Source organism: Nitrosococcus halophilus Nc 4, assembly GCF_000024725.1.
GTDB classification, from domain to species: Bacteria; Pseudomonadota; Gammaproteobacteria; order Nitrosococcales; family Nitrosococcaceae; genus Nitrosococcus; species Nitrosococcus halophilus.
In genome coordinates this window covers 1,540,948-1,598,618 of sequence record NC_013960.1, presented here as the reverse complement: position 1 = coordinate 1,598,618, position 57,671 = coordinate 1,540,948, and the positions used below count along the sequence as shown (strand labels likewise).

At 49.9% G+C, this 57,671-nt stretch carries 52 protein-coding genes and 1 pseudogene (2 of these 53 only partly in view); 36 read left to right on the top strand and 17 right to left on the bottom strand.

What is annotated here, in order from left to right:
• Together NHAL_RS07640 and NHAL_RS20265 are read left to right on the top strand one after the other, a co-directional pair.
• Positions 1 to 234: the 3' portion of a phage holin family protein gene (locus NHAL_RS07640; RefSeq protein ID WP_041354739.1), read on the top strand. Its footprint begins 45 nt before the window's first position; 234 of the gene's 279 nt are visible here — the last part of the coding sequence; its start codon lies beyond the left edge, outside the window; its stop codon occupies positions 232 to 234.
• Positions 231 to 467, top strand: coding sequence for a hypothetical protein (locus NHAL_RS20265; RefSeq protein ID WP_083761374.1), 237 nt, complete (start codon positions 231 to 233; stop codon positions 465 to 467). Before NHAL_RS07640 ends, NHAL_RS20265 begins: the two co-directional genes overlap by 4 nt.
• Before the next feature lie 56 nt (positions 468 to 523).
• Here the strand turns inward: NHAL_RS20265 and NHAL_RS07635 are convergent, their stop codons facing one another.
• Complete coding sequence (locus NHAL_RS07635) at positions 524 to 1,780, bottom strand: App1 family protein (RefSeq protein WP_041354737.1); 1,257 nt, start codon at positions 1,778 to 1,780, stop codon at positions 524 to 526.
• 190 nt (positions 1,781 to 1,970) lie between these two features.
• Here NHAL_RS07635 and NHAL_RS07630 point away from each other — a divergent pair, with 190 nt between their 5' ends.
• From NHAL_RS07630 to NHAL_RS07615, 4 genes are all read left to right on the top strand, one after another.
• Positions 1,971 to 3,065 carry a hypothetical protein gene (locus tag NHAL_RS07630; RefSeq protein ID WP_013032592.1) on the top strand — a complete coding sequence of 365 codons (1,095 nt, stop codon included), beginning with the start codon at positions 1,971 to 1,973 and terminating at the stop codon, positions 3,063 to 3,065.
• A gap of 301 nt (positions 3,066 to 3,366) precedes the next feature.
• Positions 3,367 to 4,095: a LysM peptidoglycan-binding domain-containing protein gene (locus NHAL_RS21005; RefSeq protein WP_049780609.1), complete on the top strand. Its 729-nt coding sequence runs from the start codon at positions 3,367 to 3,369 to the stop codon at positions 4,093 to 4,095.
• Between the two features lie 19 nt (positions 4,096 to 4,114).
• Positions 4,115 to 4,633: an AI-2E family transporter gene (locus NHAL_RS07620; RefSeq protein ID WP_041354732.1), complete on the top strand. Its 519-nt coding sequence runs from the start codon at positions 4,115 to 4,117 to the stop codon at positions 4,631 to 4,633.
• Positions 4,634 to 4,646: 13 nt separating this feature from the next.
• Complete coding sequence (locus NHAL_RS07615; protein ID WP_049780608.1) at positions 4,647 to 5,168, top strand: AI-2E family transporter; 522 nt, start codon at positions 4,647 to 4,649, stop codon at positions 5,166 to 5,168.
• A gap of 407 nt (positions 5,169 to 5,575) precedes the next feature.
• Here NHAL_RS07615 and NHAL_RS22430 read toward each other — a convergent pair whose 3' ends face one another.
• Positions 5,576 to 5,911 carry a formate/nitrite transporter family protein gene (locus NHAL_RS22430; protein WP_157862514.1) on the bottom strand — a complete coding sequence of 112 codons (336 nt, stop codon included), beginning with the start codon at positions 5,909 to 5,911 and terminating at the stop codon, positions 5,576 to 5,578.
• Positions 5,912 to 6,193: 282 nt separating this feature from the next.
• Here NHAL_RS22430 and NHAL_RS07605 point away from each other — a divergent pair, with 282 nt between their 5' ends.
• From NHAL_RS07605 to NHAL_RS07580, 6 genes are all read left to right on the top strand, one after another.
• Positions 6,194 to 6,700, top strand: coding sequence for a hypothetical protein (locus NHAL_RS07605; RefSeq protein ID WP_013032590.1), 507 nt, complete (start codon positions 6,194 to 6,196; stop codon positions 6,698 to 6,700).
• 331 nt (positions 6,701 to 7,031) lie between these two features.
• Positions 7,032 to 9,416 (top strand): phosphoenolpyruvate synthase, encoded by a 2,385-nt coding sequence (gene ppsA, locus NHAL_RS07600; RefSeq protein WP_013032589.1) that lies wholly within the window; start codon positions 7,032 to 7,034, stop codon positions 9,414 to 9,416.
• Between the two features lie 401 nt (positions 9,417 to 9,817).
• Positions 9,818 to 10,858: a chymotrypsin family serine protease gene (locus tag NHAL_RS07595; protein WP_013032588.1), complete on the top strand. Its 1,041-nt coding sequence runs from the start codon at positions 9,818 to 9,820 to the stop codon at positions 10,856 to 10,858.
• 185 nt (positions 10,859 to 11,043) lie between these two features.
• On the top strand, positions 11,044 to 11,349 hold the full coding sequence (locus NHAL_RS07590; protein ID WP_013032587.1) for a hypothetical protein: 306 nt from the start codon (positions 11,044 to 11,046) through the stop codon (positions 11,347 to 11,349).
• A gap of 54 nt (positions 11,350 to 11,403) precedes the next feature.
• Positions 11,404 to 11,640, top strand: coding sequence for a hypothetical protein (locus NHAL_RS07585; RefSeq protein WP_013032586.1), 237 nt, complete (start codon positions 11,404 to 11,406; stop codon positions 11,638 to 11,640).
• Positions 11,641 to 11,656: 16 nt separating this feature from the next.
• On the top strand, positions 11,657 to 14,980 hold the full coding sequence (locus tag NHAL_RS07580; RefSeq protein WP_013032585.1) for a hypothetical protein: 3,324 nt from the start codon (positions 11,657 to 11,659) through the stop codon (positions 14,978 to 14,980).
• 77 nt (positions 14,981 to 15,057) lie between these two features.
• Here NHAL_RS07580 and NHAL_RS07575 read toward each other — a convergent pair whose 3' ends face one another.
• The 7 genes from NHAL_RS07575 to NHAL_RS07545 all read right to left on the bottom strand — a co-directional run bounded on the left by NHAL_RS07575 (position 15,058) and on the right by NHAL_RS07545 (position 24,114).
• A complete protein-coding gene (locus NHAL_RS07575) occupies positions 15,058 to 16,992 on the bottom strand; it encodes a nitric oxide reductase activation protein NorD (RefSeq protein ID WP_013032584.1) in 1,935 nt (644 codons plus the stop codon).
• A 5-nt stretch (positions 16,993 to 16,997) separates the two neighbouring features.
• Entirely contained in the window at positions 16,998 to 17,822 is an 825-nt protein-coding gene (locus tag NHAL_RS07570; RefSeq protein WP_013032583.1) for a CbbQ/NirQ/NorQ/GpvN family protein, read from the bottom strand.
• Between the two features lie 11 nt (positions 17,823 to 17,833).
• Positions 17,834 to 19,180 carry a cbb3-type cytochrome c oxidase subunit I gene (locus NHAL_RS07565; protein ID WP_013032582.1) on the bottom strand — a complete coding sequence of 449 codons (1,347 nt, stop codon included), beginning with the start codon at positions 19,178 to 19,180 and terminating at the stop codon, positions 17,834 to 17,836.
• A gap of 19 nt (positions 19,181 to 19,199) precedes the next feature.
• Positions 19,200 to 19,652: a c-type cytochrome gene (locus NHAL_RS07560; protein ID WP_013032581.1), complete on the bottom strand. Its 453-nt coding sequence runs from the start codon at positions 19,650 to 19,652 to the stop codon at positions 19,200 to 19,202.
• Between the two features lie 104 nt (positions 19,653 to 19,756).
• Positions 19,757 to 21,481 (bottom strand): tetratricopeptide repeat protein, encoded by a 1,725-nt coding sequence (locus tag NHAL_RS07555; RefSeq protein ID WP_013032580.1) that lies wholly within the window; start codon positions 21,479 to 21,481, stop codon positions 19,757 to 19,759.
• A 12-nt stretch (positions 21,482 to 21,493) separates the two neighbouring features.
• Positions 21,494 to 22,819, bottom strand: coding sequence for a carbohydrate porin (locus tag NHAL_RS07550; RefSeq protein WP_238985469.1), 1,326 nt, complete (start codon positions 22,817 to 22,819; stop codon positions 21,494 to 21,496).
• A 125-nt stretch (positions 22,820 to 22,944) separates the two neighbouring features.
• Entirely contained in the window at positions 22,945 to 24,114 is a 1,170-nt protein-coding gene (locus NHAL_RS07545; RefSeq protein WP_013032578.1) for a Gmad2 immunoglobulin-like domain-containing protein, read from the bottom strand.
• Between the two features lie 186 nt (positions 24,115 to 24,300).
• On the opposite strand from NHAL_RS07545, the gene NHAL_RS07540 reads away from it, so the two are divergent.
• The 5 genes from NHAL_RS07540 (at position 24,301) to NHAL_RS07515 (ending at position 30,276) form a co-directional block, all read left to right on the top strand.
• Positions 24,301 to 24,921 (top strand): response regulator transcription factor, encoded by a 621-nt coding sequence (locus tag NHAL_RS07540; protein WP_013032577.1) that lies wholly within the window; start codon positions 24,301 to 24,303, stop codon positions 24,919 to 24,921.
• A gap of 194 nt (positions 24,922 to 25,115) precedes the next feature.
• Positions 25,116 to 25,523 carry a response regulator transcription factor gene (locus NHAL_RS07530; protein ID WP_013032576.1) on the top strand — a complete coding sequence of 136 codons (408 nt, stop codon included), beginning with the start codon at positions 25,116 to 25,118 and terminating at the stop codon, positions 25,521 to 25,523.
• An 833-nt stretch (positions 25,524 to 26,356) separates the two neighbouring features.
• On the top strand, positions 26,357 to 26,857 hold the full coding sequence (locus NHAL_RS07525; RefSeq protein ID WP_041354726.1) for a hypothetical protein: 501 nt from the start codon (positions 26,357 to 26,359) through the stop codon (positions 26,855 to 26,857).
• 316 nt (positions 26,858 to 27,173) lie between these two features.
• Complete coding sequence (locus tag NHAL_RS07520) at positions 27,174 to 27,674, top strand: hypothetical protein (protein ID WP_041354726.1); 501 nt, start codon at positions 27,174 to 27,176, stop codon at positions 27,672 to 27,674.
• A 289-nt stretch (positions 27,675 to 27,963) separates the two neighbouring features.
• Positions 27,964 to 30,276, top strand: coding sequence for an HzsA-related protein (locus NHAL_RS07515; RefSeq protein WP_013032573.1), 2,313 nt, complete (start codon positions 27,964 to 27,966; stop codon positions 30,274 to 30,276).
• 161 nt (positions 30,277 to 30,437) lie between these two features.
• Here NHAL_RS07515 and NHAL_RS22425 read toward each other — a convergent pair.
• Both NHAL_RS22425 and NHAL_RS07510 read right to left on the bottom strand, forming a co-directional pair.
• Positions 30,438 to 30,545: pseudogene (locus NHAL_RS22425) on the bottom strand (DUF3604 domain-containing protein); the annotation flags it as partial.
• Positions 30,546 to 30,636: 91 nt separating this feature from the next.
• Positions 30,637 to 31,860, bottom strand: coding sequence for an IS256 family transposase (locus NHAL_RS07510; protein WP_013031487.1), 1,224 nt, complete (start codon positions 31,858 to 31,860; stop codon positions 30,637 to 30,639).
• A gap of 177 nt (positions 31,861 to 32,037) precedes the next feature.
• On the opposite strand from NHAL_RS07510, the gene NHAL_RS20990 reads away from it, so the two are divergent.
• The 9 genes from NHAL_RS20990 to NHAL_RS07465 all read left to right on the top strand — a co-directional run bounded on the left by NHAL_RS20990 (position 32,038) and on the right by NHAL_RS07465 (position 39,698).
• Positions 32,038 to 32,193, top strand: a complete 156-nt coding sequence (locus tag NHAL_RS20990; RefSeq protein ID WP_157862511.1) for a hypothetical protein — start codon at positions 32,038 to 32,040, stop codon at positions 32,191 to 32,193.
• Between the two features lie 259 nt (positions 32,194 to 32,452).
• Entirely contained in the window at positions 32,453 to 32,881 is a 429-nt protein-coding gene (locus NHAL_RS07500; protein WP_013032572.1) for a cysteine rich repeat-containing protein, read from the top strand.
• A 127-nt stretch (positions 32,882 to 33,008) separates the two neighbouring features.
• Positions 33,009 to 33,512, top strand: coding sequence for a helix-turn-helix domain-containing protein (locus tag NHAL_RS21850; RefSeq protein ID WP_041354723.1), 504 nt, complete (start codon positions 33,009 to 33,011; stop codon positions 33,510 to 33,512).
• Positions 33,513 to 33,517: 5 nt separating this feature from the next.
• Positions 33,518 to 34,078: an IS630 family transposase gene (locus tag NHAL_RS21845; RefSeq protein WP_157862509.1), complete on the top strand. Its 561-nt coding sequence runs from the start codon at positions 33,518 to 33,520 to the stop codon at positions 34,076 to 34,078.
• Positions 34,079 to 34,224: 146 nt separating this feature from the next.
• On the top strand, positions 34,225 to 35,343 hold the full coding sequence (locus NHAL_RS07485) for a 4Fe-4S dicluster domain-containing protein (protein ID WP_041354721.1): 1,119 nt from the start codon (positions 34,225 to 34,227) through the stop codon (positions 35,341 to 35,343).
• Positions 35,336 to 36,190, top strand: a complete 855-nt coding sequence (locus NHAL_RS07480) for an FAD/NAD(P)-binding protein (RefSeq protein ID WP_013032569.1) — start codon at positions 35,336 to 35,338, stop codon at positions 36,188 to 36,190. The genes NHAL_RS07485 and NHAL_RS07480 overlap by 8 nt, the downstream gene beginning before the upstream one ends.
• A 4-nt stretch (positions 36,191 to 36,194) precedes the next feature.
• Complete coding sequence (locus NHAL_RS07475) at positions 36,195 to 37,016, top strand: NADH-quinone oxidoreductase subunit B family protein (protein WP_013032568.1); 822 nt, start codon at positions 36,195 to 36,197, stop codon at positions 37,014 to 37,016.
• On the top strand, positions 37,013 to 38,299 hold the full coding sequence (locus NHAL_RS07470) for a Ni/Fe hydrogenase subunit alpha (RefSeq protein ID WP_013032567.1): 1,287 nt from the start codon (positions 37,013 to 37,015) through the stop codon (positions 38,297 to 38,299). Before NHAL_RS07475 ends, NHAL_RS07470 begins: the two co-directional genes overlap by 4 nt.
• A gap of 130 nt (positions 38,300 to 38,429) precedes the next feature.
• Positions 38,430 to 39,698 carry a cation:proton antiporter gene (locus NHAL_RS07465; RefSeq protein WP_013032566.1) on the top strand — a complete coding sequence of 423 codons (1,269 nt, stop codon included), beginning with the start codon at positions 38,430 to 38,432 and terminating at the stop codon, positions 39,696 to 39,698.
• A 20-nt stretch (positions 39,699 to 39,718) separates the two neighbouring features.
• Here NHAL_RS07465 and NHAL_RS07460 read toward each other — a convergent pair whose 3' ends face one another.
• From NHAL_RS07460 to NHAL_RS07440, 5 genes are all read right to left on the bottom strand, one after another.
• On the bottom strand, positions 39,719 to 42,328 hold the full coding sequence (locus NHAL_RS07460) for a UPF0182 family protein (protein WP_013032565.1): 2,610 nt from the start codon (positions 42,326 to 42,328) through the stop codon (positions 39,719 to 39,721).
• Positions 42,329 to 42,407: 79 nt separating this feature from the next.
• Complete coding sequence (locus NHAL_RS19740; RefSeq protein ID WP_013032564.1) at positions 42,408 to 43,520, bottom strand: YcjF family protein; 1,113 nt, start codon at positions 43,518 to 43,520, stop codon at positions 42,408 to 42,410.
• A complete protein-coding gene (locus NHAL_RS07450; protein WP_013032563.1) occupies positions 43,517 to 44,935 on the bottom strand; it encodes a YcjX family GTP-binding protein in 1,419 nt (472 codons plus the stop codon). Before NHAL_RS07450 ends, NHAL_RS19740 begins: the two co-directional genes overlap by 4 nt.
• A gap of 50 nt (positions 44,936 to 44,985) precedes the next feature.
• Positions 44,986 to 45,954, bottom strand: coding sequence for an acetoin utilization protein AcuC (locus NHAL_RS07445; protein WP_013032562.1), 969 nt, complete (start codon positions 45,952 to 45,954; stop codon positions 44,986 to 44,988).
• Between the two features lie 49 nt (positions 45,955 to 46,003).
• Positions 46,004 to 46,294, bottom strand: coding sequence for a hypothetical protein (locus NHAL_RS07440; protein WP_013032561.1), 291 nt, complete (start codon positions 46,292 to 46,294; stop codon positions 46,004 to 46,006).
• Between the two features lie 656 nt (positions 46,295 to 46,950).
• Here NHAL_RS07440 and NHAL_RS07435 point away from each other — a divergent pair.
• The 8 genes from NHAL_RS07435 (at position 46,951) to NHAL_RS07400 (ending at position 54,509) form a co-directional block, all read left to right on the top strand.
• A complete protein-coding gene (locus tag NHAL_RS07435) occupies positions 46,951 to 47,628 on the top strand; it encodes a hypothetical protein (protein WP_203434370.1) in 678 nt (225 codons plus the stop codon).
• A gap of 117 nt (positions 47,629 to 47,745) precedes the next feature.
• On the top strand, positions 47,746 to 48,255 hold the full coding sequence (locus NHAL_RS07430) for a hypothetical protein (RefSeq protein WP_157862505.1): 510 nt from the start codon (positions 47,746 to 47,748) through the stop codon (positions 48,253 to 48,255).
• A gap of 10 nt (positions 48,256 to 48,265) precedes the next feature.
• Positions 48,266 to 48,931: a hypothetical protein gene (locus NHAL_RS07425; protein ID WP_013032558.1), complete on the top strand. Its 666-nt coding sequence runs from the start codon at positions 48,266 to 48,268 to the stop codon at positions 48,929 to 48,931.
• On the top strand, positions 48,931 to 49,827 hold the full coding sequence (locus NHAL_RS07420) for a coiled-coil domain-containing protein (protein WP_013032557.1): 897 nt from the start codon (positions 48,931 to 48,933) through the stop codon (positions 49,825 to 49,827). The genes NHAL_RS07425 and NHAL_RS07420 overlap by 1 nt, the downstream gene beginning before the upstream one ends.
• A gap of 38 nt (positions 49,828 to 49,865) precedes the next feature.
• Positions 49,866 to 51,458 (top strand): hypothetical protein, encoded by a 1,593-nt coding sequence (locus NHAL_RS07415; protein ID WP_041354719.1) that lies wholly within the window; start codon positions 49,866 to 49,868, stop codon positions 51,456 to 51,458.
• Entirely contained in the window at positions 51,455 to 52,036 is a 582-nt protein-coding gene (locus NHAL_RS19735) for a hypothetical protein (RefSeq protein ID WP_013032555.1), read from the top strand. The genes NHAL_RS07415 and NHAL_RS19735 overlap by 4 nt, the downstream gene beginning before the upstream one ends.
• 2 nt (positions 52,037 to 52,038) lie before the next feature.
• The gene (locus tag NHAL_RS19730; RefSeq protein ID WP_013032554.1) at positions 52,039 to 52,842 is read left to right on the top strand and encodes a lytic transglycosylase domain-containing protein; all 804 of its coding nucleotides are present in this window, start codon (positions 52,039 to 52,041) and stop codon (positions 52,840 to 52,842) included.
• The gene (locus NHAL_RS07400) at positions 52,839 to 54,509 is read left to right on the top strand and encodes a hypothetical protein (RefSeq protein ID WP_013032553.1); all 1,671 of its coding nucleotides are present in this window, start codon (positions 52,839 to 52,841) and stop codon (positions 54,507 to 54,509) included. Before NHAL_RS19730 ends, NHAL_RS07400 begins: the two co-directional genes overlap by 4 nt.
• Positions 54,510 to 54,539: 30 nt before the next feature.
• Here NHAL_RS07400 and NHAL_RS07395 read toward each other — a convergent pair whose 3' ends face one another.
• Positions 54,540 to 55,640 carry an alkene reductase gene (locus NHAL_RS07395; RefSeq protein WP_013032552.1) on the bottom strand — a complete coding sequence of 367 codons (1,101 nt, stop codon included), beginning with the start codon at positions 55,638 to 55,640 and terminating at the stop codon, positions 54,540 to 54,542.
• 519 nt (positions 55,641 to 56,159) lie between these two features.
• On the opposite strand from NHAL_RS07395, the gene NHAL_RS07390 reads away from it, so the two are divergent.
• Positions 56,160 to 56,762 carry a sigma-54 dependent transcriptional regulator gene (locus NHAL_RS07390; RefSeq protein WP_013032551.1) on the top strand — a complete coding sequence of 201 codons (603 nt, stop codon included), beginning with the start codon at positions 56,160 to 56,162 and terminating at the stop codon, positions 56,760 to 56,762.
• A gap of 212 nt (positions 56,763 to 56,974) precedes the next feature.
• Positions 56,975 to 57,671 carry the start of a multicopper oxidase family protein gene (locus NHAL_RS07385; protein ID WP_203434369.1) on the top strand. 1,280 nt of this gene lie beyond the right edge of the window, so only the first 697 of its 1,977 coding nucleotides appear in the window; its start codon is at positions 56,975 to 56,977; its stop codon lies off the right edge, out of view.

The following is a 57,671-nucleotide window of genomic DNA, read 5'->3' as shown; positions in this document are numbered from 1 at the left end:
AAAGCTGAATTGCAACAATCAAAAATAAATCTTTTTTATTTTTTTGTTGCTTTAGCTTTTTTTCTAGTTGGAATGTTCTTCTTGGCGGGGGCGTTTGTTTTAATCCTAATATCCATTGGCTTGGCATTAAGTGATCTAATTTCAGTACCTGCAGCTATATTAATTACTGGAATTATAGCAATATTTTTTGGCATCATATTAATTTTCATTGGAAATTCAAAAATAAAACAATGAGAAAATATTTAACTCCAGAGAAAAGAGTAAAACAGGCACGTTTACACCTGTTATCATTAGCAAAAATAGAAAACGAAAATCAATATTTAAAAAAAACTATTGGAATACCGGCAATTACTTGTGCTTTTATAGCTGGATTTATCACTAGTTTTTCTCCATCATTATCTAAGGCAATCTCCCGTGAAATAATTTCACATTCACGATTCTGGGCTACTAACCACAGGGGCCATTGAATTTTTCTTTATTTTCTTACACTTACAAACCCTGAATTTGCTATAAAACCCTGGTGCTAGTGTCTTTTTCTATCCTCAGACTCTACCACCACATTGGGCGGTGATTCTTTTCTGTTTTTTTTCCCCAGAGTTTCTTTTAATTTGCCACGTGCTAAAGCCTTTTGGGTATCCTGTGAAGTTAACCGTTTTACCTTGCGGGTTGGCTTTAAATCCAGGTCTCCCTGCTGGTGCTCACGCTCCTTGAGCACCTCTGATACCGCCTCCGGTGCGATGAGGCCATGCTTGACGGCATGCTCTGCCATGGCAAAGCTGTCCGCAGCAAGTAGTAAAGTGCTACCGGCATTGACTACTTTCTTGGCTAATATCTCAATCTCACGATGCCGTTTCTGGTTATGGCTAACATTGCGGATATAAACTGCGAGAACCCGCCCTGGGTGTTCCTGGACCACCTGAGCATAAATTTCTGGATCCCGCTGTCCGTTATCCCCAATGAGAATAAAAGGTTGGTCGTGGTAGAGAGCCAACATGTCACGGATTAGTGCAAGCTTGTGGCCCTTCCGCTGCCGGGGGAACGGGTGCTTGGGAGTAAGGCCCCAATCGCGCAGGAATAAAATAGGGCCTACGGGGATACCATGGAGGTGGAAAAACTCATCAAGGATTTCATAAAGGCTCCACGGGCCCCGAGAGACGTACAACATCGGATTGCACTCAGCACCAGCAGCGCCCGAATGCAATGCCCTGTAAAATGCTGCTACGCCGGGAAAAACTACTCGACTTTGAGGTCCTTGAATAAATAAGCGCCACAACATCTTTACCTTGTTAGCGACCCCTGTATACATAATGGTGTCGTCAATATCGCTGATCACGACGTAACGGGCGGTATTTGGCGGTATGAATAGATCACCCTTGGTCACAGCACCGGCTGGTTCAACCGATTTAAGGTCCATGTGGTGCCAGAGACGGTCTGCTGGTGGTGGCTGCATGGGTTGCAGATGGATGCGAAAGTAGCCGTCCCGATCTGTCATCACTTGCTGTTCCTTCCCACCGAAATGGACTGATAGGACCGCACCAGCAATCCCTCGTCTCAGGAGCCGTCGAGCAATGTCGATTAGATCGCGCCTCAGCGTCGCCTCTCCTGCTTTTGAGACCCTCCTTCGTTGTCTAAAAACTCGCCCCATCAGGAAGACCTCCTTAGGAGAGCCATAACCGCGATAGGGGTGGATAACAATGCCCCCCCGGCCGCGATCGCTTCTAACTGGGCGGGCCAACAAATGAAGAGCCCTGCGCAACGCTTGGGCGATGTTTCTTAACATGCAATGAATACTCATAGAGGCCTCGTAGAAGAAGTTCCAGCAAACTAGATAATCGCGATGTTGATTAACCACGGTGCCCGGATCTAGCCTATAACTATAGACAAAATTGAACTATAGTTTAATTTTTAAAGCCATATAATCTATTAGCCATTTTTGGATATATTCACAAAGCAATGCCACTTTCCAAAACATGAACCGTTACTGTTTTTTATTAATATTAGCTCTCATTCCAACCCTACTCCTCGCCTCTCCTAATAAAGATCTTCCCCCTGATTTTTATAGACAAATCGATTGTTTCCTTGAAAGCCACCAAAACAGGAGCGAATTACTTGCTCAAGAGGCTCACCAAATTGTGGAGAAACTTACTGAGATTACCGAAAACCGGGAGGATTTCGTTCAAAAAGTAAAGGAACTAAAGTCTTATCTTCGGCTCTCATACGATTTTTCCAAATCCCAAACACTTCAACGAACCCTTCTCCTAGAAGAAGAAATTAATGCCCATGTGGTGTCTTGGAATCAAGAAGCAAAACAAAAGCGCAGCACAATCACATGGATAGCACTTGCAGTCGGAGCTCTTGCCGGACTCTTCGTTGCTATCGTTAGATCCGCTCAAAAAGAGAGGTTTGATATGAATAAAATTCAAAAAATTAGTATCAATATCCTAATCTGGGCACCTATCACCATTGGCGGAGGACTGAGCTTGGGAAATCTGATTGCTGCAAAAGAGGTAGAACAGCGTCAAGTACTATTAGTACATCCCACTGAACTTATTAGGGCCCATTCTGGAGGTGTAACAATGTATGAAATTGAATCTTATTTGAAAGCATTTCTAACGGCAGAGAAGGAATCCTCCCGCTCGCAAACCAGAGAAGAACTCCATAAGCTTTATTCTAAAGCACCTGAACAGGTGGAAGCCCGGATCCGATACATGAAAGCTGTGTTAGAACATGCGCCACAAAAATTAAGCCCTTCCAAAAAAGAACAGCAAGAACAGCTAGCGGCCCTTCAAGAAGGCCTTTCCTTACCGTTCCCGTCAACTTCTTCTTGGGGCGAAGTGCGCTATTTTCTCAGCGACCACCTGTATGAGGTTGCTGTGGCGGGTGCTATCCTAGGAGTCATTATTTTTATTCTTTCCTTACATCTCAGCGGAGGGTGGTCATGGCCATATGCAGCCCTAAGTTTTTTGATTGGTCTTAACGTAGGTTTTGCACTGGGCCAAATGGCAGGAGAACTCATAAAAAAGGAAACGCCCCATGAGATCCTTCATTATGAAGTATTCTTTTAATATTATGTCTGCAGCTTTACCCATAGCATTACTATTCTAGTTTATAAGTTAGGGTAAACCCTCATTTATTCTCAGCTCTACTTTATCTATTTTGGAGGATGATTGGGGGAAAACCCAAGCCCAAGGGCGCTTAAGCTGTCACCTCTTTATCAAGAGAAGATAACTGGGCATTAGCCAAGCTGTAAGAATATTAGGAGCAACTATGATGGCCCGTTCTAGACACAACATTCACAGCTATCCCCGATCCACTCATAGCTACTCTGTCCATAGGCGTTCAAAAAGCGATGGACAGGTTCTGTCTGTGGTCATTGTACTTTTATTGATCGTAGTATTAGCAGGAGCTGCGGTGTGGGTATATCTCGGCCGTCAGGATGAAGAAGTAGAGATAGCTAGCAAGGAAAGTGAAGCACTCGTTCCACAAGCGACTGCACCCAAATCTGCAGAGCCGAAGCCCACTGAACCCCCTGTTGAAGAGGAAACGGCTCCAAGAGAGGAAAAAGACGAGTTTGCCGCAATTTTGGAAGAACTAGGCATAAAAGAAGAGAAGGCCGAACCCGAGGAACCAAAAGAGCCTTCCGAGAAGTTAGCACAGGAGGAGGTTACTGCCCCACCTCCCCCTGAACCGACTGAACCACTTCCAATCGAAGAGGAGAAATTTGAACCGACAATTAAAGAGCCCAAGGAGGGTGGTAAAGTCCCAACAGCGGAGGAATTAGGTGCGCCGCCAGAGGAAAAACCTGTATCTACAGAAAAACCAACGAGGGATAAACCAACGGAACGCCCTCGTGAAGAAGCTGAAGCCCTAGTTCCTTCAGGGCCAGAGCAGAGAGCAGAAGAAAAACCGATGGAAGGCGCTATTCCAAAGACAGTTACTGTTCAGCGTGGCGATTCCCTCTCTATTATTGCTGAACGTGTCTACGGTGATCCTGAGAAGTGGCACCTGCTCTATGAAGCTAATCAGGACAAAATCAAAGATCCTAATCAATTACTAGTTGGAACAAAGTTGACTATTCCCAGCCCGAAGGAGTAAGTACTTTTTCTCAGCACCCATGACTGGGCTTCTTTCCTCAAAGGCTTTAACAGGGCTTTTTATACTGGCCCTGTTTTTTTCTTTATATGTCGCCCGAAGCTTTTTTTTGCCCATTATTATAGCTTTTCTGTTAAATCTTCTTTTGGCACCTTTCGTCCGCTCTCTTAAAAAAATAGGCGTTAACGAAAAACTTACAGCAGCTTTCATAGTTATCGCCTTACTAGAAGGTGTAACTTTTAGTGTTTTGACATTAGCTGAACCCGCCTCTCAATGGATGCAAAAGAGTCCAATATTACTGCAACAAGCTGAACGAAAATTATTTCCCCTAAAAAAAGCAATCGAAGAAGTAGAAAAAAAAGCTGAAGAGGTGGAAGACCTCACAAAGGCAGATTCAAAAAATAATTCAATAGAAGTCGAACAAGGTTCCCGACTAAGAAATATACTCTTCACTAGCACTTGGGGGTTACTCACAAATCTGGTATTTATCTTCCTTTTGTTATATTTTTTTCTATGCTTATGGAGACTTATTTTTACATAAATTAGTAAAAATAATGCCTACTTGGACACAGAAGCGGCAAACTCTAGAAATAGTAAATGAAGTGCAAACCAAGGTGTCGAGGTATTTGCTCACCATCACTTTAATCAATGCGGGGCTAGGCGTTGTGGTAGGTACAACCATGTATTTTGTTGATCTTCCTAATGCGTTACTCTGGGGGGTCTTAGCAGGATCATTTAATTTTATCCCTTATTTAGGGCCTTTAGGGGTTCTTATAATCCTCACAGGTGTAGCCATTTTATCTTTTGAGGAACTTAACCAAATTCTTCTAGTACCAGGAGTGTTTTTATTCCTAACTACACTCGAAGGGCAATTGATTACACCCCTAATTCTCGGTCGCAGTCTTTCTTTAAACCCCCTAATGATCTTCTTAGGGATTGCGTTTGGAATATGGTTTTGGGGGATTCTTGGTGCCTTTATTGCCGTACCTTTATTAGTAATTACAAAAATCATTTGCGACCATATCCCTTCCCTTACGCCAGTAAATGAGTTTTTTGCTAGATCTTGGTTAAGTTGAACATATCCATTGACATACCCCATACCCGGCTGATTTCGCGCCAAGCGGAACTAGCCTTGCTAACTACTCTCGCCTATCCAAGTGAGCAGAGAAGGGCAAATGCGGTACGATACACTTTAATCGGATTCTCCATCACTCAAGCGATGCTCATAGGGTTTACTCGGAGATATTTCTTCAATACCTGTATCCTCCGGTGTATCCTTTTCTAAACCCAATTCTTTAGCTGTAGCTTCTACCTCGGTTTCCTCCGCCTCCTTCCCTGGTTGTATGGAGTGACTAAACTTGATAAGAGCTACGAAAAGTATCCCTCCAACCGCGTTTCCCAATGTGGCCCACAACAGAAAGTGCCCAAAATCACTAAAACTGATCCCCTGACCGGCAAAAATGCCCGCTAATACTTCTACTGTTCATAAGATACAGTGGGGTAAGTGCCCTAGACCAATAGCGGACGTGACTAACCATACGATAAAAATTTGGCTTATGGTATCAGTAGTAGCTTTCACCAGCCATGAGAGAAGCCCCATTAACCAACCTGCCAGGATTCCACTAAGCAGGAGCACCGCCCCGTTATGCTGCACTAGCTCTCGAGCAATGTGTCCGTACGCCTCCGGTGAAACTACCCCTAGCCCAGGACCAACTAGAGTGGTAAGGGAAGCGAACATTGCCGCACCCACGAGGTTTGAAAAGTAAATCAGGACCCACAGCCGTAGCAGAGCAATTACTGTCACCTGCTTAGCTAACACGGGAAAAACAGTCTGCAATTATTTGCTCAGTAGCGCCACGACCAATCCCCACACCCAAAGCTTCCCGATTTGAAAGACCACATCCATATGCTGGCAGCCCCTAAGGACCTGATCGCAAATCAATCCCTTGTCCCTAGCCACGCTACGTGGCTACCTAAACATAAAACGCTATTGTTGTAATAATGCTACATATGGTGGTCTATTTTTTTAATAAAACTGGCATTATGGTTGTAATTCTGCTACACAATGTGTGTTCCTTCAACAAAATAGAGAGGAAACTTTATGAAGATTAAACAAATTGCATTAGTATTAAGCATGATTTTTTCTTTCTTTTATTTCCCCGGTGCCAGCTATGCTGAGCAAGAAACCGGGGACCGAGAGTTGATCCTATCAGGCTCGGGTATTAGTAGTAGTGGTTTTGATACCACAAGTGTGGCAGTAGACGCTCAGTTTGGCCAATTTTGGAGCAAGGCACTGGAGTTTGGGTTTCGGCAAAATGTAGGTTTTGCAGACACGGAAGAGACTTCACGTCTTAACGGTGCAACCCGAATATTTAGCGATTACCACTTTGACTTTAACGCCTGGCAACCCTTCATCGGCGCAAGCTTGGGCGTTCAATACGGCGCCGGGGTTAGCGATGCATTCATCATTGGTCCAGAAATCGGGGTAAAGTACTATGTGAAGGAAAAGACTTTCATTACTGGACGGGTCTCCTATCTATTTGATGTAGATGAAGACGTAGATGACGGCTCTACTTTCTATACATTAGGAATTGGTTTCAATTTTTAGTTTCTCTATTAATATTAGTCTGGGTCACAAGCAAGTGGCCCAGGCAGCTTACATTCAGATTCAAAAAAGACGATATTCAGCACGAACACATAAGCGCCAGCCCCATACCCTTGAGCTCCACAGCTACAAACTCCTTCCTGCTTCATTTTCCTTACTGTCAGACAGACTATAGCGATTGACTGAGAAATAGCTAGAAACACCGCAAAAAAATAGTCTAGGGTTTGCGAGGCCCTGGTATTACCGACTACACTATGTTTTTCAACTGGAAAGACCTTTTCTCAACCTAATTGCCATTCTTAAAATAGTTGCATAAACCTGTCAGGAGAAAGCGATGGCCGAACGGTACGTCAGATGGTTAGAAAACCTGGGCTCTAACGATGTCCCCTTGGTGGGGGGCAAAAATGCCTCTTTGGGAGAAATGATCCAGCATCTCCGGGAAACAGGCATTCGGGTCCCTGAGGGTTTTGCAACCACGGCCCAGGCTTATTGGGATTTCCTAGAAGCTAACCAGCTTAAGGAGAGAATCGCTCAGCAGCTTGAAGAACTTAGGAAGGATCAACAGAAATTAGCAAAGGTCGGAAAAACCATACGAGAGTGGTTCTATGAATCCGACTTCCCTCCTTCCCTTGCCCAGGCCATTACCCACGCCTATAGTCAATTAGCGAGTCAAATCGGTCATCAAAATCCTGATGTGGCAGTGCGTAGCAGCGCCACGGCCGAAGATCTCCCGGAAGCCAGCTTCGCCGGCCAACAGGAAACCTTCCTCAATATCAGTGGAGAAAATAGCCTGATCGATGCCTGCCGGCGCTGTTTTGCCTCCCTATTTACCGACCGAGCCATCATTTACCGGGAAAATCACGGCTTTGACCACCTAAAAGTCGCCCTTTCAGTCGGTGTCCAGAGAATGGTCCGCTCCGATCAGGCCGGTGCTGGAGTGATGTTTTCCATTGACACGGAGAGCGGATTTCCCGATGCGGTACTGATCAATGCTGCCTGGGGGCTTGGTGAGAGCGTGGTGCAGGGGATGGTGGATCCCGACGAGTATATGGTCTTTAAGCCCTTACTAAAAAAACCATCTTGTTGCCCCATTATCAAGAAAAAAATAGGCAAAAAAGCCCAAAAGATCGTCTATTCTACAAAGGACGGGGAACCAACGAAAATCCTCGATACCCCTGCGGAAGAGCGCCCTTATCCCGTATTACAGGATACAGAAATTCTCACCCTGGCTCGATGGGCCGCCGCTATCGAAGACCATTACGGCCTTCCCATGGATATTGAGTGGGCCAAAGATGGTCTCACCGAAGAGCTTTTTATTGTCCAGGCCCGCCCAGAAACCGTTCAATCCCGCAAAAAAGCCTCTTTGCTCAAGACCTATACCTTAAAACAAAAGGGAAAACATTTACTCAGCGGGCTCAGTATTGGCAATGCCATCGCAGCAGGCAAGGTCTGCAAATTGCTTAGTGCCTCTGAGATTGATCGTTTCGAAGAAAATGCGGTGCTAGTCACCGAAATGACCGATCCGGATTGGGTCCCCATCATGAAACGGGCCGCCGCCATTGTGACCAATCATGGAGGGCGTACTTCCCATGCTGCTATTGTCAGCCGGGAATTGGGCCTTCCCGCCATTGTCGGGACTGGGAACGGCACAGAGATGTTGCAAGACGGCCAAGAAATTACCGTCTCCTGTGCCGAAGGAGATGAAGGCTTTATCTACGAAGGCATTGCCGATTACGAAACCCAAGATCTTTCCTTAGAAGAAATTCCCAAAACCCGAACCCAAGTGATGCTTAACCTGGCTCATCCAGCGGGAGCACTTCGCTGGTGGCCACTGCCAAGCGATGGGGTAGGACTGGCCCGGATGGAGTTCATTATTAATAACATCATCAAGATCCATCCTATGGCCCTGATAAGGTGGAATGAACTGGAAGATCAGGAAGCTCGCCAAAAAATTGATGAGTTAACGGCGACCTGGGAAGATAAAACCCAGTATTTTGTGGATACCTTGGCCCATGGAATCGCCCGGATTGCCGCTTCCCAATATCCCAAGCCTGTCATCGTACGCATGAGCGATTTTAAAACTAACGAATATGCGGAATTAATTGGCGGCCGTGCCTTTGAGCCCAAAGAACCCAACCCCATGCTCGGGTGGCGGGGAGCGAGCCGCTACTATAACGAAGGGTACCGGGAGGGATTTGCGTTGGAGTGCCGGGCCATTCGAAAGGCCCGGGAAGAAATTGGGCTGGACAACATCATTATCATGATTCCCTTCTGCCGGACTCCAGCAGAGGCAGACAAGGTCTTGGAAGTCCTGGCGGAAAACGGGTTAACCCGAGGGGAACAAGGGCTTCAAGTTTATGTCATGTGCGAGATTCCCTCTAATGTGATCCTAGCCCGTCAATTTGCGGACCGCTTCGATGGATTTTCCATTGGTAGCAATGATCTGACCCAACTGGTTTTGGGAGTGGATCGGGATTCGAATCGGCTCGCCCCCCTCTTTAACGAGCAAGATGAGGCTGTCAAGGAAATGATTGCCACCGTGATTCGCTATGCCCATGAGAAGCAGCGCAAGGTAGGACTTTGCGGCCAGGCCCCAAGTGACTATCCGGAATTTGCCCGTTTTCTAGTAGAGGCAAATATTGATTCCATTTCTGTCAATCCGGATAGCTTCGTTAATGTCAAACAACAAATCGCCGCCGCTGAAGGCAAAAAGGGTTAGTCGCGATAGCAGGAAGCGCCCTTTGCAGTAAAGGGCGCTCCTATCGAATCCCCTCCTGAGAAACCGCAAAACCCTCTTAGACATCTCCAACCCTAAGTCTCTCGGCAAAAAATTTAAGAAGAATGCGGTCGGTTTAGCGTGGGTCAATCGCCCCTACAAGCCGACAAGTAGCGTGCGCTATGCGCACGAGGGGAAATCTGGTCTATTATTTTTATTATACCAATTTAACAAAAGAATGCAATTTATTAAGGTTGTAAGTGTTTGTTTAAATTAGACCTATACAGTGCAAAATTATATGAAATTGGTACTAAAATGTTTCTTTCAGATTATGAGCCCCTTAAAAAACTCTGCAAACTCTTTATTTATAACGCCGGAAAAACTTGGACAAGGGGGAAAAGACAATGAAACCCGATGAAAAAAAGATGGTATTGAGCACCACGGATACTGCCAATGCACAAAAAGCATACAACGCCGTGGTGGGAGATTTTCTAGATCCCCAGAAGCAACTAGCCAATGTGGTCGGCATGGGAATAGGTGTTAAATGGACCAAGGGAGAGCCAACGGGAAAACCCGCCTTGGTGGTGCTGGTCACCCAGAAGTTAGCAAAGAGTGAGCTGAGCCCCTCTAACCTGGTTCCCAATAAACTCCAGGAGTTTCAAACCGACGTCCTTGACATAGGATACCCTTTAGCAGGCCAGACAGAGACGGGTACTCAGACCTTGGCGAGCCGAGTTCGTCCAGCAAAGGGGGGCTATAGTGTGGGACATAAAGGTATTACGGCGGGCACTATCGCCACCTGTGTCTATGAGATCCTGCCGGAGGGCAGCGTCAGCCCGCCACGCCATGGGATTGGTATTCCCTCCAATTACTACCTCCTCAGCAATAACCATGTGTTAGCCAATAGCAATGCCGCCTCTCTAGGTGATTCCATTCTTCAGCCTGGTCCTTACGATGGAGGAGCGGATCCTGCAGATCGCATTGGGGCTTTAAGCCGCTTTATCCCTATCACCTTTGAGCCTACCATGCCTCGGCGAGACCACAACAACCTTGTGGATGCAGCCATTGCGCAAGTAGCGTTTCATGAGGGAGATCGGGAGATTTACTGGATTGGCAACGTCCGAGGCTGGCGCCAGAAGCGTGATGTGACAGTGGGCATGCCGGTAAAAAAGACGGGCCGTACCACTCATTTCACCGTGGGCAGAATAACAGCGATAAACGCCACTGTTGACGTCGGTTATGGCGGTGGCAAAGTCGCCCGATTCAAAGACCAGATCATCACCACTCCCATGTCTGCAGGCGGCGATTCCGGTTCTTTGGTGACAACCCTGGATAACATTGCAGTCGGTTTACTCTTTGCAGGTTCCTCAACAGCCACGATTGCTAACCAGATTGAGAATGTGCGTTCACTGCTGAGAGTAGAGGTGGCAGAACAAATACTGTGAAATACTAAAGAGTACTTTAAATATGACTTAGAATCTGTTGCAACCCCCCTTTTTAAGTAGGGTGGGTGAAGGCGTGTTAGCGCCGTACCCACCAAAATTTAAACGCTTAATAGTAAGACTATCTTTCGGCCTTGATTTGCCCTTCGCTGAAAACAAAGTTTTCCAATAGCTTCTTAGGCATGAGTATGCGTAAACTACTCAGGAAAATAAATACTACCTTGGTGGTGCTCTTGATCATTCTTAGCTTCGATTATGGCAATCTCCTATTTTCTTCGGAGGATATTGCAGCGGTCAAAAACCGGCATGAGACTTGGATTATGAATCTTCCCGGTGTAGTGGGAACCGCAATCGGAGACTGTCAAGGAAGCCCTTGCATCAAAGTCTATATCAAAGAGAAAAATCCGGAACTAGAACGGCAGATACCTAAACAACTTGAAGGGTTTAAACTGGATATAGAAGTGATCGGTCCCATCAAAATTCTACCGAATTAAAATTTTTCAACCACCTTTCTCGATATCAATTTTTTGAATATGGAGGTAAAGAAAATGGGCCTTGAAGCCCTCATAAAAAAGCATGAAGATCAACTCATGGGATTACCCAATGTCACGGCTATCGGTATCGGAAAAAAATCAGGAAAAGACGTTATCAAAGTCTTCGTAACACATAAGGTTCCAGAAGCTACTTTACAGCCCCAGGAGATCATTCCCAAGACATTGGAAGGATATGAGACTGACGTGGAAGAAAGTGGCATCATTATAGCCCAATCTGATCCTAGTGCCTGACCAAAAGGATCATGCGATGGATGTACCAGAGCGGCAAGGTCCTGCCTTACCTCTTTCGGGGGTGGTGCTCTTATTGGCGATTATTAGCGCAATCATCTACCAAGAGAGACCCTTAAAAGGCTCACGCCCAACTTCAGAATTTCAGGAAGAAACAGCTGTCTACGGGATTGAAGATGTACCGGCTCGTCTCTGGCAAGATCCCTTTGCTGCGGTAAAACGTAATCCTATCCGCCAGGATGACACTTATCAATCAGAGGAGATCTCACCCTGTCAGTTTGATAAACCCATTCATCGACATACCCTTTCCGAACTTCAGTGCCAGATTCAAAAAGAAAGGCAAGCTGCTGCTACCTCGGTTCCTCCCATCGTGATGGCAGTGATGGTATTCGGCGGTCCCTATGCCGAAAGCAGTGAATGGCGGTTGCGTAGCCGCTATGCAGTCGTCTCCGCCCTAGGCAGAGCGGATTATGTTCCCAAGGATTCGGAACACATTGGTTTCGTAGATTTACTGAAAGATCACCATTGCTCAAAAACCTCTATGGAAGATTGCCCTGCAGCCAAGCTTCCACGGATTATCCCCTATGAGTGGTTTCATTCTGTTGACAAGGGGAAGAGTTCCCCTCTACTAGTACTTTGGCTTGATGATAATGCTTTCAGCGAAACCCCCTTAAAAAAATTAATTACCCTAAGATACCTTCTCCAAGCGGAAGGTAATCAAAAGCTCCATTTCAAAATCCTAGGGCCAGCAGGTTCCACCAATCTGCTCGCCATGGTCAAAGAGCTTGAGAATTTTTTGTGGCCAAAAACTTCTGTTGACACCAACCACAGTCCTTCTCAAGAAAATACACCGAAAGATACGATAAAATCACCAGCGCAACCCGAGAACTCAGAACAGTTCACTGATAACCCCCTTAAGGACGCCTTCGAGATCTATTCCTCTTCTGCAACCGTTTCAGCAGGCATTGCAAATAAGCCTTTTTCAATGCTTGAAGTCAAGGAACCCCTTACCCATCAATTTCAACGCATTGGAATAGAGTTTTATCGGACAATCAATAACGACTGGGACCTTGCCCTAGAGCTGATCTGCGAATTAGATCGTCGAGGAATCAATGCTGTTTGTGGTCCCGAGGAAAATGACTGCCAAGCAATGCTCAATGAGCAATGCAAGATAGGAAATAAGCTTGATTTTACAACTTCAGACAATAACAAAGGCACCCCTAGCATACACCCAGACCACATTATATTAATTGCTGAATGGGACACGTTCTATGGACGATCCCTCCCCAAGTCCTTTGAATGTGCGGTTAAGGATTGGCATTCTCATCTAGTCACAAAGACATCATTAGAAAAATTACCCGCCAATAAGAATTGCGAAACACAGTGGATCCATCGGTTTAGTTATCTCCGTGGCATCGATGGACAACTCTCCGGCAAGGGTGACTCAAAAGACGCAAAAACTTCTCAATCATCTGAAAAAAATAACCAAACTAGAAAGGTTGCTATTGATAGGGAAAAGCAAATTGAACAAATTGAGCGGCCAGTGGGAAGAGGTCAATTCGACTATTTACATAGACTTTCTCGGCAAATTCACAGACTCCAAGAGAAATTACAACAGGACAATGAAGAGATCAAAGCCATCGGCGTCTTGGGCAGTGACGTTTACGATAAACTCTTAATATTGCAGGCCCTTAAAAATCGCTTTCCAAATGCAATCTTTTTCACTACCGATCTCGATGCCCGCCTCTTTCATCCTGCCGAGTATGAATGGACCAGAAATTTGGTTGTGGCCTCCGGTTTTGGCTTGCAATTAAACCCGGAATTGCAGCGAGATATTCCTCCTTTTAGGAGTGCTTACCAGACTTCACTGTTTTATGCCTCCTTGCTGGCTATCACCCATGATCATCCTGACCGCCAGGATCTTTTCAAAAAACTCCTCGGGCCTGGCCATGAGCAGCTTAACCAAGCAAGACTACAACAATTATTCAAACCTCGAATTTTTGAGATCGGCTATAGTGGCCCTGTAGATCTTAGCGTGCAAGATTCTCACTTACATATGCCACGGGAAAACCCCTTTAATCAAACCCGCTCCGGATTTGGCATGGCCGTCTTAGTGCTGTTGCTACTTCTGTTATATTTATCTAGCGATCCGGTCGCAGATGGGGTTAATGCTGTTTTTAAGGGCTTCAAAGCCCATCCTGTCAGTTCCTTCCTCGGCTTTATTCTAGTGGCCGCATTCATCGCCGCCCTTATATTCTGGCTGGTACCCACTATCCTTAAGGAGGATTGGTGGCGGGCAGAAGATCCAATACAGTGGTTTGAGGGAATCAGTATTTGGCCCAGCGAACTACTTAGAACCACTGCGGCTCTACTCGCCCTCCTTTTTATCCGCAAAGCCTCGCATGATATCCAAAATAATCATAAGAACCTAGCCCAATCATTTTTTTTACCAGAACAATCCAACGATCTACTTACCAAAAATATCTTTAAGAAGACCTGGGCGGGGATTTTAGTTCATCGATGGAGGCAAGATGACACTTCAAACCAACGAGATGTGGGTACCCTCTGGCAAGAATACCTTGCCCTTAGCGCCAAAGGGCCCCGCCTAACCCGGGTCGTGCTCTATGTGCTTCTGTTTCTTGGATTTGGCTTTCTATTAATGGAACTGCTTGGACAGCCGAATCATCCCTATCGAGGGGATTTCAGTCGCTGGGCTGAATATTCAATCTTAGCATTCAGTGTTGGCCTCATGTTATTCCTCGTATTTTGGGTAGTGGATGCCACCCGTCTATGCGCCAAATTTATCGAGCAACTCTCCACTATGGAACTCCCCTGGAATTGGGAAAAGCTAGCGTTGCTTTCCCAAAAGCATAATACCCCTGAGGATTACCTTGGACCGGCGCTCAAAATCCGATTAGTGGCAGACCAAACCATCGTAATTTCACAGCTCATCATCTATCCTTTTATTATCTTGGCCATCATGATTGTATCCCGCCTTTCCTATTTCGATAATTGGACCATTCCCCTTGGGCTGATTATTATTTTTACGCTTTTATTCATCTATGCCCTTGCCTGCGGCATCACCCTGGAGCGGGCAGCAGAAAACGCCCGTTCTCAAATTAAGGGCTGGCTCACTGAGAAACAGATTAGCGTTAAAGGAGATCCTGACGCTCCTGATTATTACAGCGAGCAAATACAACTTCTTATCGAGGATCTCAAGAATATTCGCAGAGGCGCCTATGTGCCCTTTATTCGACAGCCCGTGGTCAGGGCTGTTTTATTGCCTTTTGGCGGAGTGGGGGGAATTGCATTGATTGATTATCTCTTCAGCATCTTTGGATAATCCCCTTTTACCCCCTTTTAAAGTCGGGTAGGTTAAGGCGTGTTAGCGCCATACCGCCCTACCCACCAAAATTTAAACTACCCCACCAACTGCTGATAAAGCATGGGCAGGGCCTGGGGAAGACAATCAGGCCGAGCCACAATGGCATAGCCCCCACGGCCAAACAAATAGGGAAAGTAATCCTGGGCCTTACGATCAATGGTAATGCCAAAGACGGCTAACCCTGCTCGGCGAGCTTCCAGAATCGCCTGCCGGGTGTCTTCGATACCGTAGCGGCCTTCATAGTGATCCAGATCATTGGGTTTGCCATCACTTAACAAAAGTAAAAGACGGTGCCGCTCGGGACGTAGAGCCAACTGCTGCTGGATATGGCGCAAAGCCGCCCCCATGCGGGTGTAGTAGCCGGGGCGCAAAGCCGCGATGCGCCGCAACACTTGGCTGCTGAAGGGGGCCGCAAAATCCTTGACCGTGGCAACCCGGACAAAATGCCGCTTGCGCGAGGTAAAAGTATAAATCGCAAAGGCATCCCCACAGGTGGCTAAGCCAGAGGCCATGGCGGTCAGGGCCTCTTTTTCCACCTCAAGGACCTGACGGTTATCGACCCAACTGTCGGTAGACAAGGAAACATCCACCAGCATGGCCACAGCCAAATCCCGGGCCTGCTGGCGCGCAGAGAGATATACTCGATCGGAGCCACTGCCGCTGGCCACTAAATCACAGTGGGCCCGCACCAAGGCATCCATATCGGGCTCGGTGCCATCAAGCTGGCGGCGCAAGCGCTCACGCTTGGGACGCAATGCCTCGAATTGGCGCCGGATCCGGCGAAGACGGCGTCTGGCTTGGAGATTAGGCTCCCACAGCTCCCCCTCCTCCCCAGCCACCTGGGAAACGACTCGGCAGTGATCCTCGTGGTAGCTCTGACGGCGGTAGTCCCACTCCGGATAGGCAAGCTCAGCAATTAAGGCGGAGGGATCCACATCATTGGGGGCCAGATCCAGATCAAACTTGAGTTTAGTAGCCGCCCGCCGCTGATGGGAACCCAGGGCCAACTCCTCCATGGTATCGGCAACCTCCTTCGCGGCATCTTCATCCTCATCTTCCACCGCCCGGTTAACATTGACCATCTCAGCCCAACTGATAAGCTTCTCAAAGCGATTCAACAACAGGGGATCGTCACGCTCGCTTTGCTCATACTTTCCCCGCTGGGCCTGCCTTCGACGGCTATCCTCCCCCTCCTGGTGGCTGCTGCCATCGGCCTGTTCGGAAGGACTTGATGAAGCGCCTGGGGATTTGAAGTCCCCATTAATTTCTCCCCATAGGGGCACAGGAAGAAAGGGATGATAGCCCTTGGAAGCACGCCAACTACTGAAATCGGGCTCCGGCGCCATGGCAGCCGCCAGAAACGCGTTGCCCAGGGGATTTGAGCACTTAGCCCCCAGTAGGGCTAGGATCACCGCTTCCACGGCTTGCTCTTGGGGGGGTAAGGACCGTTGTGGCCGCAATTCCCTCAGCGCCGCGCAGAGTATCTGGTAGCTCTGCGCCAATCCGGGATAGCGACGGCAGACTCTGAGGCTGGTCCCATAGGCCTGATGTAAAAAGGCCAGATCCGCCTGGAGTGGATCCGACGGGGGCTGACCAGAAGACTCCTCTGCTAAAGCAAAAAAAGCGGCCAACCAGAAGTAAAGGCGCCGGTTGAGGGAAGCTGATGGAAAGCAGCCAATAGCAGCGGGTAGCAGCAACCGCTCAGGATTGCGCGCTGCCTGTGGCAGGCGCTCTTGATCGAGCCCCAAGCGCTGCCGCAGCCCCAGGCGATGCCCCGAGGACTGGGGCAACCCCGCCGCCAGCTCCAACCCTGGCGTCCCTCCCAGCCCCCGGAAGAAAACACTCAGGGAGGCACGAACTGAATCCAGGGTCACCGCAGCCTCTGGATGATAAGGATAGCTGGCTGCCTGCCCCACAAGCCGGTGCCAATAGCGGCCAATCTGCTCTTCCAGCTCCAGAAATTGCCACATGGGGACTAGCCGTAGGTAGCTCGGATCAGTTCCAACAGTCCTTCCTTGACCTCAGTCTCATCGCAAAGGGGTTCTACCAGGGCCACCTGGGCCGCTTGAAAAGGATCTAGCCCTTCCCCCATTAAAATGGCGCAGTAAACCAATAGCCGGGTAGAGACTACTTCCTCCAGATCCACCCCCTTCAATCCCCGCAACCCGTTTGCCAAGTTAATAAGAGGAATACAGCGCTCCCGGGGAAGACCGCTTTCACTAGCAACGATTTCCACTTCCACCTCCGGGGGAGGAAAATCAAAACTCAGGGCCACAAAACGCTGGCGAGTGCTGGGTTTTAGGGATTTGAGGATATTCTGATAGCCCGGATTATAAGAAACCACCAGCATAAACCCCTCAGGCGCCTTCAAAGTCTCCCCGGTCCGCTCCAATGGCAGGATGCGGCGATCATCGGTGAGGGGATGGAGCACCACGGTGACATCCTTACGGGCCTCCACAATCTCATCCAGATAGCAGATCCCCCCTTCCCGGATAGCCCGTGTCAACGGTCCATCGACCCAGACGGTCTCCCCTCCCTTAAGGAGATAACGGCCGGTGAGATCGGCCGCCGTCAAATCATCGTGGCAAGAAACCGTAAATAGGGGGCGGCCCAATTGGGCCGCCATATGGGCCACAAATCGGGTTTTGCCACAGCCCGTGGGCCCCTTAAGCAAAAGGGGAAGCCGATGGCGATAAGCGGCCTCAAACAAGGCACACTCATTGCCAACGGGGAGATAAAAGGGGACCTCTTCGGCCGAGTGAGGCGTTTGAAACCCCTGGGGGGAACAGGAAATATTCACTGTCCCTGCCTCTATTTAGCGGTCGGTTGGGCTTTCAGGGATGCCATCATCTGCTCCCGGACAGGGCCTAGCGCTGCAAAGACATAAAGCAAGGCGCCGATAACAAAAAAGGCGCCCGCGCCCAAACGCAACCAATAGAAAAGACTGATTTGCTGCTGAATCTCCATAAACCCCATGCCGAGCACTCGCTGGAGATGAGTCTGAACTACCCCGGCAAAGGTGAGGGTAAAGGTCATAAAAGCCATGGCCCCAGTCATGATCCAAAAGCTCCACATATTTAGAATCTGGTTGAAGGGCTGCAGACCCCGCAGAGCCGGTAAAGCATAGGTAAAGAAGGCCAAATTCAACATGACATAGGCCCCATAGAAAGCCAAGTGCCCATGGGCAGCAGTCACCTGGGTGCCATGGCTATAGAAGTTGACCGGTGAGAAACTGTGCATAAGCCCCCACACCCCGGCGCCAAAGAAAGCCATCACGGGACATCCTAGGCTCCAAAGCATGGCAGCTTTGTTCGGATGGTCACGCCCGCTTCGGTAAACCAGATAAAAAGCCCACAGCACCATAGCGAAGAAGGGAAGCACCTCCAGTACCGAGAACAAGCCGCCTATCCATAGCCAATAGCTAGGGGTACCAATCCAATAATAGTGATGGCCGGTGCCCAAAAGGCCACTCACGATGGAAAGGCCCACAATCACATAAAGCCATTTTTCAATGACCTCACGGTCCACGCCGGTCAACTTGATGAGGAGAAAAGCCAGCATCGAGGCCATGATGAGTTCCCACACCCCTTCGACCCAGACATGCACGACCCACCACCAATACATTTTATCGAGAGCTAAGTTACTAGGGTTATAAAAAGCAAAGAGAAAGAATAAGGCGGCGCCCCACAGCCCTATGAGCAAAACAGTGGAAACCACGGTTTTTCGTCCCTTCAGCACGGTCAGGGTCACGTTATAGAGAAACAACAGAAAGGCAACCACCAAGAGAATCTTGATCCAGAGGGGCTGCTCTAGGAATTCACGACCTTCGTGGATGCGAAAAAGGTAGCCAACCACTGCCGCTAAAGCCGCAAAGACAAAGATCCCGAGCTGTAACCAAGCCACCTTCGGGCTATGGATCTCATGCTCACTTTCCTCGGGTATCAGAAAATAGCTGGCCCCGAAATAGCCGAGCAAGAGCCATACCAACAGGGCGTTGGTGTGGATCATCCGGATGATATGGAAAGGGACCGACTCCGAGAGAAAATTCGGGAAGACATAAACACTACCGGCTAGCACGCCCGCCATGACCTGCACGAGAAATAAGGCCAAAGCGGCTATAAAATAGGGATAGGCAAGTTTCTGGGTCTGATATTTCATTAGGAAACTCCTTAGTCAATTAGCCGGCAACATTCGGGGGCCAACCCAGGGTATCGATACGGCTGGTCCATTCGAGAAAATCAATCAAATCGTCCAATTCCTGCTCAGTCAGGTTAAACTGGGGCATTTGGCGTCGCCCTTCAATCCCCAAGGGCTGCGCCCGCATCCAGGCTTTAAGGGCCGCCCGCGCTCCCGCCGGGTCCTCGCGCCCCCCATAGCGAACCCAGACATTGCCCAGCTCCGGCGCAAAATAAGCGCCTTCACCCAGCAGGGTATGGCAATTAATGCACGCATGGCGTTCCCATACATGTTTGCCCCGAGCAACCGCTTCCGTCAGCGTTGATTCATCCGTTGAGGTATTTTTAATATACAGGTGGCTGTGTATGGTCAGAATCACAAAAACCCCTAGAAAGAAAAAGGAGCCGCCGTAGAAAATATTGCGTGCGGCTGACTTGGTTAAACGCTCTGCCATGATTCCCCCTTTTGCTCCTGAGTCTTGGTCTTCAAAGTTAAAAAAGTTCTTTACACATAGGATACATTAAGGCGTATTCTTAGCTGGGTAGCAGCCATACCCACTCAAAAACGAGAAGCGGTCAAGGCCACGTCGGCATATTGCCAAGCGTCTTCAAAACGCTTTTGCACCGCTGCCGCCGCTTCGGTTTGGCCCTGTTCACGGAGGCTTTGGGCCAGTCCAAAGAGGGACCAACCATTATGGGGATATTGTTTCAAATCTTCCCGGTAAACGGCTTCCGCCTCTGCTGCCCGGCCCGCCTCCAGTAATGCCGCGCCAAGATGATGGCGTACCGGGTAATACCAAGCCGGTGGCTCGATATATCTTAGATTATCCTGAATCCCCACCGCTTCCTTGAACTGGGCGATCATCTCCCCGGTCTGGCCCCGAACGCCCGCTAATTCTCCCGCCAAAATATGGGCTGCGATCTCCAGCAGGGTTGATCCGGATGAAGCGGACCAAAAAACCAATTGGGCCATGGCTGGAGTCTGACCGATTTCGATGAGTTGCTCATATTCTTGGGCCGCTGAGTCAAGTTGGCCAAGCTTGGTAAAAGCCATCCCCCGGGCCCAGTGCCACATTCCCCCGGTGTACTGGAGTGGGGCAGCCGGCTTAGGCTCACGGAGAATCTCGGCCCATTTTCCAAACCGCACCAAAGCATAAAGGGGCATGGGCCTGAACTCCTCCAATTGGGGGAAGGTTGGGTAGGTTTCCTCTGGGACGCTAGCCACCAGTTTGCGTGCCGCTTCCAAGGCCAACTGGCCATTGCCTTCCATCTGCGCGGCGGCAAAGAGAAAATGGATGTTGTGGGGGTAATAACCAAGGCGGTACAAACCCTGGGCACCCCGGTCAGGGATATATTGTTCATCCGTATGAATAGCATGTTCATTGGCCACCACCGCCTTATGGTAACGCCCCACCCGCCAGTAGATATGGGCCGGCATATGGACTAAATGGCCGGCACCCGGCGCTAATTGCCCTAACCGCTCCGCGCTGGGAAGTGCCCGCTCCGGCTCCGGTGAAGCCTCAACACTGTGAATATAATAATGATTGGCGCCAATATGGTTAGGATTGCGTTCCAACACCGACTCCAAGGTGGCCAGGATCTCCTTAGTGTAGATGGTCGGCTGTCCCTCCGGGGTCCAGTACTCCCAAGGAGTGAGATTCATAAGGGCCTCGGCGAACAGCACCGCCCCATCCAAATCATCAGGGTAACGGCGGGACAGTTCCCTCATGGCATCGGCATAGGCCTGATCCAGTGCCCCCCGGTCGGCAACCGGAGTGGGTCCATAGCGCTGCGCCAATGCCTGGATATAGGCTTGCTCCGCTTGGCTTGCCTTGGACGCCAACGCCAGGGCCTTTTGAACCGCTTCATAAGCTTCTGGGACCGCCCCCGCCTCCATGGGAGCATTAATATTCGGCCCCAGGGCGAGGGCAATACCCCAGTAGCACATGGCGCAATCGGGATCGAGCTTAGCGGCGTCCTTAAAGGAACGGATGGCCTCGGCATGGTTGAAGGCGAAAGTGAGGGTTAAGCCCTGATCAAAGTAACGCTGAACCAGGGAAGAAGAGGTGGTAATGGGATGATGATGATCGCCTAGATTATCAAGAAGGGGGGCAACATCCGCGGGAGGCTCCACCCCTGCCTCGCCTGCCGCCATGACCGGGGTAGCAGCGGCGCTTTCCTGGGAGGTATTATCAATTTTTGAGGTGGAGGATGGCTCACAAGCCATCAACAATAATAGGGTAATCGTCAAGAGCAACACTTTATCTAGCGATATGGGATTCACTTTTTTGTTTCCTTAAAAGTTTAATGAGGTCCTCACGCCGAAAACCCATACAGTGTCGGTACGAGGTAAGGCGGAGTCAATAATCTGGGCATCGAGGGTAACGTGGAACCAGGGCGTCACCGCAATGTTGTAAAAGATCTCGCCCCCGATTTCATCATCCACTCCCAAACCACTCAGCAGATCTTCATCGCTCATGTCAATATAGTACACTCCCGCACCCCATCTATCCTGCTGACGGCCGGGGAATAGTCCCTTGCCTCCCAGTCCACCAGCTCCGTGCCATTTCACTGGATTCGGATCGCCATCAGAAACTCCGAACCGGGCAAATAAGCCCCAGCCCCTTTTGGAGTCTCCCCAGATATATTGATGGGCATTGTAAAAAAACGCCCAAGTGTCGCTGTCAGTTGTAGGAATCGGCCGATCCAGCAAAATGCTGCCAATGAAGACCCGGGGGTCCTGAGCAATCTCAAGGCGATTCCGGTCAATCCCATAGAGAAATCCGAAGCGTTGTCCACCGGGGCGCTCCCCCAAGGCGTGTTGGATACTCCACTCGGTGGCGATGGTCGTCCCCTGATCCCGGTCAAAAGGGTTTTCGCCGGCAGACTCTTCGCTGTTATAGGCCGATAAAGCACCCATGATATTTTCTCGGGGAAGAAAGAGCACTCCCCCGCCCAAGGTCACAGTGGGGGTAGAGGCAGCCTCCACCGGCGACATCAGGAAAGCAAGATTTAAAAAATGAGCATTGGAACGGGCAGATCCAGCGATTTCATTGGCATCCCCATCGAGGGTGTTAAGTAAACCTCCAAAGAACGCCCACTTTTCGCTCAGAAACTGGATAAAGGTTAGCTCAGTCAGGCCCCCCGCCTCCTCATCAAAGCGGTCCTCCACATTGGGAAACACGGCGTCATTATTAACCGGCGAGATGGTGCCGGCGCGCTGCACCACGGAGGTCCCAGAGCGCCCTTCCAACCTCGCCTTCAAGAACCCGCCCGGCCACCAACCGGCCTTGCCGGTATCCAGTTGCAACACCAGATCTCCAGAAAAAGTGTGGCCGGTATCATCTTCGTCTGAGAATCGCTGAAACAACGGCCCTTCCAATCCTCCATCGGCAACCCCTTGGAAGGTGTAAACGCCATCTAAATCCACCATAACTCCCCGACTAGCCCATTGGTCGCGCAGCCCTCCCCAACTACCGGTAAGTTTTGGACGGGACCACAAGCCTCCCCCGAATGTGGCGCTGGACGCGGCTGGTGCATCCGGGGCCGACATCTCATCCGTTGGAGTGGCTGACGCCAGCAAGGACGGGTCAGCAAATACTGGCAGCGATGCGACTATCATCGTACTACCCCACATAAACATTGCGATGGCGTGCCTCATTGACTGGCTTTTTACACTGGCAAAGTGCAGGTTCTCCCTGCTAGATAGCAGGCCATAAACCAATGCCAGCGATCGACCCATTAAAACTAATAAGTGCATTGTGGTTTACCTTTGAAAAAAACTGGGACCGTCAATTGATCATCATGTTCTGGACGGCCAGAGGGGTTGTCTTTCTTGAAAACCAGCATCCCTCGAGAATCCGAACGGGGAGGTTTGAATTGCAGGGTGCCTTCAAACGGCACGAATTTCTCGGTCATCCATTCGCCTTGGGCGGTAGCAAAGCTTTTCCCAATCACTTGCCCCTTTGAATCAGTGAGAATAAGGGGAAAATCTCCCTCGAAAAACCACGTGCCTCGGGCTTTCCCCTTGATCTTAACCGGCGAGGCAATCAACGCCCCTGGAACAGGTGCCTCCACGACGATGAACTCACTCTTGCAATTTCCCCTGGGAGACACCTGCACCAATTGGGTCGCCAATAATGCCCCCTCGTACTGTGCCCCGAAACCTTCTCTTGGCCCCTCGACAATTTGGCCGACAAGCACCATAAACAGGGGCGTATAGGGCCGTGGGTGGGGCAACGCTTGGTCATAAGCGGCTATGATCTCACTAAGGGCCGGGGAATCCCCCAGGAGCCAAAGGTCAGTCTTGCCCGAGCACGGCCAAAAGGATCGCGTTTCATGGCCGATGGTGACCCAGCCCTCTAGCACTTGCTCGTCTTTTCCGAGCGGCTTGATCGCGCTTAATCGGTCTTTCTCAAGAGTCAAATATTTCGATTTGGCCACAGAGGGTGTAACCGTCATCGACTCTTCTACTTGGCGGTCAACATAGTTGGCGATAATCACTCTGTTTCGTATCGTGACCTCCTGGGGCGCAATCCGGTCACCAAGCAGAACCCCGTTGCTTCCCCGATACTGACCATCCAGGTTGCGCGCAGCCGCCACATAATAAAAAGTCCCGCTGCCGCCGGGAGCATGCGCCAGCAACAACACCGCATCCTCATCCTTATCCTCACCCAGATCCCCATAGACGGGCTCACCAAATACAGTGGTCTTGACTTGGGTTGCCGAACCAGGAGCGGCTTGTACCTGGTAATGACCATTGCGCAAATGTATCGGGCGGCCCTCAATCCCATAACTAGCATTCAAAGGATCAGGGGCCAACTCCAAATCTGTACTGATAGCATCGCTGGCAGCTGGGTGGGCGTATCCTATGAGCGCGAGGATGGCGACCAAGCCGATATAGGAAGTGATCTGCATCTTCTTGCCTAGTTTCCCTTTCTTTGGGAATTCATTTAATTCCTTACTTCATATTTTTGTTGCACTCGCCCTATCAATGTCCTAAATATAATTATCAGTGGATTAAAGCACCTCCGATAGTTAGCCTTTAGTCCAATGGGGGTTGACCTTTGGTTATAGGTAACCCATCCCCCACTATGGGCGCTGATGATGGAAGAAACTGTATTCATCGTCGACGACGACGCCTCAATAAGACGCTCCTTAGAACGGCTTATCAAGTCAGTCGGATTTCAGGTTGAAAGCTTTGCTTCGGCGCAAGAATTCCTACGCCGAGAGCCAACAATTCGACCGGCCGGTCTTGTTCTTGATGTACGAATGCCTGGACCAAGTGGATTTGATCTTCAAGATAAGTTAGCGTTTTTGCATTGCAATTTGCCGATTATCTTCATCACCGGGCATGGAACAATCCCCCTGAGCGTGCGGGCCATGAAGGGCGGTGCCATTGAGTTTCTTACTAAACCTCTCGATGAACAGTACCTTTTGGATGCCATCCATAAAGCTGTCGAGCTGAACCGGCAGGCGATGCAGGAGCAAGTCAAAATCACAGAAGTTCAACAGCGCCTGACATCCTTAACGCCGCGCGAGTCCGAAGTATTCAAATTGGTCATTACGGGACTGTTAAACAAACAGATCGCCTTTAAGTTAGGAAGGAGCGAAAAGACGATCAAAGTGCACCGTGCTCGGGTCATGGAGAAAATGCAGGCTAAATCCCTTGCCCAGCTAGTCAGGCTGGCTGAGAAAATGGGAATTCAATCATCAGAAGACTAACCATCCACCCTTTTTAGAACACCTCCAGAGGACAAAACCTTTACCCTTGAGCCCAATCCACATTAGGCTAAGGTCTAATTGTAGGTTCCCTCCACCCGTCTTTAAATTTGTATTATCAACCATTTTTTCACTCAGCGGCATAGCCTTCCCTAAGAGGGCTAAACCAATCAAAAACTCCCTTGGAACTAAAGGCGATGGAGAATCAAGCCGTCATCTATATCGTGGATGACGATGACTCGGTCCTCAGGTCATTAAGAAGACTCATCAAATCCGCAGGCTTTGTCGTAGAAACTTTCACCTCGGCCGAGAGTTTCTTGCAAACCGGACATCCTCGCGAAAAGGGTTGTTTAATTCTTGATATCCAATTACCTGGGATCAATGGCCTCGATCTCCAGGAAAAGTTAGCCTCCGCCCACTGCAAGTTACCCATCATCTTCATCACGGCCAGGACAGATACTGCAAGCCAAGTTCGGGCCCTAGCAGCAGGAGCGGTGGCATTTCTCTTCAAGCCTGTTGATGATCAAGTGCTCCTGGATGGGATAAATGCCGCGCTTAACCCCAGCACCCCCATAAAACTAGAGAACGGCCTCGGGAAAGAGTAAGCTCAAAAACCATTAATGGCAGCCCCTTCGTGCCCACAGCATACGCGACTTGCCAACTCGTAAGGTCAGTTGAACAGCGCGAAACCGCCCCCATTCTTCTCAAATGCGATTGTTTTATTCCCCTGTTTAATCTAAATTTTTACTAAACAAAGTATTCACTTTCAATTCCGTGTCGGATCAAGATAAAAAAGAACCCCGAGCACCCCCTATCAAGGGTACGGCTAGGGCACAACAAATACCCGAGCACAGGTTTTCCAAGCAGTCGCAACACAAACCAATACCAAAAAGTTCAGCGATAGCCTTAAGTCCCCCCATGACTTTTTGATTCGGGTAGCTGGATAAAGGCGGTTGCAAGCCCAAACTCCCGCCGTTTGGCAGAGGCATGGCTTCGACTGCAAGCGATCGCGATGGGGGCGGTGAAGAAATGAAGAAAAAAGGGTCAGGTCTTGTATGGTGACAAACCCTTCTGTACCGCACACAAGAAATGAAGAAAAAAGGGTCAGGTCTTGTATGGTGACAAACCCTTCTGTACCGCACACAATGATACTTGACCATACGACACGGCATCCCGAGTCCCCGCTTGTTGCCCATCAAGGGGACGCGATAAAGGAAGCAGCTGTTAAAGAAAAAGATAGATAACCCGATTATTAAGCAGGAAGGCGCCGAACTGCCGGAACTTGAAACCACGCCGATATGGGTGAAGAGCATTTACGCTGAACGGGATTTAGTTATTTATCCCATCAACGCCGCAATGACTGAAGCGAAGTCCAACACTATTACTTCAAACTGGCCTGATATAGGATTTCATGAGAAAAATAGCAATTACTTTACTAATGGCTATCATAGTAGCACTGCCTGCGCTGGTACCTGCAGAGATAAAATTCACGGAACGCGCAGAGTTACGGCCGCTACAAGATGGTCACAGCACCTGGCTTACTAGCCGTGAAGCACGCATCCAAGCACTAAAAGCCAGAGGCAATAGAAGCAGAAACAAAAGCAGTACCGGATTAGATGGCTATGTCTACGTTCGCATTGACCGTACTACTGAGGCTGAAACGCACACAACCAATAATGGCGTAATGCTGGATAATCTCTCTGCACTGGATAAGCTCTCCGAGGTGACCTGGCAAGGCGTAACCGGCCAGCAACTCACCGGGCCTGGGCAATTGGTGTGGTTAAAAGGGGATGGCACCGAGGTAGTGCTTTACGACTGCCCGGATGTCGCCCTAGGGAAGCCTGCCTGCATTCCCTACGACCCACGTGTGAGTCTGGACGGGACTAAGGTCGCTTTCACCGTATTCAAGAAGAAAAAAGGGTCAGGTCTTGTATGGTGACAAACCCTTCTGTACCGCACACAATGATACTTGACCATACGACACGGCATCCCGAGTCCCCGCTTGTTGCCCATCAAGGGGACGCGATAAAGGAAGCAGCTGTTAAAGAAAAAGATAGATAACCCGATTATTAAGCAGGAAGGCGCCGAACTGCCGGAACTTGAAACCACGCCGATATGGGTGAAGAGCATTTACGCTGAACGGGATTTAGTTATTTATCCCATCAACGCCGCAATGACTGAAGCGAAGTCCAACACTATTACTTCAAACTGGCCTGATATAGGATTTCATGAGAAAAATAGCAATTACTTTACTAATGGCTATCATAGTAGCACTGCCTGCGCTGGTACCTGCAGAGATAAAATTCACGGAACGCGCAGAGTTACGGCCGCTACAAGATGGTCACAGCACCTGGCTTACTAGCCGTGAAGCACGCATCCAAGCACTAAAAGCCAGAGGCAATAGAAGCAGAAACAAAAGCAGTACCGGATTAGATGGCTATGTCTACGTTCGCATTGACCGTACTACTGAGGCTGAAACGCACACAACCAATAATGGCGTAATGCTGGATAATCTCTCTGCACTGGATAAGCTCTCCGAGGTGACCTGGCAAGGCGTAACCGGCCAGCAACTCACCGGGCCTGGGCAATTGGTGTGGTTAAAAGGGGATGGCACCGAGGTAGTGCTTTACGACTGCCCGGATGTCGCCCTAGGGAAGCCTGCCTGCATTCCCTACGACCCACGTGTGAGTCTGGACGGGACTAAGGTCGCTTTCACCGTATTCAAGAAGAAAAAAGGGTCAGGTCTTGTATGGTGACAAACCCTTCTGTACCGCACACAATGATACTTGACCATACGACACGGCATCCCGAGTCCCCGCTTGTTGCCCATCAAGGGGACGCGATAAAGGAAGCAGCTGTTAAAGAAAAAGATAGATAACCCGATTATTAAGCAGGAAGGCGCCGAACTGCCGGAACTTGAAACCACGCCGATATGGGTGAAGAGCATTTACGCTGAACGGGATTTAGTTATTTATCCCATCAACGCCGCAATGACTGAAGCGAAGTCCAACACTATTACTTCAAACTGGCCTGATATAGGATTTCATGAGAAAAATAGCAATTACTTTACTAATGGCTATCATAGTAGCACTGCCTGCGCTGGTACCTGCAGAGATAAAATTCACGGAACGCGCAGAGTTACGGCCGCTACAAGATGGTCACAGCACCTGGCTTACTAGCCGTGAAGCACGCATCCAAGCACTAAAAGCCAGAGGCAATAGAAGCAGAAACAAAAGCAGTACCGGATTAGATGGCTATGTCTACGTTCGCATTGACCGTACTACTGAGGCTGAAACGCACACAACCAATAATGGCGTAATGCTGGATAATCTCTCTGCACTGGATAAGCTCTCCGAGGTGACCTGGCAAGGCGTAACCGGCCAGCAACTCACCGGGCCTGGGCAATTGGTGTGGTTAAAAGGGGATGGCACCGAGGTAGTGCTTTACGACTGCCCGGATGTCGCCCTAGGGAAGCCTGCCTGCATTCCCTACGACCCACGTGTGAGTCTGGACGGGACTAAGGTCGCTTTCACCGTATTCAAGGGCACCATGATCGAGGGCCAGTATCCGGTCATGCGAAAAGTAAATGCCACCGAGGCGCAAATCCACATTATTGACCTGGCCACACTAAGCATGACCCAATGGCCGCTCATCCCAGGGCATTTCGATACTGCTCCGAACTGGTTACCTGATGGCAGGATCGCGTTCACATCTACTCGCGCCAATATCTACCCAGGTCCAATTGACGGCTTCAGCCCGGAAGGCGTCGCCTTTCAGCTATGGGTTGCTAATGAAGATGGCAGTAACGCCGTCAATTGGTCCCCTCACGTGATGCGTGACGTGCTGCACCCAATACTACACCCGACGCTCGGCCTACTTTATTCCCGGTGGTGGATTGACAAAGAGCGGGTAGACGGGAGTACGGCAGACAATTTCTGGCATTTGGAAACCGTCAACGCAGGCGGGGGTGACCCCAAAGCATTACTTGGCGCTCATGCTCGATGGGACGGGGATTTGCTAACATTAAAGGCGCTACATTTCCTAGGTGTTCGTAGCAATGGTGATGTATGCGCAGATAATTATTACCGGGGAAATAATCTAGGAGCAGGTAATATACTTTGCTTTACTGTTGATCCTACAGCAATGGAAGCCCCATTTCCATTCAAGCGACATGCGAACGAGTACATAGCACTCAAGGGTAAAGGTGGCGACATTGATGCAGGCACAAACGGCAAAGCTCGCGACCCTATGGGCTTGCCTAACGGCGATATGGTATTTGCTTGGGGGCAAGGGTTTTGTAAGCGTCACAACGAAGGTAACATGGAAACACGGGTTGGCCAACTAGGGTGCGACTTTGGAATCTACACACAGACCGCCGCCAATATCCCAGAAACGGACACGGCCACACGCACACTTGTGGTGGATAGCCCGGAATGGCACGAGATTCAACCTCAGCCAGTGATGCCGTACGAAGATATTTACGGGCAAGAGCCTGTATTGCCTCAGATGGCGACGACCGGGGGTGGAACTTGCATATTGGGTTCGGCCTCTATGCAAGGGCAGATCGATCCAGAGAATGGGTGGCAGGGCCCGGATAATCCTAAATGGTGCAAACACCAGGGTTGCAGTTTGCAAGGCGTTGATAAGTCGAGCCTAGTGGCAGCTATCAAATTTTGGCGTCCGATAGCTTGGAATCAGGTTACGAAGCATTCAGACTTTGATGGACTGCACAATCACAAACTCGAAGTTCTTGGGACCGTCCCGCTGCAAAGAGATGATTCTTTCGTGGCGGAATTACCATGTGATACACCACTGCTCATGGCTAGTGTGGACGCAGAGGGCCGTTCTCTTGCCAGAGATAGATTACCGATGTCGCTACGTCCAGGTGAGAAACGCACTTGTAGTGGTTGCCATGATCACGACAACCCAAACCCAAAAGACTTCGATATTAGCGTAGCAGCAACGGTAACTCCTACTATGATACCTGCAACCGGAACGCTCTATGAATGGAATTCGGATATTTGGCCGATGTTGGACACAAATTGCAGGATCAATATGCCTTTCCCATGGGACTCTGGTGAGAAAGCAGTGTACGACTACATTACAACGGCCAGAGCATTGGGTGTTACTATTAAGCCACCACAGCGCAGTAAGTACATCAATAGCTTATTTGCGCGTGAATCTTTGCTGTATTGGCTGGCTATTGGACAGAGAATGGACGGCAGGACAGATACGGATAGAACCGATGATATAGACCTCGGCACGCCACCCCCTAGCGCCTGTCTCAATGCTGCTCAGCTACAGATTCTCGCAGATTGGATCGAGGCTGGTGCTTATCGTTTTAACGGTACTCACTAACCTCAGGTATGGGGGGCTGCTGGACGACTCCTCGGCATTGGAGGGGCAGCCCCCGAGTACCCCCTGTGTGATTTATAAAAAAGGCAATCAAGAAGTCTACCATCGGATTTTGCGGGTAGCGGGTATTTCATAGGCATACCCTTCTAGAGGCGGGCGACATGTCACCGCTCACCCTTGACCGGCGTATACCAGATCGGCGAAGTATAAGGGCGCTCCTGGGTCGTCATGGGAACCTCTTTCGGCATCTGAAGCCCATAACGCTGGGCATCGTAGGCTGTCCACTAAGCGGGAATAGGCCCACTTTGCCCCTGGTATTATCCGCATGCCTGGAGGGTGTCAAGTTTTTTGTGTAACTAATTTTCACTTGGGCATCCGCTCAGCGAAGAGGATGACGAATTGATTGAGGGCGGCCTTCCAGTCCCGAATGGGTTGAGTCCATTTTTTGGTGATATTGTTCAGGGCCAGATAGAGCACCTTGAAAATGGCTTCATCCGTGGGAAAAGCGCCCCGGTTTTTCAAGACTTTTCGTAGTGAATAGTTCAAGGATTCGATGGCGTTGGTGGTATAAATGGCTCGCCGGATCTGGGGTGGGTAATCAAAGAAGACCGTCAGCCGTGACCAATCGGCCCGCCAGCTGGGGCTGATGGCCGGATATGTCTCATCCCAACGCGCTGAGAAGCGCTCTAGGGCCTGTTCGGCCTCGGCCAGGGTCGCGGCGCCATAGATGGCCCGCAGGTCGGCCGCCACGGCCCGGCGCTGTTTCCAGGGGACATACTTCAGCGAGCCGCGCACCTTGTGCACGATGCACAGCTGAACCTGGGCCTGTGGAAACACCGCCTCGATGGCCTCAGGCAGGCCCTTGAGCCCGTCCACGCAGGCAATAAAGCAATCCTCGACCCCCCGGTTTTTCAGCTCATTGAATACCGACAGCCAGAATTTAGCCCCTTCGTTTTCACTCATCCACATCCCTAACAGCTCTTTCTCTCCCTCTAGATTGACCCCCAGGGCTAAGTACACTGCTTTCGTTTTCACCATGCCCTCCTGGCGTGATTTCACAAACAAGGCATCAAAATATAGGATGGGATAGACGGCCGATAGGGGCCGGCTTTGCCAGGCCCGCACCTCCTCCAACACCGCATCGGTCACCTGGGAAATCAGCGCCGGGGAGACCTCCACCCCATAGAGCTCTTCCAGCTGCGCCTCAATCTCTCGGGTCGAGAGCCCCCGGGCATACAGCGCTAGCACCTTCTCATCAAAGCCCTCCAGCCGACGCTGACGTTTCTTGACCAATTGCGGCTCAAAATTCCCATTGCGGTCCCGTGGCACCTCGATTTCCAATTGCCCCGCCTCGCTCTGAACCCGCTTCTTGCTCTTGCCGTTGCGGCTGTTGCCACTGCCCCGACCTTCCTGAGCATGGGGCGCGTACCCTAGGTGCTCAGTCAGCTCAGCCTCCAAAACCCGCTCCACCAAGCGCTTGCTCAGCTGCTTCAATAACCCATGCTCGCCCAGAACCTCTTTCGGGCTATTGCACTCCTTCAGAAGTTCATCCAGCAACTCATCGGTCTTTTTTTCAATACTGGTCATCAGTGCTTTCTCCTTGTTGTTAATTACAGATCACCAGTTACACAGTTATTTGTACACCCCCTCAGGCGTGGTATTGCGTTTCGCTTACGGATCCCGAATAACACCCAGACCCATAACCGTCAGCGTAATGCTCGTTTGCCCGTCACCCGGCTGTTTAGCATTCAGAGCGGCGAGACGATGATACTCAACCGGCCACGGCGCCTGTGGGGGCATACCTTGTATCTCGTCGGTACGCGCGCACCTAGTGGAGAACACGTTATCGTCATCACCACCCACGCCCCAGAGCAGGCGCTCGAGGACTATCGCCAACGCTGGCAAACGGAGTGTCTGTAGTGTGATCCGTTTGGGGTTGGATACGTTGCGCCGGGTTTTGCTCAATGGCGCTTCACAAACACCCCAGATACGCTACTGGATTCACTTCCTTTTCGATAAAAAGGTCATCATAGCAAGCACTTAGGATAACCCTGTGTTTTTGTACCGTACTGAGCATTTCTCGTTTAAATGAGACCTAAGGCGTTTGGTGCAGGCGTGACCAGACACGCTGTAAATCTGTCCCTGGAAGCTCGACGCCGGCGGTAAAAAGGAGGTCGCAATGAGAAAGATGAAAAGTTTTATCCTTATGGGCATAGCTATGGGGGCACTAGTACTGGCCACAACCAATGCCTGGGCCCTGGAAAACATCGCCAATTCTGTGAAGGAAGGCTGTAATAAGGAGCTTGAGAGTTACTGCAGCAATGTGACACCCGGCGAGGGTCGGGTGCTTGCCTGCTGCCTTTATGCCCACGAAGACAAGCTCTCCGGCCGCTGCGAATACGCGCTATACGATGCCGCCGCCCAACTTGAACGGGCAATCGGAGCGCTAACCTATCTGGCGAATGAATGCAAAGCTGACCTGCAGGAACACTGCGCGGATATTAAACCGGGCGAGGGACGGTTGGCTGCATGCCTGAAGAAAAACGAGGAACAGATCAGCCCCCGCTGCCAACAAGCCATGGAGGACGTCAAATTGGAGCTTAAGTAGGCCACAACACTTGTGGGGCGTCCTCTGCGGCGTCCCCAGCCACGCAAACCCTAATACCAATTCGTACTGACCCCGCATGTTATAATGAGGAGGTTTGAAAGCGAGTTTATGGGGAGGAGCGAGGTTGATGAGTCGCCGCCTAGAGCTAGAAATCACGGAGAGTGCCGAGGAATTAAAAGCGCTGCTTCACCAGCAGAGCGAGGTGAAACTCAAAGAACGAGTTCAGGCGTTATATTTGCTCAAGAGCGAGCAGGTCACCGAACTCAAAGCTTTGGGGAAAGTGCTAGGGCGCAATCCCTCCACCCTTTATCGCTGGTTTGAGGGGTATCGGGCCCGAGGGTTAGCAGGCTTGCTTGAGCTTGGGACGGCGCATAATGGGCGTGCCCGAGCTATACCGCCGGCGGTGGAGCAGGCCTTAAAGCAGCGTTTGAAAGAACCGCCGGGTTTTAAGAGCTATGGGGCGATTCAACAGTGGCTGAGGGAAGAATACGGGTTGCAGATTAAGTATAAAACGGTACATCAGACAGTACGTTACCGGCTCAAAGCCAAGCTCAAAGTGGCGCGCCCGAGCCACCTTCATCGAGAGGAAGCGGCGGGGGTGGACTTTAAAAAAAACTCCCGCGGCGCCTAGAAGTTTTGCCGGTCCTCTACGGGGCGGAAGACCCCGCTTTAGCGGTGCGGTATTGGTGTTACGATGAGACGCGCTTTGGGCTTAAAACCATCCCTCGGCGACTGATTACGTTGACCGGCACCAAGCCCCTAGCGCCGGTGCAATGGCAATTTAAAGCCTTCTATCTCTATGGGGCAGTGGAGCCGCTGAGCGGGGAAAGCTTCTTTTTGGAGTTCTCTCATCACGATAGCGACTGTTTTCAGATTTATTTGGATCACCTCGCTCAACGCTATCCCCACGCTCTCCATATCGTTCAACTTGATAATGCCAGCTCTCATTGGGCCAAGAAGCTGGAGTTGCCTGAGAATATCGTGTTGATGTTCCAGCCTCCCTATAGCCCCGAGCTCAACCCTATCGAGCGACTTTGGCAACACATGAAAGATCAGCTCAGTTGGGTTCTCTTTAGCACACTGGACTCCCTTCGACAGACTGTCGGGGAAATCCTCCAGGACCTCACTCCACAAACGATTCGTTCTTTAACCGGTTACCCCTTTATCCTCTCCGCTTTAAAGCATGCAAATATTTAAAGAAATGGTATGACCCTATACCTCAAACAACCCCCCTCCCCCCCTTGAAATGTACCCGAGTCCCTCCCATGATCCCGAGGGCTAGTGGAGAGATCTATGCTTATCAACTACCCTGTCCTGAAGGGGGAAGCTTGAAGGGAAAAGCGATGCAATCCAAAAAATTAGCTAAGACGGCATTAGATACGCTGATCCAAATCCTGAAAGAACAAGGTTACCGGGTCTTGGGTCCACAAATTCGTGCCGATGCGGTTATTTTCGATGAACTTGCCAGCGCGGAAGATCTGCCTCGGGGGATCAAGAGCATACAGGAACCGGGAAGTTATCGCTTGATCGATGAGGGGGATGAACGCCTATTTGATTTTGTTCATGGCCCCGAATCCCTAAAGCGTCTGCTCTTCGCCCCGGAAGAAACCCTATGGACCGTTTCCACCGATGGAGAAGTCCGCTTTAATGACAACTTGTCCGAGGCCCCGCCCGTGGCCGTCATCGGAGCCCGGGCTTGCGATATCGCCGGCATGCAGGTCCAAGACCGCACTTTTCTCCAGGGAAGCTATGCCCAATATACCGACCCCTATTATGCCTCTCGCCGTGAAAACTTGTTTTTAGTCGCTGTCAACTGTACCCGCTCCGCGGCCACCTGTTTTTGCACTTCCATGGACACTGGCCCTCGGGCGCGGGAGGGCTTTGATCTGGCCTTGACCGAGTTGGAAGATGAATTTTTAGTAGAAGTGGGCAGCGCCGCGGGCAAGGCGGTCGCCGCCAAGCTTCCCCTGAAAGCAGCCACTCAACAGGACACCCAAACAGCGGCAGAGGCAATTCAATCGGCAGCAGACAGTCAGGTGCGCCGCCTGGATACGACCAACATCTACGAACTGCTTTTTGATAACTTGGAGCATCCCCGCTGGGACGATGTGGCTTCCCGCTGCCTTTCCTGCGCTAACTGCGTCATGGTGTGCCCCACCTGTTTTTGCCACCGGGAATATGACGAGATGTCTTTAGAAGGGAATCACAGCCAACATAAGCGGCAATGGGATGCCTGCTTTACCCTAGAACATGGTTCAGTTCACGGCGGGCATCTTCGTCCCCAGATAAAACAACGTTACCGGCAATGGCTGACCCATAAACTGGGCTCTTGGATTGAGCAATTTGGGGTTTCAGGGTGTGTCGGCTGCGGCCGCTGCATCACCTGGTGCCCCACCGGGATTGATCTCACCGAAGAAGTCGCCGCCATTCGCAACCAGCCAGGGCTTAAATCCCATGACTAAAATCCCCTCTTCCAATCCTTACCTTCCCCTAGTCGCCGAGGTGGTGGAGCGTATTGAAGAAGCCCCTGGAATTTTTACCCTTCGTTTGTGGCTACGGGACCCCGAAACACGGACGGCTTATCAATTCCAGCCTGGTCAATTCAATATGCTTTATCTATTCGGGATTGGCGAGGTAGCCATTTCCATTGTTTCTGACCCCAAGGACCCGGAAATCATCGACCATACCATTCGCGCCGTAGGCCGAGTGACCAAGGGCTTGGTCCGGCTTGGGCGTGGCGATACCCTGGGGCTGCGGGGACCCTTTGGCCAGGGCTGGCCCATGGAGAAAGCCAAGAACAAGGGGCTTTTGATGGTTACCGGCGGAGTGGGCTGCGCCCCCGCCACCTCAGCTATCCAATATGCCATCCAACGCCGAGCTGACTATGGCCCCTTGGCCATCGCCCATGGGGTTCGACGTCCTAGTGAGCTTATCTACACTGAACGGTTCCGCTCCTGGGAATCCGCGCCTCAAACCCAAGTCCTGCTAGCCGCAAGCCACGCCGAACCAGGATGGGGATGGCGGGGTGAAGTGGGCCTGGTGACCGAAGTTTTAGACGATGTTCATCCTGAGGTGTTTAAAGGGATCGCCATGATGTGTGGACCGGAGGTCATGCTCCAGGCGGTGGCCGAGGAACTTATGGAAAGGGGCATCCTCATTGAAAATATCTATGTTTCCATGGAGCGCAACATGCAATGCGCCCTCGGTCATTGTGGCAATTGCCAGTTCGGAAAAGAGTTTCTGTGCAAGGATGGTCCTGTTTTTCCCTATCCCCGAGTCCGCCCGCTATTAACAGTAAAGGGCTATTAACGCAATGAGCAAATTACGAATTGCAGTGCACAAATTCGCCTCCTGTGATGGCTGCCAACTCCAATTTCTCAACCTGGAACAGGAGTTATTAACTTTGGCCGAACGGGTTGATATTGCCTATTTTGTGGAGGCCTCCAGTGATCTGGGGGAAGGCCCCTATGATGTCTCCTTTGTGGAGGGATCGGTCTCTACCCCCGAAGAAATCAAACGTATCCGGCAAGTCCGTCAACAAAGCCGGCAGGTCATTGCCATTGGGGCCTGTGCCACTGGCGGCGGCATCCAGGCCCTACGCAATTGGGGTCAACATGATGCTTTTCTGAAAGCGGTCTACGCCAGCCCTGAATATATCGACAGCCTGGAGCATTCCACCCCCTTCTCCGACCATATTCGCCTTGATGCCGAACTCTGGGGTTGTCCGCCCGACCCGGGACAACTCAAACGGATGCTGGCCGATCTGATGGCGGGGGTCACTCCGTTTGTGCCGGGGGAATCGGTTTGCCTAGAATGCAAACGAAAAGGCAATGTGTGCGTGCTGGTAGCCAAGGGGGAACCTTGTCTGGGACCAGTGACCCGCACCGGTTGCGGCGCCCTTTGTCCCTACCAGGAGCGCGATTGTTACGGCTGCTTCGGTCCTCAGGCCGGCGGCAATACTACCGCCCTGGGCCGGCGCTTTCTGGGTCTAGGGCTCTCGCCGGAGGCCATTAAGCACCGTTACCGCTTTATTTATAATTGGGCTCCTGCCTTCCGGGAAGCTTCCCAGGAATGGGAAAGCAAAGAGATTACCTATACCCCTCTACCTTCCAAAAGAGAGGGAGAATGGCCATGAGCACCCGCCGCATTGAAGTTCCAGTACTCACCCGGGTGGAAGGAGAAGGCGCCCTTTATGCCCGCATCGAAAAAAAGCAGGTTACGGATCTGCGTTTGCGGATTTTTGAGCCACCACGCTTTTTTGAAAAATTCCTGCAAGGCAGAAGTTGGAAAGAAGTTCCAGACATTGTGGCCCGCATTTGCGGCATCTGCCCGGTGGCCTATCAAATGAGCGCCACCCATGCCATTGAAAGCGCCTTTAAGGCCACTATCACCCCAGAGATTCGGGCTCTGCGCCGCCTCTATTACTGCGGCGAGTGGATGGAAAGTCACAGTTTGCATATTCATCTACTGGCCGCTCCGGATTTCCTAGGCTATCCCAGCGCCATGGCCATGGCGAAGGATCACCCCGATGAGGTCAAACGGGGGATGCGCTTGCAAGGGCTAGGCAACCGAATTCTGAAAATCTTTGGCGGCCGCCCAGTCAATCCAGTGGGCGTGCGGGTGGGCGGCTTCTACCGCGCTCCGAGTCGACAAGAGGCCAGGGAGCTGCTGGAACTACTCCAATCTGCGCTACCCAACGCTGAAGCCTTGGTGCGTTGGACTGCCAGTTTGAAGCTGCCGGAAGTGAGCCGGCCTGCCCCCTTTGTCTCCCTGCGCCACCCCGAGGAATATCCCATGAATGAAGGCCGTCTCGTTTCCAGTCAAGGCCTGGACATCGGGGCGGCAGAATTTGAGCACCACATGGTCGAATATCAAGTTCCCCACTCCACCGCCCTCCATGCTCACCTCCATGGTCAACCCTATTGGGTCGGTCCCCTAGCGCGTCTGAATAACAATTTGGATCGCCTGCCTCCAGAAACCGCCACCCTGCTCCATGAAACCGGGATCGGCTGGCCCAGCACCAATCCCTATCACAGCATCATTGCCCGCGCCTTAGAAGTCCATTTGGCATTGCTCGAAGCCATCCATCTCCTCAAGCACTATCGCCGTCCTCAGCAAGCTTATGTGGCTATCGAACCCCGCGCCGGTATTGGGATGGCCGCCACAGAGGCCCCACGAGGAATTCTTTGGCACCGCTACGAATTGGACGCCCAGGGCTTTGTGCGCCAAGCCCGGATTGTGCCCCCCACCAGCCAGAACCAAGCCCAAATGGAAGCGGATATGCGGGCCAGCATCCTAGAATCCCTGGATTTTGATGATGAAGCTTTACGGCTACGGTTGGAATCCGGTATCCGCAATTATGATCCTTGTATTTCTTGTTCTACCCACTTTCTTCGGCTGGAGATAGAGCGCAAGTGAATGAGGTCCATCCCAATCAATAACGGGCTGCTTGCTGTCTCCTGCTCCCGCCAGAGGGAGATGCAAACGGCGACTCAATTGGGAAATTTCAAATTGCAGGGCAATAATTTTGTATGACTAACCCATTCCCATGGAACTATTCTACATACTGCTGGTTTTGCTGCTGACGACACGCCTGCTCGGTGAGCTTGCCAAGCGGATAGGCCAGCCCCCCCTTATTGGCGAGGTGATAGCCGGGATTGTACTAGGCACTCTTGCCGCTGAGTATCCCAACATCTTGCCCAAATTGGACAATATCACAGAGGACAAGGTTTTCATTGCCCTCACCGATCTTGCCATTTTCTTTCTGATGTTATTAGCGGGAATGCATTTACGTCTGCAAGAACTGGCTAAAGTCTCCGGCAGCGCTTTTTTTATCGCCGTGGGCGGGATGGTGGTACCCATGGCTGTAGGAGTGGGGCTAGGATGGCTGCTTGTCCCCGACTCCGATTACAAACAGGCCCACATCCTGTTCCTTGCCACTACCCTTTCCATTACAGCGCTCCCCGTCGCGGTGCGCATCCTCATGGATTTGGGTAGCCTCCATTCACGGGTGGGTCAGGTTATCGTCTTGGCAGCCTTCATCAATGAAGTTCTGGGTTTGTTCCTCCTCGCAGTGCTGATGGCCATGATCAATACGGGTGAACTCCCCGACCTCGTCTCGTTCATGTATTTGCTCGGTCAGGCGTTGCTCTTCTTTATGGTGACTGGCGTGGTGGGTTATTTTACGCTCCCCTTCATCGGTAAATTCATCACACTGTTTCGCCTTGACGAAATTAACTTCAGCGGCCTGCTCATCATTGCGCTGGCCAATTCCGTGCTCGCTGAAGTGCTCGGCATGCACTTTATCCTCGGGGCTTTTATTACCGGTGTGCTCTTCACTCCAAGCACTATCGACGAGGCGGCCTATGAAGAAATTAGACGCAGGCTCAGTGGAATCAGCGAGGGCTTTCTCGCTCCCCTATTCTTCGCTTCCATTGGCATGTACCTCGATATCAGTACCATCACCGAAGATCCCATCTTCATCCTCTATTTCATCTACGCGGCTTTCGTCTGCAAGTTCCTTGGAGCCGGACTGCCTGCTTATTGGATGGGATTTTCTTCCCGCGACGCCGCGGCCATAGGAGCAGGCATGAGCGCCCGTGGCGCCGTCGAACTCATCATTGCCGACATTGCCTTACGGGCGGGGCTATTCCAACGACCGGAACCCACCCCCCCCTTCATAGAAAACTTATTCTCAGCCATCGTCATTATGGCCCTAGTGACCACCTTGATGACCCCCTTTTTCCTCAAAATGCTGTTAGGGCATGCCACAGATAAAGAGCCTGCTAATCAGCACGCCCCTAACGATAAAAAGTAATCCCAAAAGGCCCCTCCAATTTACGAGCTTTCACCCATGGCTTCTATGCGTTCTTTAAGCTTGATATAGGCGCCCATCAAAGTGGGTTCCATCACCACGAACTGGCCGTCACTGATGATAATGCGCTGCAATTGGGGGATTTTTACCTCACCTTTGAAGGTAAGGAAAACAGGTTGAATATAAAGCACCACCTGGCCAACCGGCATAATGATCATCGCCCCTAAAGCAACCTCGGAGTCATTTTGACTCCATAGGGTAAATTGGGCAGAGACCTCTGGGTTCTCGTTAATTAAAGTATTGATTTGAGAGGGCCCAAACACCAATTCCCCTTTGGGAAAGCTATAAGCAATGAGCTTACCATAATAAGGCTCATCACTACCTGCCGCCATCATGGCCCGCATATTATCCTGTCCTTCAATAAGCATGGGCAAAAATAAGAGAAAATCAAATCTATTCTCTTTGATTAAATCTAGGGTCAAATAATAAGGTCTTAAACGAGTTTCTGATTCTTTGTTATATTTTTGAGCAAAAGACCACACATCTTCTTGTTGATAAAAGACTTCCACGTCAGTTTGGTGGTATTTGGCATAAATACCCATTTGTATCTCGAATAAATCTTTAGGATAACGGACATGAGCGCGAATATCAGCGGGCATCTGCTCTTTGGATTTGAAAAGACCCGGATAAATGCGGCTATAGGCTTGAATGATGGGATCACTAGAGTCAAAGACATAGTAGTCAACCGTACCGTGGTAAGCATCCACCACGATTTTTACTGAATTACGAATATAATTGATTCTTTCGTTTCCCTTAGGGGGAATAGGAAATTCAAATTTTGCCAACCCTAATCGGTCGGCATTAGGGTACCAGGTTGAGGCCGTATAGGCATCCTGAATCCAATAAAGACCTTTGGGGGTAACAGCCAAATAAGGAGAAGCATCCAGAAGAAGATAGGGAGTCAGCGTTTCAATCCGCTCAGTGATATTACGTCGAAACAGTATTTTGCTCTTGTCATGGGTTTGGGTAGTAAAAAATATATCGCTATCCTGGAAGTAATAATAAAAAACAAGTTTTTCAAACAATGAGGATAGGGAGACCCCTCCTCTTCCTTGATAGTCAGTCATCACATTAGTGTTTCCCTTCGGGTAATCCAATTCCCTATTTTCATTAGGTGCGATGGCATAACGATAGGGTCCTAGGCCATAATAAATACCGGGCTGCTCAGTATTAAACCCCTGGTCGGACTCCGGTGGGATTTCACGAATAAACCAGTCCATAGACGCTTCACCCCGCCCTTGACCAGCCGAGGTCATGACAGGTCCATAACCATGAGTATATAACAAATGTTCATTGACCCACTTCCGGGCACCGCTTGGAAGTTTCTCGTAATTTAATTCCCGTGCTCCTAAAAAAACCTGATGTTTTTTCCCGTTAACCATATATCGATCAACATTCGTCGACGGGAAGCTATAGTAGGTACGCAGCTGCTGGAGTTGACGATAAACTTGGCCGACGAGCTCCTTATCCCAGACAGGAATATTGCGAAGCAAGTCCTGCACTTTAGTATTAAGAATATTTTCTAAAATTCTTTCTCTTTCAAATTCTCTAACTTCTACATCGCTAAGATTATAGGCATCCAAAGTGGCTTGAATACTGCCTTCTATAAAAGGTTTTTGCAAGGATAGCTCATTAGGTTTAACGATATATTCCTGGGTAGCCCAATGTAGAAAGTGAAAATGACGAGCACCTAAAGAAAGCATAAAAAACAAGGAGAAAAAAACCAGCAACTTTATTCCTTTATGTCTATTAATAAAGTAAACAAGGGAGAGTGCAACCCCCAATAAAAAAAACAAGGACAGCCAGATGAATGGCAAAATAACCCGCATTTCCACAAAGCCGGGGCCGGAAAATAGCGGCTGGTGGGCTTCACTATAGACCAGCTCATTGCGTTGTAACACAAAGTCCCAGATTTCTATCAAAAAGGTGAAAAGGACCAGTATACTGAGATGCCATCTTGCTCCCAGCGGCAAACGCTTACCATGTTGAGAGAGCAAGCGGTTTTCGATCCAATAGAGCAGCGCCAACCCAAGTAGAAGCAACAAAAGAGCAATTAACAGTCGTTGCAGGATGAGTACATAAATGGGAAAAGAAAAAAGATAGTAAGAAATATCCTTACCATAAGCCGGATCTTGAACCCCCATATCCGGCGCCATAAGATAAAGCAGAAAAGCCTCCCATTGCTGAAAAAGAGGCCAAGCAACCAGAATACTGAGAACCACTGAAAAAGGTGTGTAGACCCAGAGTGAACCTGTTTGGAATTTATTAAATAAACGCTTAAAGCTTTTCCGGGGCGTACCGGGTGGAATCTCAGCCGGCCGTTCTGTCCCTAGGTAATGGGAGGCAATCCAAAAATTGAGAAAAAAAACGAGAAAAAATAGAATACCTACTTCTATAAAAACAACCGATTGATAAAGCATCCGTTGCCAGAAATAAAATCCATAGCCCTGGGCATCAAACCACCAGAGATCTACTAAAAAAGGAATACCTTCGAATCCGGCAAAAATCAAGAAAATAAAGAAGGCGATAATGCTGAAGCCGAGAATAAATAACCTGTGCTTCCAACGGGACATTATTTTTCCTTTTTACGACCGATAATATCTATCTTTATTTAGCTCTAATAAAGCTCTATTTCAAGTTGTTAAAGCCCCCTCAACTTTCTGGGCGCGGCTGATTCTCAGGCTTGCTCGCGCTTGCCATGGCTTCACGCACCGCCCTGATCACCTGCCTACGAATACGAGTGAGATAGGGACGCTCTTCTCCACTAAATGGGATTGGACGGCATAAGCGCATAGTGATCATCCCCACTCGTGCCGTATAGATACCCATGGAGGCCCCTTGCCCCGCCTGGGCCGATAAAGATGCTAGAAAGGTACCGCCAAAAGCTTCCGCACCCGTATCTGCGATGATTTCTGAAACACCGGCCAGTGCAAGATTTCCCAGCACCCCTCGAACTAAAACAAAAGATCCAGCAAATCCAGGGCGGCCTCCATAGAGGGTTGCAATTTCTCGCACCATGCGCATATTTCGCCATAGGCTAAGAACCGCATCAAGCAAGGCTAAAGGTGAGATCGCAGTTACTAGCGCAGTCTGGGAAGCATACTTGACTACCACTCCATAAGCGCGCTCATCCAGGGAACGTAACACTTGCTTGGTGAATAATTCCAGTACTTCAGCATCGCTATGGGCATCCGTCACCATGGAATGGAAAATTTCAAGCTCTGGATCCAAATCTGAGCGATTCGAATAAAGTGTCTCGATGCGAGCGACTAAATTTGTAGCAGTACCATGGCCTCCTTCCTCAACCAGGTGTTTTGCTTCCTCTTGGAAAGCAGAAATATCTTGCATCCGCCAAATATCCCGCATCTGCTCCCGAACCCATACCACGATGGCCACCAAAAGAAGGCCAAAGAGACCCGTAAAGAAAAGGCCAAGCAACAGACCCCGTTCAAACATATCACCGAGGAAAGTTACCGTATCAAGCACCACGAGGCTTGCTAGCAAAGCGGCAGCAGCGCCCAAAAAACAGCGGAAGGCACGGCGTCGCTGTCGTAAGGTTTGCTGCCTTAGACGCTCAATATCCCTTTCCAGGGGAAAATTTTTATCTCTCTCTGTAAATTCGCTCTTGCTAAGATAGTCCATAAAAGCGCGTTCACCTTCCTCTGCAAGCACCCGGGGGGAAGAAGGCCTGCGCTTTTCTTTATCCCTCACTTGCCTTGGCTCAGACTCAATTTCCACGGGTGGAATCCAATGTTTATGACTCATATCAATTTGTCTCCTAGGAGAAACTCTAAGGCTTGGTCCAAGCGGATATGAGGCAGCGTTCTAGAAGGGGCTTCTGAAACAGGGGGGGGTTGGAAAGAAAGAAAGCGGAAACGATCCTCAACCCAATCTTCAGGGGTAGGAATAGTTTCTGGGATTTCTCCTGGAAATAACAACACCTCACGTTCCCGCCCCTCAGGCACACCCTTGACACAAGAAAGCTTGCCTCCTTCATGATCTGTGACCACAGTTTCTGTCGATTTGACCGAAGAAAGAGTCATTGTATCCATCTCCACACCACTAAAACGAACTTCTTCTGCGGCTTCCGAGATCAGTTGGTCGAGCAAAAGTCGAAGATTGTGGTGCTGATTGGCAGCCACATGGTCCGCCTTGGCGGCGGCAAATAGAACCCGATCAATGCGGGGTCTAAAGAGGCGACGAATCAAACCTGAACGGCCATAGGAAAAACTTTCCAGTGTTAAAGCTAGCGTCTCCCTCATATCATGAAAGCACTCATAACCCCGGTTGAGAATATTGAGTAGATCCACCAGCACAATCTGCCGATCAAAGCGTGCAAAATGTTCTTGATAGAACCGTTTGACCACACGATCTTTATAGGCTTCATAACGCTGGCTCATGACGCTATAGAAACTTCGCTCCGGCGGTGCTGCTACTGGGGGAAGGGGGCAAAAACCAAGAATAGGCGTATTTTTCAAGTCTCCCGGCATGGTGAAACGCCCCGGCTGAAGGAGGGTCAGTCCCCCTGCCTTACAGCGGTGAAGAAATTCGCTGTAAAGTACCGCGGCCTGTTGCATGGTTTCTTCTTCAGCGGTTTTAGTCAGGTCCAAGCTGTTGAGAAAATCAAACCACGCTTTCGATAATGAAGCTCGGGGCTCCTGCTTGCAAAGTTCGAGCACCTGCTGAGACCAATCCTCAAAAGACTTGTCTAGAAGTGTCAGATCTAGGAGCCATTCTCCTGGATAATCAATGATATCTAGATACAGGGTGCTCAATGGAGTCACTCGCCGCCGCAGCATAGTCCCTGGGCGATAACGGATAGCCAGGCGGATTTCACTGATCCGATCGGTAGGCTCCGGCCAGGAAGGAGGCCTGCCGGTCAACTTTTCAGCAAATTCCCTATAACGAAACTCCGGGAGTTCACTTTCTGCCCGTGGAATAATTTTGGCTCCCACAAGACGGCCTTCACTGGCGACTTTAAAAAAGGGTAATTGGGAACCATGGGACAAATGGTGAATTAAAGAGGTAATAAAAACCGTTTTCCCACTCTTATTAAGCCCTGTCACTGCCAACCGAACAGAACGATTAAGGGCTCGGTGAGCGAGATCACTCGCACCGCTACTGAGCCGTCGTCTAAGTGCCTCTATGTCAGCACGATCGAGGCCAATATCTACTACCATCAGACTGCTTCCAATATCAGTGGATATCCCATTTTCCAGAGAGCAGAGAGCTAAGAGGCGGACGAACTACTCTTTACAGTGGCAAAGGCTTGAACCACAGCGCACCATGCCTTGGCAAGATTATCTAGGTTATACCCCCCTCCTCCTAAACCAAGAATACGCCCTGCGCAATATTTATCCGCAATGGCGCATAAACTCTCTGCCGCATGGGCATGGGCCTCCTGGCTATATCCCAAGTGGGTAATCGGATCGGCGGCCAGGCTATCTGCACCGCACTGAAATAAAATAAATTCCGGCTGACCCTGCCTTAGGAATGCCTCCGCCTGCTCCCAGGACTCTAAAAACTGCCTATCCGTTGCCCCAGGTGACATAGGAAGGTTTAGCTTAGTGCCCACAGCAGGGCCTAGGCCCGTTTCATCGGCGGATCCAGTACCCGGATAGAGATAACGCCCATCCTCATGGAGATCGACAATAATGACATGGGGATCTTCCTCAAAACCATACAACACCCCGTCTCCATGATGGGCATCAATATCCACATACCCTATCCGCTGCACCCCATACTGTCGCCGTAATGCCTCAATAGCCACACCACAGTCATTAAAAACACAAAAACCGGCAGCAGTATCACGCCGGGCATGGTGCAAGCCAGCAATGGGGATAAAAGCACGCCGGCAGGACCCAGTGATAATGGCGTCCACAGCTTTTAGCACGGTCCCCACAACCGCAGCGGCAGCCTCATAAACACTTGGGAAAACGGGGGTATCACCATAATCCAGGTAACCTCTCCCCGCCCTGGAAAGGCGTTTAACTTTTTCGACATAGTCAGGGGTATGAAACCATTCAATATTTTCTTGGGTAGCCATACCCGGCTCCCCTATCATCACTTCTCGATCAAGCCCCTGGCGATGAAATTCATCGATAAAAGCACCTTGTCGAAGGGGACCAAAAGGGTGCCCTTCACCAAAATTATAGCGCTGGAGTAACTCCCCAATATAAACACAAACATCTTTGTCCATCAGGCACCACTTGAAGTTCAGGAATCCACCTTTAATTGCTGAAAAAAACTCAACTCACCCGACCAAAAAGAGAATCAATCCGCCGTCCAATATCATCGAAGATCGCTAGAAGGCCCGCCCGGAAATCTTCGTCCAGCCACGACTCGGCCTTCTCGAGTCGAGCTTTTTCAAGCCGTTCCTCGGCGTACCGACGTCGCTGCCTGATAGCTTCCAATTGAGGGCGTAGATCTTCTTTAAGCTTTTGATTACCCTTTTCTATCTCTACCTCCAATTGACCAATTTCCTGATCAAACTTGACCAGTCTACTTTCTAAGTTTTGGATCTCTTCTTCCATATTCATAACCCATCCCTCTTCTCATCCCAACGTAAAACGCCTATCTATAACAATAGCTTAGATTCTATGTTTAATAAACGAAAGCAAAGCATCAGTCCTGAAATCGCCATCAAGGACCATAAAAATATAGTGCAAAAAACCATTTTCTCTGCTAGAGAAATAAAGATGGTATCTTCTAAGTTATATGAAGTTTATTTTAATTATTTTCTACAACCATTTGTTTTATAGAAATTTGTTTTTATTTCCCTTTGTTTATCTGGCTATTTTAAAGCAATGGAAATGGGGGAATCGAGCCAAGTTAGGCCATCTAAACGAGATGTGTTTACCTCTCTACGGAGGAAATGCAGATGACCTCCATCCTAGGAATATCTCTAGCCTTTGGAATATTTTTTGCGAGTGCTCTAGCTATTCCCCCAGTTATCGCTGCCCGCCCTCCCATCACTAAAAATCCCCCCTTAAAGGAGGTTGTCGTGAGCTCTAACAACGCTATAGTCAGTCAAAATCCAAAACTATTTCAAATTTCAGTCTTACTCCAATTTTTCTGGGGTGGGGTTTTATCCAGTATTCTTTTATTTTGGAGTTCTTTTGCAGTAGGAGCACAACCCCCCACCATCCGCCTCTTCCCCACCACTGTGATAGAAAATGTCAAAGAAGCAGGCCAAGTGGCTAGAGATATGGAAATAAGTCTGCAAGATGTGATTGCCGATATGGAGCAGCAATGGAAACTTTACCAGGAAAGCAAATGTGAGGGCTACGAAGGTGACGAAGGCTGCTCCCAGATTTCCCAACAAATGGGGAATAAATACCTAGAAATGCTTTCCCTTATGGATAGTCAATTGCCACAAATTGAACACTCAGTCCAAGCCACTATTGACAGCTTAGAGAATCGTCTGCGTCAAGAACTAGGGCAAAAGCTGACTGCCCGGGATTTGCAAGAAGTTCTGGTTTCAGAGACTGCTGGCGATAATCAGCTCTCCAATAGGAAGTCCCGGAGGCATTCTAGCGGCCGCCTAAGCGAGCGATTTCGCCAATACTATAATCTTGTTTTACAAGCTAGCTCCCATACGGGGGGTAATTCTGTAGCCCTGGCGGCAGCAGATATTTATTTGGATAGCAAGGAAGTCCTGGAATTAATTCAGCTCACCCAGGGGGAAATCAATCGTGCCCGGTTAATGATCGAACTCCGGAATCAATTTGGCTCCGTAACGCCAGAAATGCATGAAGTTGTGACCGGTGTAAAAAAGATCTTGCTGGGAGAAAAGGATATGGCCACAGCCTACGAGACATTGCCTCCTGCTGGCACTTTCCCTGAAGAATATCAAAGCCCTTTGAAGTTCTGAGCCTGATTAATAATGAGAATCCGATCCAAAGACATCAATAACCAGCGCCTGGAGGTATAGGCTATGCTTCCCCAATTCATACTGCGGCTTTCCCTATATAACAGCATAGTAATATCCATGGCATTGTGGTTATCGAGCTGTCAAACCACACCTGCTCCACCACCTGAATGTACCCTTCCCCAAACAACAGGTGTAAAACAAGCCTTCACGCATACGCGAAAAGAACTCAGTCGCAGTGAATGCCATTTTCGCTTTGATGCCTATTTTGATCGTTTACTTGACACAGCAGCGGGTGATCCAAATCCCCAACACAGTGAACATTTCAGCGAGTTTCTGATCTGGGCTAATTCTCAAGACATCATTACCCGGCGTAATGCTGAAGAGTATTACAACCGTTACTTTAATGCCAAGTTTGTTTCATTGCCGAACGAGTATAGCAATTGCGCCTATACCTGCCGGATGAAGGATGAAATTGTTCATAACATGAAAGAAGAATTACGGCAGAAAGATAAGGGGTTGCTCAAAATTATGGCTAACAAACGCGCTTACGCCCGAGCTAATTCTCTCCATGATTCAATATTGACTGTACTTGAAGCGACTTGTACCGCCTGTGCTACTTCTCGCTAGGAAATCTCTCATGAATCGGCGCGGATGGCATGATTTTATCAAAGGCGTAATGGTGGGGGCATGTGGCGCCATGGTGCTTGGGTTAGGCCTTCTTTACCTTCTCAATATGACCCACGTTATTGCGCTCTCTACCCCCGCTCTCCCTGATATTCATCCATTCCTATTGTGGATCTACAATAATCTTCGGCTTTCCTTGATTCCGTTTACGCTCACCTTAATCCTTTACATCTATTCACTTGGCCGACTCAATCAATATCTAAAATTACCTCACCCTCCCCCCGATAAGGTGGCCCAAACGGAACACTTATTGGATATCTGGATTAATTTGTTTTTTGGTATTGGGGTAATCTGGACGGCTATTGGTATACGCAATGCATTGCTGACCGCATTGGGTGATCTGAATCCTGTTTCAGCAGCCGAGTTAGGCGCCTTTACCATCCTCCAGCGCCTAGTCGATGGAGGGATCTTATTGGCCTTATCGACAACGATCTTTGGTGCGGTGGGAGGTTATTTGCTCCGCTTGAATAAAGCGATAACCGTTGGGGCTCGTTTACAGACCTATTATAGAGAGTTGGCTAAGCACCAGAGCGAAGAGTTTAGAACAATATTGTGCAACATTGAATGTCGTTTATCAGAATTGGCTAATATCAATACTAGACAGAGAGAGGAATACTGATGAGCGATCTTTGGTGGACCTTGCAACCTTCCCAAACCCGAAGGGACAGTGGTCCCCACGAAATAGAAATGTTGCAGACCGATGTCATGCGATTTATGGCTATTCTCGGTCTAGTTTTAATGGCTATCTTTGCGCTCGTTCAAAGTTTGCAGATGGGACCTACAGATCATCAGCCTGAGCTTGAAGATCCGGCGCAACTAACCCAAGAAGTAGAAAGGTTAAAGAAAAAAATTCACCATTTGAAAGAAATTCAAACCCAGCAAACAGCGCAGGTCAGAAAAGAAAGGGAGCAGGTAAGCCGCTCACTGCAACAGGCTAGGCAAGCTTTATTTGAACGAGAACAGCAATTAACGGCGCTTAATCAGCAGATTGAACAGCGACAACGATCCCTGGTTGATCTCCACCAAGAAATTGAAACCCAGAATCGCGCCCTATCTGCTCTAGAAAAAGAATTCGCCGCAAAGCGTAATACCCTTTCCAAACAGCAACAAATAGCCCCAGAGCCGCTAACACCTAAGCCGCCAGCACAAGGATTTAATTTACATTTTGCTTCTGAGGAAGCGCTTGCCTTTTTGGTGAGAACCCACCAAGTAAAACTTTATGCCATGTTAGGAAAACGTGCTTGGCACTTGGAGGCCAAGCCTCAGGGAAACCATTTCCAGGCGACCAGCATGCCTGGTCAATTTTATGAGATGGATCCCCAGACGGTTCCCCAGGATTATCTCCTAGCAATCAAGAAAACCATTACCGCATTTGACCCCTTACGCTTAACGTGGGGGGTGATTTTACCTGAACAGACTCGAAGCCAGATTTCCCGCTTAATGTCACAACACTCAGGGGGTAATCTGGTAATAGAAAAAAACAGCACAGTGACCTTTGTGTCTGCTAATCGATGAACCGGATACTCAATTTTATAACGTTTTGTGCCTCGTTAATGCTACTTGTGGGGTGCGCATCACACCCGAGCTCCAGGGAGCAGGACACCCCACGTCAACTGACCCACTGGATTGATAAGCAGCTGGTCCCTTATGTGGTCAAACAGCTCAGCCAGCATCCCAAATTTAAGAACCAGCCTTTTCTCGTGGTCGGCATGAAAGGTGACAATATCCAGTCAGATATTGACGACCTCACCCATTATATTCGCAATCGGCTCATGGCCGCTCTCCTGCAGACCCCCGGTGTCAATCCCCTTTGGCGTCCTGCCACTCGTCCTTGGAAACATCACCGTTACCTTGCGGATCTCTCTTGTGGTGAGTTTAGCCAGGCTCGTTATTACCTCGGCGTGGATATCCAAGTGTCCCCCTTGGACAAAACCATGGAAGTCTCTATTCAAGCCCTGGATGCACAACAAAACAACTGGGTTTCTGGTTTTTACCAATCGTGGCAGGGTCAACTTAACCCGGCACAACAAGATGCCCTGGCCCGCCACCATCAAGATGAATATCTCCGTGGCCTCCGGCCTCTGCCTTTCACTGCTAGCCAGCCCGATCTGTTAGCCTCCTATCTGGCCCATAACGTGAGCTGTTTACTACGCCACAGCCAAACCAACGACGAAGTGCTCATTTATGCCCAACACCCGACGACCGAGGTCCACCCCTATTTTCGCACCGCCTTAGATTTGGTCGATAATTACCTGGGACGATTTCGGGAAGTACACATCACCGGCGACCCCCAACAAGCCCGGGTCATTCTGGAAAGCCAAGTATATTATCTCCACGACCACCTCTATCAAGTTTGGGTAACTCTGCGCGAAGCCCAAGGCAGCCACCACCTTCCGGGGACAGAAACAGAGGCCTATGTACGGTTGCCGGAAACACCGCCCTCTAGGAGCCACCCTAGCACCCCTCTGCCAAAACCTGAAATTCCTCCCGCTTCATCCACTGGCGTTGTTGCTCCCAGCGCTGCTGCCAATCCCAACCTAATTCCTCAACACCAGGTTAAGCTGACGAGAAGATCGAGCACTTTTATTGACTCACTGCGGTTTCTGATGACCCAAAATCAAGTCAACTGCACGACTGAACGCTGGCGGTTCAGGGAAGGGGAAGCTGTCAGGCTCGAAGATCTACTTACCCATAGTCCCTGCCTAATTATGGAGGTCTCTGTCAACAAACCGCTGCGCCTCCTGATTATAGGGCAAAATAGCCAAGGAGAATTGAGTTGGATTATCCCTTCCCCCTGCGAAGGCAATCAAGCCGCAGGTATCTTCCTCAAAGCGGGGGAAACATTTCACTATCCCTTGCCCCATCAAAAGAAAAAGATACAGATTAAGGACTTTTACAATATGCCAGGAACGGGATGGATTTATGTGATAGCCATGGTGGATCAGGAATTAAGCCGCAACCCCCATCAGCGCGCCCGGAGCATTGCCACTAGGCTGGGATTGTGTAAAAACCAGCAGGTATCCTTTTCTTCCTGGAAGATCTATCTGAATCAGTTGCTTGTTGAAAATGACCAACTTGTCGAATGGAAAACCGTGCCTTTCCCTTCATGTCAAGCGAATCAATGCATTTATGAGGTCCAGCCATGAAATTTCTTGGCCTCATTACGGGTATCGCCCTTATCGGGTGGGTAGGAATTTGGTATATCCAAGAAAACGAGCCTGCCACCTGGCAGCAGCTTACCGGGGAAGTCCCCAAGAAATGGAAGGAACTGCTTTCTCGCTACACCATAGATTCCCCTAAGCTCGGAGAAAACCAGCTACCAGTAGAACCTAAAGAGGAAAGTTCTGAAGCCCATGCCGATATAGGCGCTTCAAAATCAACGGACACCATTGACTCCCCGTTATCGCCGCAGGCAGGACCCCAGCTCGAAATAGCGAGGCCTGGGCCACCTACTCTTCCAGAACCTACTGAATATCCGAGTCCTATAGAAAAGACCAAATCAAATCTATCCTGGCAGGTGTTCTGGAAACCCTTTAGCAATTCACTTTCTGCCAATGGCTTTGCCCAGAGAATCAGTGAAATTACCGGACTTGATATTGAAGTCGCCAGAGAGTCGGCGAACACCTATTTCATCCAGTTTCCTTACCGCGATGAAGAGGAGCGTCAGCGCCACATCGAATTAATAGAGGATCGCACTGGCCTTAAGCTTAACTTTACGAGATAGCCATGAAATCTTTTGCTGCCCCCCTGCTATGGATAGGACTGCTGTTAGCTCCGCTAGCGGTCATTGCCACCTCTCACCCATTGCCCTCTACTTTCGACCTGGAGAAAAACTGGCAGCAGTATTTCACTACTCAAGCAGAGATAGAACCTGAACTACGTTATCCCCATGAACATTGCTTCCGTCAAGCGGCGGAAAAATTTGAGTTACCTCTAACCTTGCTTCTCGCCATCGCCAGAGGTGAATCTGACTTTAATCCCAGAGCGCGTTCAAACCGGGATGCCTATGGCTTAATGCAGATTCGCTGGCCTGTGACCGCCAAACATCTCGGCATTCAGCGGCTCAATGAACTTTATGATCCCTGTACCAATGTGCAGGCGGGGGCCCGGTATCTGCGTGAACTCCTAAATCGTTACCAAAACAACCTGCATCTTGCATTAGCGGCCTACAATTATGGTCCAGGGAACATCCAGGTCGGTGCCAGAGCGAGCGAGATTCCTAAAGGCGCCCATTGGTATAGCGGTTACATTTATCGCCATCTACAGTATGTCCAGGGTCGTTCAGGCGCACCTGAAGGGGAACGGGTACCCTATGACAGGGAAGGTAAGCTTGAAATTCTGGTCTTTCACCGACCCTATCGGGCTGAGGCGTTTATCAGTTACTTAAAGGCTCAAGCACCTTCCCTACGCTTGGACTGGTTCCATATTGGATTAAACCGTTTTCGGGTTGTCTTGCTCTACCGGAATCGGACTGAACTCAGTAAGGGTAAGCAGTTATTGCAAAACTTTGGGGTCAGCCTAAGCAGATGAACCTAACCCTAATCCCTTTACTCTCTTGTGCGCTGGTGGTTACCGCCTGCACCGTAATCTCTCATTCTGGGAATCAAGGGACGCCTTCCGAGCTCACTCAATGGGTAGATACCGAATTGGTCCCCTACGTGGCGAAACACCTTAGCCAGCACCCCAAATTCAAGAACCAGTCCTTTCTCGTGGTGAGCATAAAAGGGGACGATATTCAGCCAGAGATTGACGACCTCACCCGCTATGTCCGAGATCGGATGATGGGGGCTTTGCTCGACACTCCTGGCGTCAACCCCCTTTGGCGCCCTGCCACTCGTCCTTGGCAGCATCCCCGCCGCCTAGCGGATCTTGCATGTGGCGAGTTTAGCCAGGCCCGTTACTATATTGGCGTGGATATTCATAGTTCACCGCTAGACAAAACTGTAGAGGTTTCGGTGCGCGCCTTAGATGTGCACCACAAACAATGGGTTTCAGGTTTTCATCAATCTTGGCGCGGTCAACTTTCCCGGTTGCAACAAGAAGCCTTAAGTCGTCGCCATAAAGACGAATATTTACGAGGACTCCGGCCTCTGCCTTTTTCCGCTCACCAGCCTGATCTGTTGGCTTCCTATCTGGCCCATAACCTGAGTTGCCTGTTGCGCCATAGCCCACTCCCAGAAGAAGTGGTCATTTATGCCCAACCTCCAACGAGCGAAAACCTGCCTTATTTTCGGACTGCTCTAGACTTGGTCGACCATTACCTCGGCCGCTTCCACAAGGTACAGGTAGTCAACGATCCCCAACAAGCGACTGTTATTTTAGAGAGCCAAGTCTACTCCCTCCACCATAACCTTTACCAAGTCTGGGTGACGCTACGTCATACCCAAGACCAGCGCTACCTCCCCGGCACCCAGACCAAAGCTTATGTGCGCCTCTCAGAACCCCCTATCACTCCGAGGCAAACGGCCACGCCCCAACCCCCATCGACCCTTCCTTCCCCGCCACCTATTCAATCTTTACCTCCCTCAGAGGCAGAGGCTCGAGCCATAGAACCTAAACCCCGGCAGGCAATACTTCAAAGGCCTAGGGCTTTGATTAACAGGCTTCATCTTCGCTCTATTCCCAACTGGGTTGAGTGTGTGACCCAAAGCCGCTGGTTTGGGGAAAGATGGGCAGGGCTACTAGGAGACGTTTTCGCTAAAACGCCTTGCCTGCTGGTGGAAGTGGCGGTCAATCATCCTGCTCGTCTTTTACTGGTCGGACAAAATAGCCGAGGGCAATTAAGGTGGATGATTCCCCCTCCTTGCAAAGGCCTCCATCCCGCTGGCGTCCGCCTAAGAAAGGGGGAAATTTACCGCTCCCCCCTGCCCATAGAAAAAATACAGTTTTTAGAACTTGATAAGATGACGGGGGAGAGCTGGATCTATGCCATTGCAATCGCAGAGCAAACCATTGGTAAAAGACTGGATGATAAATGGATTCATGTCAGGCCAATGGTGGAAAGGAAATTCCTTCATGGGTCGCGCCAGTATGCAAGCCTTGTTGCCAACCAGTTGGGACTGTGCAAAAACCAGTGGCTTAGCCGTACTTCCCCCTCTTCTTGGCTAGGACGCCTAGAGGCTTTAACCGCAGAAAGTGGCCGGCGCGTAGAATGGAAAGGAATAAAACTTTGGCATACTCAACACAGTAGACGTTAAATTTGCGTTGGGCATTTTTAAAACGGCTTCTCAGCTCTCAAGAAAAGGATAGTCCGTATAACCCTTTTCATTTCCCCCATAGAAAGTCTCTGGATCGGGTGCATTTAAGGGAGCATAACGTGCAAACCGCTCCGGGAGATCTGGGTTGGCAATAAACAAGGTGCCAAATGAGATCAGATCCGCTTCACCTGCGGCTAATACGGCTTCAGCCCGTTCCCGGTCATAGCCGCCATTGGCCATGTAGAGGCCAGTGAAAATATCCCGCAGTTTGCGGGTATCGAAACCAGGACCTGCATCGCCGGTATTTCCAATCTTACTTTCCACCACGTGGAGATAGGCCAGACCCAAAGGATTGAGTTTCTCAACCGCATAGCTGAAGGTTTCTTCAGGATGGGAATCATACATGTCATTAAAAGGGTTTAAAGGCGATAACCGTACCCCTACCCGCTCACTGCCCCATACCGAAGCGACTGCTTCGGTGACTTCCCCCAAAAGACGGGTCCGATTTTCCAGAGAGCCACCGTAAGCATCAGTCCGTTGGTTGGTCCCATCTCGCAGGAATTGATCCAACAGATAACCATTGGCAGCATGGATCTCTACGCCATCAAATCCAGCCTCCAGGGCATAGCGAGCAGCACTCCGGAACTGCCCTATGGTGTCGGGAATTTCATCTATGGCTAAAGCGCGAGGGGTCACAAACGGTTGCATGCCCTGGTAGGTAATGGCCTGCCCGGTGGGCCGAATGGCTGAAGGCGCCACTGGCAGCGCCCCTCCTGGCTGCAGCGAGGGGTGGGAAATGCGCCCCACATGCCAGAGCTGTAGGAAAATACGTCCTCCCCGCTCATGGATCGCTGCTGTCACCCGCTGCCAGCCAGCCACCTGTTCCTTATTATGGATCCCCGGTGTATGGGGATAACCCACGCCCTGGGGCGAAACCTGCGTTGCTTCGCTAATAATTAGACCCGCTGAGGCCCGCTGAGCATAATAGACGGCATTCATTTCTTGAGGGACATTGCCCGGCCCTGCTCGGTTACGGGTGAGGGGCGCCATCACCATTCGATTAGGCAACTCATAGGGACCCAATTTAAGGGGCAAGAAAAGGCCTATCACTGGCTTCTGAGCATTTGGCATAAGGGAACCTCAATAATTCTATAAAAAATAACAGGCTATGGGCTCAGTCTAGCCCAAGGGAGTAGGCCAATAAGGACATAGTGATTCAAGATGCCAATGAACCGGATACTCCTCCCCTGAAAGGCTGGTTTCTAAGATTTTACTATCAATACTTCGGGCAACTTTGGGCAAACTTGCCACAACAATCAATAACTTACCAAATTAAACCCAACTTAAGGATAGTGCTAACTTGCATTTTATTCGTCTTCGAACTTTAACAAATTGATTTTTATGAATAAAAATTGCTAGCACTATTGTGCTATATATATTAAATATAAGTGTGTTACCTAAGATAAATTCCAGCTAAAAGATTCCCAGGGAAGCACCGATAGGGGTCATACTAGGTAATGTATAAAATCAACACAATGGTTAGCCAAAAGCTACCTTTCTCAGAAAGGAACATCCCGCTCTTGTTGCTAAAGCCGTCCCCTTCGGAGGTTATTCCAAGCCTGGCAGAATTGAAAACCTGTTACCAGCTTCATGAAACCACTGCTGAATCCAGAAATCAGTCAAGCAGAAGTTACTAAATTAGCAGACTTATGCTGTTCATCAGTAGCCATGCAGTGGATCGCATTGGTGCCCGCAACCTTTCCCCAAAACAAGACACTGAATGAATTCATCAGCGGCTGCTTTTTTGACTACCATACCCTGCCCCTGGATATGCCACGATTACAGATCACTTTGGGCCATGCCCTAGGCATGGCTAAGCTTGCCTGCCTTGCTGAAAAGCCCCCAATGGTGGAACCATTTCTGGATCATTTACTCGTGGGTAAAAACCCACAAATGTGCAAACTGAACCACGATATCCAAAAAATCGCGGCAGTCAATGCCCCGGTACTGATTAGGGGCGAAAGCGGCACGGGCAAGGAATTGGTTGCCCGGGCGATCCATCACTACTCCCAACGCCAAGGACCATTTGAGGCTGTTAACTGCGCGGCTCTGCCGCCCTCTCTTATCCAAAGCGAGCTTTTTGGCCACGAGAAAGGAGCATTCACTGGCGCGGCTCGGCGTAAAATTGGACGGATCGAAGCCGCCAGCGGCGGCACCATATTTCTTCTGGTATTGTTTTTGCCCTATCTTTAATAGTTTAGCCATCTCCCGATAACTTGGCTCCCTCTGCTAGAGAGGGTTAAATAAATAGCCTACTAAAGAAACAATTAATGGATACGCTTCGAGCAAATCAATTTCTAGACCACTAGCGCAACGCACCATGCACTGTCGCACCCACTTAAGGAGGGACCACGATGCCCTTTATCTGCTCGCTTCTTCTTTTTTTAGGGATTAGTTTCTCGAACGTGTTAGCGGACCTCCTGCCGGCCGAGGACATTCCAAAATATGTGGACCCTTTGGTCATTCCCCCAGTCATGCCTAAAGCGGACACTATTATGCAGCAGGGTGGTCCGCCAATTGATTACTATGAGATCGAGGTGGTGCAGTTTCAGCAGCAGATCCTTCCCAGCACGGGTTTCCCAAAGACCCCAGTATGGAGTTATGGGGCTGTGGGTCATCCCGAAACCCGCAACTATCCCGCCTTTACTATTGAAGCCCAGGTCAATAGACCAACTCGGGTCAAGTGGGTCAACAACCTAGTGGATGAGAACGGCGACTTTTTGCCCCACCTGCTCCCCGTAGACCAGACCCTGCACTGGGCGAACCCGTCACAGGACTGCATCGATGGAACGACCCGGACCGATTGCCGGGGCCAAAGTCAAGAAACCTATACAGGTCCAGTCCCCATAGTGACCCATGTGCATGGGATGCGGGTGGCTCCTGAGAGCGATGGTTACCCTGAAGCTTGGTGGCTGCCTGCCGCCAATAATCTCCCCCCAGGCTCTGACCCGTCGGGAACCCTCTTTGGTGACATTACGACCACCGATGCGGATCCCAATAACGACAATCCGGGTAATTTGGGGTATGCCCTATTCCAATATCCCAATGACCAACCCTCCGCTACGCTCTGGTATCATGACCATGCCTTGGGCATCACCCGGC

Bases quoted from the DNA above. Each gene is read 5' to 3' on its own strand.
- NHAL_RS20265 (WP_083761374.1), top strand. From the start codon at position 231: ATGAGAAAATATTTAACTCCAGAGAAAAGAGTAAAACAGGCACGTTTA.
- NHAL_RS07635 (WP_041354737.1), bottom strand. From the start codon at position 1,780: ATGTTAAGAAACATCGCCCAAGCGTTGCGCAGGGCTCTTCATTTGTTG.
- NHAL_RS07630 (WP_013032592.1), top strand. From the start codon at position 1,971: ATGAACCGTTACTGTTTTTTATTAATATTAGCTCTCATTCCAACCCTA.
- NHAL_RS07620 (WP_041354732.1), top strand. From the start codon at position 4,115: ATGACTGGGCTTCTTTCCTCAAAGGCTTTAACAGGGCTTTTTATACTG.
- NHAL_RS07615 (WP_049780608.1), top strand. From the start codon at position 4,647: ATGCCTACTTGGACACAGAAGCGGCAAACTCTAGAAATAGTAAATGAA.
- NHAL_RS07605 (WP_013032590.1), top strand. From the start codon at position 6,194: ATGAAGATTAAACAAATTGCATTAGTATTAAGCATGATTTTTTCTTTC.
- ppsA (WP_013032589.1), top strand. From the start codon at position 7,032: ATGGCCGAACGGTACGTCAGATGGTTAGAAAACCTGGGCTCTAACGAT.
- NHAL_RS07595 (WP_013032588.1), top strand. From the start codon at position 9,818: ATGAAACCCGATGAAAAAAAGATGGTATTGAGCACCACGGATACTGCC.
- NHAL_RS07590 (WP_013032587.1), top strand. From the start codon at position 11,044: ATGCGTAAACTACTCAGGAAAATAAATACTACCTTGGTGGTGCTCTTG.
- NHAL_RS07585 (WP_013032586.1), top strand. From the start codon at position 11,404: ATGGGCCTTGAAGCCCTCATAAAAAAGCATGAAGATCAACTCATGGGA.
- NHAL_RS07580 (WP_013032585.1), top strand. From the start codon at position 11,657: ATGGATGTACCAGAGCGGCAAGGTCCTGCCTTACCTCTTTCGGGGGTG.
- NHAL_RS07575 (WP_013032584.1), bottom strand. From the start codon at position 16,992: ATGTGGCAATTTCTGGAGCTGGAAGAGCAGATTGGCCGCTATTGGCAC.
- NHAL_RS07565 (WP_013032582.1), bottom strand. From the start codon at position 19,180: ATGAAATATCAGACCCAGAAACTTGCCTATCCCTATTTTATAGCCGCT.
- NHAL_RS07560 (WP_013032581.1), bottom strand. From the start codon at position 19,652: ATGGCAGAGCGTTTAACCAAGTCAGCCGCACGCAATATTTTCTACGGC.
- NHAL_RS07550 (WP_238985469.1), bottom strand. From the start codon at position 22,819: ATGATAGTCGCATCGCTGCCAGTATTTGCTGACCCGTCCTTGCTGGCG.
- NHAL_RS07545 (WP_013032578.1), bottom strand. From the start codon at position 24,114: ATGCAGATCACTTCCTATATCGGCTTGGTCGCCATCCTCGCGCTCATA.
- NHAL_RS07540 (WP_013032577.1), top strand. From the start codon at position 24,301: ATGATGGAAGAAACTGTATTCATCGTCGACGACGACGCCTCAATAAGA.
- NHAL_RS07530 (WP_013032576.1), top strand. From the start codon at position 25,116: ATGGAGAATCAAGCCGTCATCTATATCGTGGATGACGATGACTCGGTC.
- NHAL_RS07525 (WP_041354726.1), top strand. From the start codon at position 26,357: ATGGCTATCATAGTAGCACTGCCTGCGCTGGTACCTGCAGAGATAAAA.
- NHAL_RS07520 (WP_041354726.1), top strand. From the start codon at position 27,174: ATGGCTATCATAGTAGCACTGCCTGCGCTGGTACCTGCAGAGATAAAA.
- NHAL_RS07515 (WP_013032573.1), top strand. From the start codon at position 27,964: ATGAGAAAAATAGCAATTACTTTACTAATGGCTATCATAGTAGCACTG.
- NHAL_RS07510 (WP_013031487.1), bottom strand. From the start codon at position 31,860: ATGACCAGTATTGAAAAAAAGACCGATGAGTTGCTGGATGAACTTCTG.
- NHAL_RS20990 (WP_157862511.1), top strand. From the start codon at position 32,038: ATGATACTCAACCGGCCACGGCGCCTGTGGGGGCATACCTTGTATCTC.
- NHAL_RS07500 (WP_013032572.1), top strand. From the start codon at position 32,453: ATGAGAAAGATGAAAAGTTTTATCCTTATGGGCATAGCTATGGGGGCA.
- NHAL_RS21850 (WP_041354723.1), top strand. From the start codon at position 33,009: ATGAGTCGCCGCCTAGAGCTAGAAATCACGGAGAGTGCCGAGGAATTA.
- NHAL_RS07485 (WP_041354721.1), top strand. From the start codon at position 34,225: ATGCAATCCAAAAAATTAGCTAAGACGGCATTAGATACGCTGATCCAA.
- NHAL_RS07480 (WP_013032569.1), top strand. From the start codon at position 35,336: ATGACTAAAATCCCCTCTTCCAATCCTTACCTTCCCCTAGTCGCCGAG.
- NHAL_RS07475 (WP_013032568.1), top strand. From the start codon at position 36,195: ATGAGCAAATTACGAATTGCAGTGCACAAATTCGCCTCCTGTGATGGC.
- NHAL_RS07470 (WP_013032567.1), top strand. From the start codon at position 37,013: ATGAGCACCCGCCGCATTGAAGTTCCAGTACTCACCCGGGTGGAAGGA.
- NHAL_RS07465 (WP_013032566.1), top strand. From the start codon at position 38,430: ATGGAACTATTCTACATACTGCTGGTTTTGCTGCTGACGACACGCCTG.
- NHAL_RS07460 (WP_013032565.1), bottom strand. From the start codon at position 42,328: ATGTCCCGTTGGAAGCACAGGTTATTTATTCTCGGCTTCAGCATTATC.
- NHAL_RS19740 (WP_013032564.1), bottom strand. From the start codon at position 43,520: ATGAGTCATAAACATTGGATTCCACCCGTGGAAATTGAGTCTGAGCCA.
- NHAL_RS07450 (WP_013032563.1), bottom strand. From the start codon at position 44,935: ATGGTAGTAGATATTGGCCTCGATCGTGCTGACATAGAGGCACTTAGA.
- NHAL_RS07445 (WP_013032562.1), bottom strand. From the start codon at position 45,954: ATGGACAAAGATGTTTGTGTTTATATTGGGGAGTTACTCCAGCGCTAT.
- NHAL_RS07440 (WP_013032561.1), bottom strand. From the start codon at position 46,294: ATGAATATGGAAGAAGAGATCCAAAACTTAGAAAGTAGACTGGTCAAG.
- NHAL_RS07430 (WP_157862505.1), top strand. From the start codon at position 47,746: ATGGCATTGTGGTTATCGAGCTGTCAAACCACACCTGCTCCACCACCT.
- NHAL_RS07425 (WP_013032558.1), top strand. From the start codon at position 48,266: ATGAATCGGCGCGGATGGCATGATTTTATCAAAGGCGTAATGGTGGGG.
- NHAL_RS07420 (WP_013032557.1), top strand. From the start codon at position 48,931: ATGAGCGATCTTTGGTGGACCTTGCAACCTTCCCAAACCCGAAGGGAC.
- NHAL_RS07415 (WP_041354719.1), top strand. From the start codon at position 49,866: ATGCTACTTGTGGGGTGCGCATCACACCCGAGCTCCAGGGAGCAGGAC.
- NHAL_RS19735 (WP_013032555.1), top strand. From the start codon at position 51,455: ATGAAATTTCTTGGCCTCATTACGGGTATCGCCCTTATCGGGTGGGTA.
- NHAL_RS19730 (WP_013032554.1), top strand. From the start codon at position 52,039: ATGAAATCTTTTGCTGCCCCCCTGCTATGGATAGGACTGCTGTTAGCT.
- NHAL_RS07400 (WP_013032553.1), top strand. From the start codon at position 52,839: ATGAACCTAACCCTAATCCCTTTACTCTCTTGTGCGCTGGTGGTTACC.
- NHAL_RS07395 (WP_013032552.1), bottom strand. From the start codon at position 55,640: ATGCCAAATGCTCAGAAGCCAGTGATAGGCCTTTTCTTGCCCCTTAAA.
- NHAL_RS07390 (WP_013032551.1), top strand. From the start codon at position 56,160: ATGAAACCACTGCTGAATCCAGAAATCAGTCAAGCAGAAGTTACTAAA.